Source organism: Methylobacterium gnaphalii, assembly GCF_007992215.1.
Classification (GTDB): domain Bacteria; phylum Pseudomonadota; class Alphaproteobacteria; order Rhizobiales; family Beijerinckiaceae; genus Methylobacterium; species Methylobacterium gnaphalii.
In genome coordinates, this window is record NZ_BJZV01000006.1 from 164,021 (window position 1) to 215,231 (window position 51,211).

At 67.2% G+C, this 51,211-nt stretch carries 46 protein-coding genes (1 of these 46 only partly in view); 25 read left to right on the plus strand and 21 right to left on the minus strand.

From position 1 onward, the window contains the following. A protein-coding gene (gene mdoH, locus MGN01_RS07655; protein WP_147045988.1) for a glucans biosynthesis glucosyltransferase MdoH crosses the window boundary here: on the plus strand, nucleotides 1–1,462 show its 3' portion. 428 nt of this gene lie to the left of the window's left edge; the window shows 1,462 of its 1,890 coding nt (coding positions 429–1,890); its start codon lies off the left edge, out of view; its stop codon occupies nucleotides 1,460–1,462. Nucleotides 1,463–1,491: 29 nt separating this feature from the next. On the opposite strand, the gene MGN01_RS07660 is transcribed toward mdoH, so the two are convergent. Then, entirely contained in the window at nucleotides 1,492–1,938 is a 447-nt protein-coding gene (locus MGN01_RS07660; protein WP_147045989.1) for a hypothetical protein, read from the minus strand. A 62-nt stretch (nucleotides 1,939–2,000) separates the two neighbouring features. After that, the gene (locus MGN01_RS07665; RefSeq protein WP_147045990.1) at nucleotides 2,001–3,194 is read right to left on the minus strand and encodes a trans-sulfuration enzyme family protein; all 1,194 of its coding nucleotides are present in this window, start codon (nucleotides 3,192–3,194) and stop codon (nucleotides 2,001–2,003) included. Nucleotides 3,195–3,290: 96 nt separating this feature from the next. Between MGN01_RS07665 and MGN01_RS07670 the strand changes: the two genes are divergently transcribed. Beyond that, a complete protein-coding gene (locus tag MGN01_RS07670; RefSeq protein WP_147045991.1) occupies nucleotides 3,291–3,809 on the plus strand; it encodes a TspO/MBR family protein in 519 nt (172 codons plus the stop codon). A gap of 72 nt (nucleotides 3,810–3,881) precedes the next feature. On the opposite strand, the gene MGN01_RS07675 is transcribed toward MGN01_RS07670, so the two are convergent. Then, nucleotides 3,882–4,688: a phosphotransferase family protein gene (locus tag MGN01_RS07675; RefSeq protein WP_147045992.1), complete on the minus strand. Its 807-nt coding sequence runs from the start codon at nucleotides 4,686–4,688 to the stop codon at nucleotides 3,882–3,884. A 190-nt stretch (nucleotides 4,689–4,878) separates the two neighbouring features. On the opposite strand from MGN01_RS07675, the gene alaS reads away from it, so the two are divergent. Next, entirely contained in the window at nucleotides 4,879–7,569 is a 2,691-nt protein-coding gene (alaS, locus tag MGN01_RS07680; protein ID WP_147045993.1) for an alanine--tRNA ligase, read from the plus strand. Between the two features lie 59 nt (nucleotides 7,570–7,628). Here alaS and MGN01_RS07685 read toward each other — a convergent pair whose 3' ends face one another. Beyond that, on the minus strand, nucleotides 7,629–7,832 hold the full coding sequence (locus MGN01_RS07685; protein ID WP_147045994.1) for a hypothetical protein: 204 nt from the start codon (nucleotides 7,830–7,832) through the stop codon (nucleotides 7,629–7,631). A gap of 229 nt (nucleotides 7,833–8,061) precedes the next feature. Between MGN01_RS07685 and MGN01_RS07690 the strand changes: the two genes are divergently transcribed. Further along, a complete protein-coding gene (locus tag MGN01_RS07690; protein ID WP_147046056.1) occupies nucleotides 8,062–9,477 on the plus strand; it encodes a phosphatase PAP2 family protein in 1,416 nt (471 codons plus the stop codon). Here MGN01_RS07690 and MGN01_RS07695 read toward each other — a convergent pair. Further along, nucleotides 9,474–10,181, minus strand: a complete 708-nt coding sequence (locus tag MGN01_RS07695) for a uracil-DNA glycosylase (RefSeq protein WP_147045995.1) — start codon at nucleotides 10,179–10,181, stop codon at nucleotides 9,474–9,476. The genes MGN01_RS07690 and MGN01_RS07695 overlap by 4 nt on opposite strands. A gap of 189 nt (nucleotides 10,182–10,370) precedes the next feature. Between MGN01_RS07695 and hemH the strand changes: the two genes are divergently transcribed. The 10 genes from hemH to MGN01_RS07745 all read left to right on the plus strand — a co-directional run bounded on the left by hemH (nucleotide 10,371) and on the right by MGN01_RS07745 (nucleotide 22,864). Beyond that, nucleotides 10,371–11,450 (plus strand): ferrochelatase, encoded by a 1,080-nt coding sequence (hemH, locus tag MGN01_RS07700; RefSeq protein ID WP_147045996.1) that lies wholly within the window; start codon nucleotides 10,371–10,373, stop codon nucleotides 11,448–11,450. 352 nt (nucleotides 11,451–11,802) lie between these two features. Further along, nucleotides 11,803–12,372, plus strand: coding sequence for a F0F1 ATP synthase subunit delta (locus MGN01_RS07705; protein WP_147045997.1), 570 nt, complete (start codon nucleotides 11,803–11,805; stop codon nucleotides 12,370–12,372). A gap of 50 nt (nucleotides 12,373–12,422) precedes the next feature. Then, nucleotides 12,423–13,952: a F0F1 ATP synthase subunit alpha gene (atpA, locus tag MGN01_RS07710; RefSeq protein ID WP_147045998.1), complete on the plus strand. Its 1,530-nt coding sequence runs from the start codon at nucleotides 12,423–12,425 to the stop codon at nucleotides 13,950–13,952. Nucleotides 13,953–14,050: 98 nt separating this feature from the next. Beyond that, nucleotides 14,051–14,944, plus strand: a complete 894-nt coding sequence (locus MGN01_RS07715; protein WP_147045999.1) for a F0F1 ATP synthase subunit gamma — start codon at nucleotides 14,051–14,053, stop codon at nucleotides 14,942–14,944. A gap of 26 nt (nucleotides 14,945–14,970) precedes the next feature. Beyond that, nucleotides 14,971–16,425, plus strand: coding sequence for a F0F1 ATP synthase subunit beta (atpD, locus tag MGN01_RS07720; RefSeq protein WP_147046000.1), 1,455 nt, complete (start codon nucleotides 14,971–14,973; stop codon nucleotides 16,423–16,425). Nucleotides 16,426–16,540: 115 nt separating this feature from the next. Beyond that, nucleotides 16,541–16,942 (plus strand): F0F1 ATP synthase subunit epsilon, encoded by a 402-nt coding sequence (locus MGN01_RS07725; RefSeq protein ID WP_147046001.1) that lies wholly within the window; start codon nucleotides 16,541–16,543, stop codon nucleotides 16,940–16,942. 182 nt (nucleotides 16,943–17,124) lie between these two features. Next, entirely contained in the window at nucleotides 17,125–17,505 is a 381-nt protein-coding gene (locus MGN01_RS07730; protein ID WP_238258110.1) for a cupin domain-containing protein, read from the plus strand. Between the two features lie 270 nt (nucleotides 17,506–17,775). Continuing rightward, nucleotides 17,776–18,843, plus strand: coding sequence for a recombinase RecA (gene recA, locus MGN01_RS07735; protein WP_373319192.1), 1,068 nt, complete (start codon nucleotides 17,776–17,778; stop codon nucleotides 18,841–18,843). Nucleotides 18,844–18,955: 112 nt separating this feature from the next. After that, the gene (addA, locus tag MGN01_RS07740) at nucleotides 18,956–22,405 is read left to right on the plus strand and encodes a double-strand break repair helicase AddA (RefSeq protein ID WP_147046004.1); all 3,450 of its coding nucleotides are present in this window, start codon (nucleotides 18,956–18,958) and stop codon (nucleotides 22,403–22,405) included. Between the two features lie 231 nt (nucleotides 22,406–22,636). Continuing rightward, complete coding sequence (locus MGN01_RS07745) at nucleotides 22,637–22,864, plus strand: hypothetical protein (RefSeq protein ID WP_147046005.1); 228 nt, start codon at nucleotides 22,637–22,639, stop codon at nucleotides 22,862–22,864. Between the two features lie 55 nt (nucleotides 22,865–22,919). Here the strand turns inward: MGN01_RS07745 and MGN01_RS07750 are convergent, their stop codons facing one another. The 5 genes from MGN01_RS07750 to MGN01_RS07770 form a co-directional block, all read right to left on the minus strand. Further along, on the minus strand, nucleotides 22,920–23,147 hold the full coding sequence (locus tag MGN01_RS07750) for a hypothetical protein (RefSeq protein WP_147046006.1): 228 nt from the start codon (nucleotides 23,145–23,147) through the stop codon (nucleotides 22,920–22,922). 223 nt (nucleotides 23,148–23,370) lie between these two features. Further along, nucleotides 23,371–23,739, minus strand: a complete 369-nt coding sequence (locus MGN01_RS07755; RefSeq protein WP_147046007.1) for a hypothetical protein — start codon at nucleotides 23,737–23,739, stop codon at nucleotides 23,371–23,373. Nucleotides 23,740–23,839: 100 nt separating this feature from the next. Beyond that, nucleotides 23,840–26,185 carry a xanthine dehydrogenase family protein molybdopterin-binding subunit gene (locus MGN01_RS07760; protein WP_147046008.1) on the minus strand — a complete coding sequence of 782 codons (2,346 nt, stop codon included), beginning with the start codon at nucleotides 26,183–26,185 and terminating at the stop codon, nucleotides 23,840–23,842. Continuing rightward, nucleotides 26,182–26,658 carry a (2Fe-2S)-binding protein gene (locus MGN01_RS07765; protein ID WP_147046009.1) on the minus strand — a complete coding sequence of 159 codons (477 nt, stop codon included), beginning with the start codon at nucleotides 26,656–26,658 and terminating at the stop codon, nucleotides 26,182–26,184. The genes MGN01_RS07760 and MGN01_RS07765 overlap by 4 nt, the downstream gene beginning before the upstream one ends. Before the next feature lie 350 nt (nucleotides 26,659–27,008). Next, nucleotides 27,009–27,740 (minus strand): NAD-dependent deacylase, encoded by a 732-nt coding sequence (locus MGN01_RS07770; protein ID WP_147046010.1) that lies wholly within the window; start codon nucleotides 27,738–27,740, stop codon nucleotides 27,009–27,011. Nucleotides 27,741–27,904: 164 nt separating this feature from the next. Between MGN01_RS07770 and MGN01_RS07775 the strand changes: the two genes are divergently transcribed. Next, nucleotides 27,905–28,909 carry an SPFH domain-containing protein gene (locus tag MGN01_RS07775; RefSeq protein WP_147046011.1) on the plus strand — a complete coding sequence of 335 codons (1,005 nt, stop codon included), beginning with the start codon at nucleotides 27,905–27,907 and terminating at the stop codon, nucleotides 28,907–28,909. Continuing rightward, entirely contained in the window at nucleotides 28,906–29,334 is a 429-nt protein-coding gene (locus tag MGN01_RS07780) for an NfeD family protein (protein ID WP_147046012.1), read from the plus strand. The genes MGN01_RS07775 and MGN01_RS07780 overlap by 4 nt, the downstream gene beginning before the upstream one ends. Nucleotide 29,335: 1 nt before the next feature. Here the strand turns inward: MGN01_RS07780 and MGN01_RS07785 are convergent, their stop codons facing one another. Together MGN01_RS07785 and MGN01_RS07790 are read right to left on the minus strand one after the other, a co-directional pair. Further along, on the minus strand, nucleotides 29,336–29,791 hold the full coding sequence (locus tag MGN01_RS07785) for a cyclic nucleotide-binding domain-containing protein (RefSeq protein ID WP_147046013.1): 456 nt from the start codon (nucleotides 29,789–29,791) through the stop codon (nucleotides 29,336–29,338). Between the two features lie 165 nt (nucleotides 29,792–29,956). Continuing rightward, nucleotides 29,957–30,643, minus strand: coding sequence for a response regulator transcription factor (locus tag MGN01_RS07790; protein ID WP_147046014.1), 687 nt, complete (start codon nucleotides 30,641–30,643; stop codon nucleotides 29,957–29,959). Nucleotides 30,644–30,979: 336 nt separating this feature from the next. On the opposite strand from MGN01_RS07790, the gene MGN01_RS07795 reads away from it, so the two are divergent. Beyond that, nucleotides 30,980–31,516, plus strand: coding sequence for a L,D-transpeptidase family protein (locus tag MGN01_RS07795; RefSeq protein WP_147046015.1), 537 nt, complete (start codon nucleotides 30,980–30,982; stop codon nucleotides 31,514–31,516). A gap of 47 nt (nucleotides 31,517–31,563) precedes the next feature. On the opposite strand, the gene MGN01_RS07800 is transcribed toward MGN01_RS07795, so the two are convergent. Further along, nucleotides 31,564–32,289: a YggS family pyridoxal phosphate-dependent enzyme gene (locus MGN01_RS07800; RefSeq protein WP_147046016.1), complete on the minus strand. Its 726-nt coding sequence runs from the start codon at nucleotides 32,287–32,289 to the stop codon at nucleotides 31,564–31,566. Between the two features lie 291 nt (nucleotides 32,290–32,580). On the opposite strand from MGN01_RS07800, the gene leuS reads away from it, so the two are divergent. The 4 genes from leuS to MGN01_RS07820 all read left to right on the plus strand — a co-directional run bounded on the left by leuS (nucleotide 32,581) and on the right by MGN01_RS07820 (nucleotide 36,691). Beyond that, a complete protein-coding gene (gene leuS, locus MGN01_RS07805; protein ID WP_147046017.1) occupies nucleotides 32,581–35,172 on the plus strand; it encodes a leucine--tRNA ligase in 2,592 nt (863 codons plus the stop codon). 161 nt (nucleotides 35,173–35,333) lie between these two features. Continuing rightward, nucleotides 35,334–35,897, plus strand: a complete 564-nt coding sequence (locus MGN01_RS07810; RefSeq protein ID WP_147046018.1) for an LPS assembly lipoprotein LptE — start codon at nucleotides 35,334–35,336, stop codon at nucleotides 35,895–35,897. Nucleotides 35,898–35,915: 18 nt separating this feature from the next. Next, on the plus strand, nucleotides 35,916–36,386 hold the full coding sequence (locus tag MGN01_RS07815; protein WP_147046019.1) for a YaiI/YqxD family protein: 471 nt from the start codon (nucleotides 35,916–35,918) through the stop codon (nucleotides 36,384–36,386). Between the two features lie 65 nt (nucleotides 36,387–36,451). Beyond that, a complete protein-coding gene (locus MGN01_RS07820; RefSeq protein ID WP_147046020.1) occupies nucleotides 36,452–36,691 on the plus strand; it encodes a hypothetical protein in 240 nt (79 codons plus the stop codon). Nucleotides 36,692–36,768: 77 nt separating this feature from the next. On the opposite strand, the gene MGN01_RS07825 is transcribed toward MGN01_RS07820, so the two are convergent. From MGN01_RS07825 to MGN01_RS07840, 4 genes are all read right to left on the minus strand, one after another. After that, a complete protein-coding gene (locus MGN01_RS07825; RefSeq protein ID WP_147046021.1) occupies nucleotides 36,769–38,910 on the minus strand; it encodes a sodium-translocating pyrophosphatase in 2,142 nt (713 codons plus the stop codon). Between the two features lie 914 nt (nucleotides 38,911–39,824). Next, a complete protein-coding gene (locus tag MGN01_RS07830; protein WP_147046022.1) occupies nucleotides 39,825–40,181 on the minus strand; it encodes a hypothetical protein in 357 nt (118 codons plus the stop codon). 86 nt (nucleotides 40,182–40,267) lie between these two features. Further along, nucleotides 40,268–40,483: a hypothetical protein gene (locus MGN01_RS07835; RefSeq protein ID WP_147046023.1), complete on the minus strand. Its 216-nt coding sequence runs from the start codon at nucleotides 40,481–40,483 to the stop codon at nucleotides 40,268–40,270. Between the two features lie 162 nt (nucleotides 40,484–40,645). Beyond that, nucleotides 40,646–41,299 (minus strand): TetR/AcrR family transcriptional regulator, encoded by a 654-nt coding sequence (locus tag MGN01_RS07840; protein ID WP_147046024.1) that lies wholly within the window; start codon nucleotides 41,297–41,299, stop codon nucleotides 40,646–40,648. A 125-nt stretch (nucleotides 41,300–41,424) separates the two neighbouring features. Between MGN01_RS07840 and MGN01_RS07845 the strand changes: the two genes are divergently transcribed. From MGN01_RS07845 to MGN01_RS07855, 3 genes are all read left to right on the plus strand, one after another. Continuing rightward, nucleotides 41,425–42,654: an HlyD family secretion protein gene (locus MGN01_RS07845; RefSeq protein WP_147046025.1), complete on the plus strand. Its 1,230-nt coding sequence runs from the start codon at nucleotides 41,425–41,427 to the stop codon at nucleotides 42,652–42,654. Nucleotides 42,655–42,659: 5 nt separating this feature from the next. Next, entirely contained in the window at nucleotides 42,660–44,240 is a 1,581-nt protein-coding gene (locus MGN01_RS07850; RefSeq protein ID WP_147046026.1) for a DHA2 family efflux MFS transporter permease subunit, read from the plus strand. Nucleotides 44,241–44,589: 349 nt separating this feature from the next. After that, complete coding sequence (locus MGN01_RS07855; protein WP_147046027.1) at nucleotides 44,590–45,357, plus strand: alpha/beta fold hydrolase; 768 nt, start codon at nucleotides 44,590–44,592, stop codon at nucleotides 45,355–45,357. 35 nt (nucleotides 45,358–45,392) lie between these two features. On the opposite strand, the gene gor is transcribed toward MGN01_RS07855, so the two are convergent. From gor to MGN01_RS07875, 4 genes are all read right to left on the minus strand, one after another. Further along, nucleotides 45,393–46,778 carry a glutathione-disulfide reductase gene (gene gor / locus MGN01_RS07860; protein WP_147046028.1) on the minus strand — a complete coding sequence of 462 codons (1,386 nt, stop codon included), beginning with the start codon at nucleotides 46,776–46,778 and terminating at the stop codon, nucleotides 45,393–45,395. 30 nt (nucleotides 46,779–46,808) lie between these two features. Then, nucleotides 46,809–47,402 (minus strand): DUF2059 domain-containing protein, encoded by a 594-nt coding sequence (locus tag MGN01_RS07865; RefSeq protein ID WP_147046029.1) that lies wholly within the window; start codon nucleotides 47,400–47,402, stop codon nucleotides 46,809–46,811. 47 nt (nucleotides 47,403–47,449) lie between these two features. Continuing rightward, the gene (gene rpiA, locus MGN01_RS07870; RefSeq protein WP_147046030.1) at nucleotides 47,450–48,160 is read right to left on the minus strand and encodes a ribose-5-phosphate isomerase RpiA; all 711 of its coding nucleotides are present in this window, start codon (nucleotides 48,158–48,160) and stop codon (nucleotides 47,450–47,452) included. Nucleotides 48,161–48,315: 155 nt separating this feature from the next. After that, on the minus strand, nucleotides 48,316–48,789 hold the full coding sequence (locus MGN01_RS07875) for a hypothetical protein (RefSeq protein WP_170245871.1): 474 nt from the start codon (nucleotides 48,787–48,789) through the stop codon (nucleotides 48,316–48,318). Between the two features lie 308 nt (nucleotides 48,790–49,097). On the opposite strand from MGN01_RS07875, the gene MGN01_RS07880 reads away from it, so the two are divergent. Then, nucleotides 49,098–51,211: PAS domain S-box protein (locus tag MGN01_RS07880; RefSeq protein ID WP_244612299.1), on the plus strand; the 2,114-nt coding region annotated here is incomplete at its 3' end.

Genomic DNA, 51,211 nt, shown 5'->3' on the forward strand with positions numbered 1-51,211 from the left:
GGGCGGCGACGGCTCCGACATCGACCTGTTCGTGCTGTCCGATACCCGCGAGGGCGCGATCAGCGCCGTCGAGGAGCACGAGTTCCAGCGGGCGCAGGCCTGGGCCCGGGCCGAGGGCCCAGGCATGCCGACGATCCGCTATCGCCGCCGCGAGAGCAATCTCGGGCGCAAGGCCGGCAACATCGTCGAGTTCTGCCGGACCTACGGCGACGAGTACGACTTCATGATCGTGCTCGATGCCGACAGCCTGATGACCGGCGCCACCATGCGCCGCCTCGTCCGTCTGATGGAGGAGAATGCGCGGGCCGGCCTGATCCAGACCGTGTCCTACGCCGCCGGCCGCGACACGCTCTTCGCCCGCATCCAGCAATTCGCCGTGCGCCTCTACGCGCCGCTCAGCTTGCGCTGCCTGGAGACCTGGCAGGGTCCGGACGGCTCCTATTGGGGCCACAACGCCATCCTGCGCATCGCCGCCTTCGCGCAGAACGCCGAATTACCGGTGCTGCCGGGCAAGGCGCCGCTCGGCGGCGAGATCCTCTGCCACGACATCGTCGAGGGCGCCCTGCTGCGCCGGGCCGGCTGGGACGTGCATCTCCTGCCGGAGATGGGCGGCACCTGGGAGGAGATGCCGACGAACCTCATCGACCTGCTCGGCCGCGACCGCCGCTGGTGCCAGGGCAACCTGCAGCACGGCCGCGTCGTGCCGATGAAGGGACTCGGTTGGGCCAGCCGCTGGCACATGATCGTCGGCATCCTGATGTATCTCGCCTATCCCGTCTGGGTCGCCTTCCTGGCACTCGGCACGGTGCAGGCGATGAAGAGCGGCGAGCTCGGCCTCCTCGGCTACGGGCTGACCGGCGGCAACCCGGCCGCCCATGCCCTCGCCGCCCTGGTCTTCACGGTGATGGCGCTGCCGAAGCTGCTCAGCCTCGGCTACGTGCTTGCCTCGGCGCAGCGTCGCGCCGCCTTCGGGGGCACCGCCTCGCTGCTCAAGAGCGCCGCGCTGGAACAGGTCACCTGGGTGCTGCTCTGGCCGGTAATGGCGCTCTTCGCCTCGGGGGCCGTGCTCACGACACTGGCCGGTCGCGTGGTGCGCTGGGATTCCCAGGCCCGCGACGACCGCCATGTGCCCTGGCGCGAGGCCTGCCGGCTGCAGGCTGACGCGATCGTCGTCGGCCTCGCGCTGACGGCCCTGCTGATCTACGCCGCCGATCCGTGGCTCGCCCTCTGGATGGCGCCGGTCGCCCTCGCGCTGGTCTCGAGCCCCGCCCAGAGCGTGCTCACCAGCAGCACCGGCCTCGGCCTCTTTTCCAGGGCGCTCGGCCTGTTCCTCACCGAGGACGATACCGCACAGGCCCGTGAGCTCGCCGAACTTCACCACGGCCGCCTGCCGGCGCCGCCGACCGGGGCACCGGCCAACGACGCGGTCTGGCTCCCTGCCGTGGACGCCTCCTCCCGCTGATCCGAACGGCTCCGGCTGGCGCGGCGCCTTTAAGGCTTCCGCTCGAGCACATCGATCGGATTCGTGCGCTGCCGGGCGGAGGGCTCGGCGGTCAGCGTACTGCTCTCCTTGCGAGCGGGCGCGGCCGGCCTCGGCGATCCGTCGCCGGTCTGGGCCGGAACCGTGCCGGTGGCGAGTTCGAGACAGGTGACCGTCTCGACATAGGAGGGCGATCCGCCTGCCGTCGCCTGTTTCGAGCATTGTGCCTTGGCGGCGGTGCTGAACTCGCCCCAGCGGCGCTTCAGCTCGTCATGCGCCGCACGCTCCGAGCGCAGGCAACCGTCCTGACTGTCCTTCTCGCTCGGGCCGAGCTGCGCGCTGCCCGACGACCGACAGGTCTCGCGCACGTCGAATTCCGGCGGCCCCTCGGCCATCGCGTGGCCGGCGAGCAGGGTCAGGCCGAGAGCGGCGCAGAGATGGGGGATGGGATGTCGCATCGTATCGGCTCCGGTCTGTCCGACCCGACAACGCGCAAGAACGCAAAACGATACGCCCGGCTTCACCTGTCTCCGGCATGGGCGGCCCGCAGGGCCTGATCGAGATCGCCGAACAGGTCGTCGGGATCCTCGATGCCGGTGGAGAGCCGCAGCAGGTCCGGCGGGCAGGGCGTGTCCGGTCCTTCCACCGAGGCCCGGTGCTCGATGAGGCTCTCGACGCCGCCCAGCGACGTGGCGCGCTTCCAGAGCCTCACGGCTGCCGCGGTGGCGATCGCGGCGGTTTCCCCACCCGAGACCCGGATCGAGAGCATGAAGCCGAAACCGTTCCGCATCTGGCGCGCCGCCACCTCATGACCCGGATGCGCGGACAGGCCTGGATAGAGCACCGTGCTCACATGCGGATGCTGGCCCAGGCGCTCCGCCAGGGCAGCGGCTCCGGCGGCCTGAGCTGCCGCGCGCAAGGGAAAAGTGCGCAGCGAGCGCATCAGCAGATAGGCCTCGAACGGTCCGAGGATCGCACCCCAGCCGGCCCGGATCGCGGTGATCCGCGCCCAGGTGGCGTCGGCGTCCGCGCAGGCCAGCACGCCCGCGATCACGTCCGAGTGACCGTTGAGGATCTTGGTGGCCGAATGCATCACGATATCGGCCCCGAGCGCCAGGGGCTGAGTGTGGAACGGCGAGGCCGCGGTCGAATCGACGGCGAGCCGGGCACCGGCCGCGTGGGCGATGTCGGCGAGCGCCCTGATATCGGCGATCGTCCAGAGGGGATTGCCGGGCGTCTCGATCCAGACGAGCCGTGTCTCGCCGGGCCGGATCGCTGCCCGAACGTTTTCCGGCGTTTCCGTATCGACGAAATCGACGGAAATCCGCAGCCGCGGCCCCTCCTGCTGCAGCCAGCGCCGCAGGCCCCAGTACATCACCCGCGGCGCGATGACGTGATCGCCCGGCTCCAACGCGCAGAACACGGCCGCCGCCGCCGCCATGCCCGATCCGAACAGGAGCGCGCCGGCCGCGTCCTCCAGCATTGCGAGCACGCTCTCGGCCTCGCGCACCGTTGCGTTGTCAGCGCGGCCGTAGGAGAAGCCCGAACTGTAGGCGTTGTCCGGGTCGCGTAGGAACGTGGTCGAGACGTGCAGCGGCGGCACCACGGCCCGCGTCACCGGATCGATCTGCCCCATTGCCTGCGCGGCGAGCGTCCGCTTGGCGTAACCCGATGCGCCTGCATCCAGATCGGGACTCGGCGAGTTGGCAGGCATGATCTCTCTCCCGCTGCATATCCACGACGCCACCGTGCCTTGGGCGAAGCCGCCCGGCCGCGCAACGGTTGCGATCCTCGAAAGCGGATTCCCGGCATGAGCGGGCGCATTGCCGTCCCCGGGCGCGCCGTACTGCCGCCCATCCCGCGCATCGCCGCCGCGATCCTGCCGGTGGTGCTCGCCGCGGCGACCGGGTCCCTTTCCACCAGCCCGAACATCGAGGGCTGGTACGACACCCTCCGGAAGCCCGCCTTCAACCCGCCCAACTGGGTGTTTCCGATCACCTGGACGATCCTCTACACGATGATCGCAGCCTCCCTCTGGCGCCTGCTCGGTGCACGCCCCGTGGCGGGGCCGACCGGGCGCGCCTGGTGGCTGGCGCTTGCCGCCTTCTTCACCCAGCTCGCGCTCAACGCTGCCTGGTCCCCGGTCTTCTTCGCCGCCCATGCCCTCGGGGCCGGGCTCGTCGTGGCCCTCGCCATGCTGGTGATGGTGCTCTGGACCATCCGCCTGTCCTGGCGCTTCGACCGCGCGGCCGCGCTTCTGCTCGTGCCCTATGCCGGTTGGGTCGCCTTCGCGAGCCTGCTCAACGGCGTGATCTGGCAGATGAACTGAGGGCTCCGGACGTCACACGGACCTGCAGGGCCCGGTGCCCCCTGACATAGGAACCGATGCGGGTTCCGGCGCTCACGCGGCCTTCATCAGCCGGTCGACGACGCCCAGGATCTGCGCGTCCTTGTCGGTGCGCCGGGCACAGAGCCGGGCCACCATCAAGGGCAGGTGCCAGGCCCTGATCTCGGCACGGCCGAGCCCGCTGGCGCTGCGGTAGCAGCGTACGTACCAATCCGCTGCAAGACCGCGCAGCCTGTCGGCCTTTCCTCTTCGGCCGGTCGGCAGTCGCCCGTAGCGGATCATCAGCTCGGTGCGGGCGACGTCGGCGGCGGGACAGCCGGCACCGGCTTTCTGCCAGTCGATCAGGGCGAGGCCATTCGGCGTGCACAGCACGTTGCCGGGATGAATATCGTTGTGACAGAGCGCGTTGCCCCCCGGTAGCCGGTCGAGTGCGGCGAGCGCCGCCTCGCAGATCGCCTCCGGCACGCGAGCCCCCTGGATATCGTAACGGACGCGCTCGCGCTGGCTGGGCAGGCCATCCGCATTCTGAGCATGCATTGCGTGCTGGATCAGCGCGAGCCGGCGCAGGGCCACCATCATCCCGAGGGGATTCTTCGCGTAATGGCGCAGCATGGTCCGGCCCTGCAGGCGCTCGAACAGAATGCCGGTCCGTCCGTTTCGCTTCAGCAGCGCGATCGGCCGCGCCGCAGGCAAGCCGCGCTCATGGGCGAGGGCGGTTGCCCGGAATTCGTTCTCGATGGCGGCGGGTTCGGACGGCTCGCGGTAGAGTTTGAGCACCCGGTCCGCGCCGTGCAGGAACACCTCGGAGCTGAGGCCCGAGCCGATGAGCGCCGAGGCGGCAGGGTCTTCGTCAGCAAGCATTCGGCGCGATTTCGCCCTCTGGTCCGGTCCGCGGCCTAGACACCGACACCGTTGGCGGCAAGCCGTGCGGACGATACACCACCCGTGACTCGCGCTCACTGCCTCCTTATGAGGGCGCGAGCATGGCCGGGGCGTGACGCGCCTTCGGCCGATCCGGCACGCCTGTCCAGACCCCCGAGCGATTCCCACGATGAGCGGCGTCAACGAGATTCGGTCGACCTTCCTCGACTACTTCGCGAAGGCCGGCCACACGGTCGTGCCCTCGTCTTCGCTCGTGCCGAAGAACGATCCGACGTTGATGTTCACGAATGCCGGCATGGTGCAGTTCAAGAACGTCTTCACCGGTGTCGAGAAGCGCCCCTACGTGACGGCGACCTCCTCGCAGAAATGCGTGCGCGCCGGCGGCAAGCACAACGACCTCGACAATGTCGGCTACACCGCGCGTCACCACACCTTCTTCGAGATGCTCGGCAACTTCTCCTTCGGAGACTACTTCAAGGAGCAGGCGATCACCCTTGCCTGGGGCCTGATCACCAAGGAACTCGGCCTGAAGCCCGACCGGCTTCTGGTCACGGTCTATGCCGATGACGACGAGGCGGCCGGTCTCTGGCGCAAGATCGCCGGCTTCGGCGACGACAAGATCATCCGCATCGGCACCTCCGACAACTTCTGGCAGATGGGCGATACCGGCCCCTGCGGCCCCTGCTCGGAGATCTTCATCGACCAGGGTCCCGCCCTGCAGGGTGGACCGCCCGGCTCCCCGGACGAGGACGGAGACCGGTTCCTGGAATTCTGGAACCTCGTCTTCATGCAGTACGAGCAGCTGCGCCCGGGCGAGCGCAATCCGCTGCCGCGGCCCTCGATCGATACCGGCATGGGCCTGGAGCGCATCGCCGCGATCCTGCAGGGCGTCCACTCGAACTACGACACGGATCTCTTCCGCGCTTTGATCGATGCGGTGGCGCATGTGCTGTCGCGGGGACCCGACGCCTCCAACGTCGCCTCTTACCGGGTGATCGCCGACCATCTGCGGTCGGTCTCGTTTCTCATCGCCGACGGCGTGCTGCCCTCCAACGAGGGCCGCGGCTACGTGCTGCGCCGGATCATGCGCCGTGCCATGCGCCACCTCGAACTGCTCGGCGCCCGCGAGCCGGTGATGTTCCGCCTCGTGCCGACCCTGGTGCGCGAGATGGGCCAGGCCTTCCCCGAACTGGTGCGCGCCGAGGCCTTGATCTCCGAGACCTTGCGCCTCGAGGAGACGCGCTTCCGCAAGACCCTGGAGCGCGGCCTCGCCATCCTCGACACCGAGAGCCGCGGCCTGACCAAGGGCCAGAACCTCTCCGGCGAGACTGCCTTCACGCTCTACGACACCTACGGCTTCCCCCTCGACCTGACGCAGGACGCGTTGAAGGCGCGCGGCATCGGCGTCGACACGGGGGCTTTCGACATGGCGATGACCCGCCAGAAGCAGGCGGCGCGTGCCGCCTGGAAGGGCTCGGGCGAGGCCGCCACCGAGACGGTGTGGTTCGATATCCGCGAGCGCAACGGCGCCAGCGAGTTCCTGGGCTACGAGGCCGAGGAGACCGAGGCCGTCGCCACCGCCCTGCTGCGCGAGGGCGCCGAGGTCGAGACGCTGAAGGCCAGTGAGAGCGGGCTCGCGCTGTTCAATCAGACCCCGTTCTACGCCGAGTCGGGCGGTCAGGTCGGCGATACCGGGACCATCACCGGACCGGGCCTCACGGCGCGGGTGACGGCAACCGAGAAGAAGCTCGGCGACCTGTTCGTGCATCACGTCACGGTCGAGCAGGGTGCGCTGACCACCGGCGCGACGGTGGTGCTCACGGTCGATCACGCTCGCCGCTCGGCGATCCGCGCCAACCACTCCGCGACCCACCTGTTGCACGAGGCCCTGCGCCAGGTCCTCGGCGACCACGTCGCCCAGAAGGGTTCGCTCGTCGCGCCCGAGCGCCTGCGCTTCGACATCAGCCACCCGAAGCCGATCGAGCCGGAGGAGCTGCGCAAGGTCGAGGAGATCGCCAACGCGGTGCTCCTGCAGAACCAGCCGGTGGTCACCCGGCTCATGGCCGTGGACGAGGCGATCGAATCCGGTGCCCGCGCGCTGTTCGGCGAGAAATACGGCGACGAGGTCCGCGTCGTCTCCATGGGCAAGCCGGTGGATGACGAGGGCACGGTTGTCGAGAAGGGCCGGCTCACCGATTTCTCGATCGAACTCTGCGGCGGCACCCATGTCGTGCGAACCGGCGATATCGGCCAGATCACCGTGCTCGGCGAGAGCGCGGTGGGGGCCGGCGTGCGCCGCATCGAGGCGATGACCGGCCACGGCGCCCGCCGCCACCGCGCCGAGGAGAGCCGCACGCTCAGTCACCTTGCCGGGCTGCTCAAGGCGCCGGTCGGCGACGTGCCTGAGCGTCTTGCCGCGCTGATCGAGGATCGCCGCCGACTGGAGCGCGAACTCACCGATACCCGGAAAAAGCTCGCGATGAGCGGTGGCTCCGCTCAGGCGGGCGGAGGCGACGATGGCACGCGCGAGGTGGCCGGCGTGAAGCTGATGGCCCGCGTGGTCGAGGGCGTCGAGATGCGCGACCTCAAGAGTCTCGCCGACGAGGGCAAGACCCGCCTCGGCTCAGGCATCGTCGCCATCGTCGGCGTCGCGCCCGACGGCAAGGCCGGCCTCGTGGTCGGCGTCACCGAGGACCTCACCGAGCGCTACGATGCGGTCGGCCTCGTGCGGGCCGGTGCCGGGCATCTCGGCGGCAAGGGTGGCGGTGGCCGCCGCGACATGGCCCAGGCCGGCGGCCCGAACGGAGCCGGCGCCAGTGCGGCGCTGGAGGCGATCGTCGAGGCGCTGAACGCCGCCTAGGGCAGGCTTGCGAAAAACCGGGAACGGTTTCTCGTTCAAGGCCTGACCTCATTCATGATCTATCCTCGGCGGGCGCCCTCTGATGGCGCCTGACCGGAACGGCCGCCGAAGCTCTCGATGCGGCCGTACATCCGGAAGACGCGGGCTTGTTCGTGTTGGACCTCGTCCGAGACGAAACCGTCCCGGCGCAGAGGCGGCCGATGGGCGCGCTCCTCCGCTGCCAGGGCGGCTTCGGTCTCACGTCTCAGTGCGTTTCGATTCATCGCCTACCTCGAATTGGGCAATCCCTTCGAGCTAGCCAACGCGTGAGCGCCCGATTGGATCAATCGTCGCCCTGGGCGACTGCGATGGTTCAAGCGTGAGCCGGGGACGTTGCTGATGCGCAGGCTTCGAATCTCGGCCGTGCTGTCATATCCCTTTCACCGCACCGGGCGAGAGGAGGGCGAACCATCGCCCGCCTGATACGGCCGGCATGAGGGACGGGTGACGATCATGCGCCATTGCAGGGCAACGGGCTTCGCAATCCTATGTGTGCTGGCCCCGCTGCCGGCCCTGGCGCAGACGGCGACGAACATCACGGCGTTGAAGGGTCTCGCGCCGGTGAGCACGCTGCTGAAGACCGGGGAGGGCGAGGCAGCGCTGAAGGCGAACCAGGACGTCACCACCGGAATCCAGGTCGGCACCCTGAAGCAGCCGATCCTTCTGCCCTTCGCCGAGCAGCAGCAGCTTGCGCTACGCGACGCCTTCATCACCGACGGCAACGCCACCGAACTCGCCGACGGCCTCGGCAGCAGTCTCGCCGCCGTCTATCAGGCCAGGGCGCGCTACGAGAGCCACAAGGATTTCTCGAGCGTCTCCAAGGCCGTCGCCGACCTGATCGGCTACACCAACAACGTGACGAAGTCGGATTCGAATTCCGGCAAGTACTTCTTCGCCAACGCCACCAAGAACGGCAAGGATGCCGTCTCGCCGGAAGCCGCTGCGATCTACAGCGCCAATGGCGGCACCGCCGACATCTTCGGCAAGGCCTATGGCCGCCCCGCGGGTAGCACCGGGGCCGACGCCTTCGGCAATTCGCGTCCGTTCCAGACCGATCCGATGCTCGTCGCCTACCGGGGCAACGACTATTTCGGAAAGGCCTCGCACACGATCGACTGGCTGCGCGGGCCAAGCCAGAACCTGACCGACAGCCCCTCTTATCCGAGCGGCCACACCACCTACGGCTATACCGAGTCGCTGCTCCTCGCGATCCTGGTGCCGGAGCGCTACCAGCAGATGGTCACGCGCGCCGCCGAATACGGCAACAACCGCATCGTCATCGGCGCGCACTACGCCATGGACGTGCTCGGCGGCCGCGCCACCGCGACCCATGCCCTGGCGCATCTGCTCGCCAACGATCCGGCCTATGTCGGCCAGCGCCGCAAGAACCCGGCCGTGATCAACGCCATGGGCCAGACCGAGGGCGAGCCGGTCGTCATCACCGACTATCCGGCTGCTCTGAAAGCGGCGAAGGCCGATCTGACCGCCTTCCTCACCGCGGGCTGCGGTGGCCCCATCACCGATTGCGCCGCCAAGGACGAGGGCCGCTTCAAGGACGCGGCCGCCAACCAGGCCTTCTACGACGCGACCCAGACCTACGGCCTGCCGGTGGTCCACAAGGATGCGGCTGGGCGCGCGGTGGATGTGGCCAAGGCTGCTCCCGAAGCCGGCTATCTTCTGACTGCCGCCTTCCCGTCCCTCTCCCTCGACGAGGCCAACGCGATCCTCACCGAGACGCTCGGACCGGGCGGCGGCTTCCTCGACGATGGCTCGGCCTTCGGCCTCTACTCGCGGCTGAACCTCTACGCAGCCGGCGGCCGGGCCGCGGCCCTGGCCGCTTCGAAAGGGTCGGCGGCCTCGACCCGCTAATCGAGCCGCCAGGCGATCGGCGCGAGCCCTCGCTCCGCCAGCCAAGCATTCGCCTTGGTGAAGGGCCGCGAGCCCGGGAAATCCCGGGCGCGGTTGAGCGGGGATGGGTGGCCTGAGGCGAAGACACCGTGCCGGCGCGTGTCGATCAGCCCTTCACGGGCACGCGCCTGCGCCCCCCAGAGCAGGAAGACCGCCGGATCCTGCCGCGCCGAGACCGCGGCCACGGCTTCGTCGGCAAGACGCGACCAGCCGAGCCGCAGATGCGCGCCGGCCTTGCCGGCTTCCACCGTGAGCGCCGTGTTGAGCAGCAGCACGCCCTGTTCCGCCCAGGGCGTCAGATCTCCGGACCGGAAGACCGGCTTCTCGCCCTGCGACGCCTCGACGACCTCGGCAAGGATGATCTTGAGCGAGACCGGCAGACGGCGCGGCCCGACATAGGAGAAGGCCAGCCCATTGGCGTCCCCCGGCGTCGGGTACGGGTCCTGCCCGAGGATCACGGCCTTCACCCGGTCGAGCGGCGTCAGGCTCAAGGCCCTGAAGATGTTTTCGGGTGCGGGCAGCACCCGCGCGCCGTTCGCTACGCAGGCATCGACCTGTCGCGCCACCGCTTCCGCGCCGCCGTCGGAGAAGAAGGGCAGCGCGAGCCAGGGCGAGCCGCTCTCGCGAAAGGCCTGGAGCGCGTCGGCAACGGGGGTGTCGGTCATGCAGCCTTGGGCCTCTTGAGGGAGTGACGGGGCGGGGCGGCATGCCGCGCTGGTCTCGGCGACGGTTTCGCGCCATGTCTCGTGGGCGGATGCTTGGCTTGGCGCGAGGCCTGGCTGTCTATAACCGGCCCAGGGTGCCTCGCGTCGACCTTCACCGTCCGGGGGCCGGAAATCGTGACCGGAAGCCTGATGAACGAGCGTGTCGAGCCAACAAGCCTGCAGCCGAGCGGCCCGGTCACCGTACCGGTCGGGCCGGCCGTCATGCCGCCGGACCATCCGGTGACGAAGACCGGACGCGTCGGCGTGCTGCTGATGAATCTCGGCACGCCCGAGGCCACGAGCTACTGGCCGATGCGCCGCTACCTCAAGGAGTTCCTGTCCGACCGCCGTGTGATCGAGGTGCCGCGCCTGATCTGGTGGCCGCTCCTGAACCTGATCATCCTCTCGAAGCGCCCCGGTCCCAAGGGCCGCGACTACGACAGCATCTGGAACAAGGAGCTGAACGAGGGGCCGCTCAAGACGATCACCCGCGGCCAGTCCGAGAAGCTGCAGGCAGCCATGGGCGACAGCGTGCTCGTCGACTGGGCGATGCGCTACGGCAAGCCCGAGGTCTCGGTGCGCATCCAGGCCCTGCTCGATCAGGGCTGCGACCGCATCCTGTTGGTGCCGCTCTATCCGCAATACGCGGCCGCGACGTCGGCGACGGCCTGCGACCAGGCCTTCAAGGCGCTGATGCAGATGCGCTGGCAGCCGACGGTGCGGGTCTCGCCGCCCTATCACGACGACCCCGTCTATATCGATGCCATCGCCGATTCGATTCGCGAGGGCCTCGCTGGGCTCGATTTCGAGCCGGAGGTGATCCTCACCTCGTTCCACGGCGTGCCCAAGAGCTATCTGCTCAAGGGCGACCCCTACCATTGCCAATGCCTGAAGACCGGCCGGCTGATCCGCGAGCGCCTGGGCTACTCGGCCGAGCGGATGCGGGTGACCTTCCAGTCGCGATTCGGCAACGAAGAGTGGCTCAAGCCCTATACCGACGAGACGGTGATCGCCCTGGCCAAGTCCGGCGTGAAACGCATGGCGATCATCGCGCCCGGCTTCACGGCCGACTGCCTGGAGACGCTGGAAGAGCTCGACGGCGAGAACCGCCATTACTTCGAGGAGAATGGCGGCGAGCACTACGCCTTCATCCCATGCCTCAATGATTCCAGCCTCGGCATGCGGGTGATCGAGCATGTGGTGAGGCGGGAATTGCAGGGCTGGATCTGAGCACGTGTCCTTGCGCGGTGAAGCCAAGGCAATCCGGAGCAACGCCCGCCAGCGTTGATGAGCTGGCCCTGAATTGCTTCGCCGCGCTCGCAAGAATGGCGGACGCGACCGATCCGGAGCCTTGCTAAACCCTTGCCAAGATTCCTTCGCCGGCGTTCGGAATCGGCCGAACCGTCGCCTTGCGCAGGCCCGCAGTGCCATGCTACGGCCACCGCGCGCCGAAGGGGGGGTGTCGTCACCCGCCCGGACTGACGGCGCATCCCCTTTCTTCCACGGTTCGCCGAGCCGCCGCCTTCATGACGGTGAGCGAGGTCGGGAAGAGCCGACGGGCACGAAGCAAAGAGAGCGACGGGTGGCGCAGAACGGTTCCGAAGGTGCCCTGGTCTCCGGTGTGGCAGGCCGCTACGCCCTCGCGCTGTTCGAGCTGGCGCGCGACGAGCGACAGGTCGACGATGTCTCGCAGAACCTGGACCGGTTCGAGTCTCTTTTCAACGAAAGCGACGATCTGCGTCGCCTCGTGAAGAGCCCGGCCTACTCCGCCGAGCAGCAGGAGGCCGCGATCGACGCGATCCTGTCCAAGGCCGGGATCGCTGGGCTTGCCGCCAACTTCATCAAGCTCGCCGCCTCGAATCGCCGGCTCTTCGCCCTCCCGGACATGATCCGCGGCTACCGCGAGAAGGTCCGTGAGTCGAAGGGCATCGTGCACGCCGAGGTCCGCGTTGCCGAGAAGCCGTCCGACGCGCTGATCAAGGACATCGAGCAGACCCTGCGCGAAGTCGCCGGCTCCGAGATCCAGCTCGACCTCAAGGTCGATCCGAGCCTGATCGGTGGCCTCGTGGTCAAGATCGGCTCGCGCATGGTCGACGCCTCGCTGCGTACCAAGCTCAACGGAATCCGCCTCGCCATGCACGCCGCCCACTAGGGCGCGGCAAGCGGCTCACTGAATACGCGACAGTCAAAGAAGGCCCGACGATGGACATCCGCCCCGCCGAGATCTCCGCGATCCTCAAAGAGCAGATCAAGAATTTCGGCGAAGCCGCCGAAGTCACCGAGGTCGGGCAGGTGCTCGCCGTCGGTGACGGTATCGCCCGCATCTACGGGCTCGACCAGGTCCAGGCCGGCGAACTCGTCGAGTTCGAGTCCGGCGCGAAGGGCATGGCCCTGAACCTCGAGCAGGACAATGTCGGCGTCGTGATCTTCGGCTCCGACCGCGAGATCAAGGAAGGCCAGACCGTCAAGCGCACCGGCGCCATCGTGGACGTGCCGGTCGGCAAGGGTCTGCTCGGCCGCGTGGTCGACGGCCTCGGCAACCCGATCGACGGCAAGGGCCCGATCCAGTCGACCGAGCGTCGCCGCGTCGACGTGAAGGCCCCGGGCATCATTCCGCGCAAGTCCGTGCACGAGCCGATGGCCACCGGCCTCAAGGCCGTCGACGCCCTGATCCCGATCGGTCGCGGCCAGCGCGAGCTGATCATCGGTGACCGCCAGACCGGCAAGACGGCGATCGCGCTCGACACGATCCTCAACCAGAAGCCGCTCAACCAGGGCACCGACGAGAGCCAGAAGCTCTACTGCGTCTACGTGGCCATCGGTCAGAAGCGCTCCACCGTGGCCCAGTTCGTGAAGGTCCTCGAGGACCAGGGCGCGTTGGAATACTCCATCGTCATCGCCGCCACCGCCTCGGACCCGGCCCCGATGCAGTTCATCGCGCCGTTCTCGGGCTGCGCCATGGGCGAGTACTTCCGCGACAACGGCATGCATGCCGTGATCGTGTACGACGATCTCTCCAAGCAGGCCGTGGCCTACCGCCAGATGTCGCTGCTGCTGCGCCGTCCGCCGGGCCGCGAGGCTTATCCGGGCGACGTGTTCTACCTCCACAGCCGCCTGCTCGAGCGCGCCGCCAAGATGGGTGACGCGGCCGGCAAGGGCTCGCTCACCGCTCTGCCGGTCATCGAGACCCAGGCGAACGACGTCTCGGCCTACATCCCGACCAACGTGATCTCGATCACCGACGGCCAGATCTTCCTCGAGACCGACCTGTTCTACCAGGGCATCCGCCCGGCGGTGAACGTCGGCCTCTCGGTGTCGCGTGTGGGCTCCTCGGCCCAGACCAAGGCGATGAAAAAGGTCGCCGGCAAGATCAAGGGCGAGCTCGCCCAGTACCGCGAGATGGCCGCCTTCGCGCAGTTCGGCTCGGACCTCGACGCCACCACGCAGAAGCTCCTGAACCGCGGCTCGCGCCTCACCGAACTCCTGAAGCAGCCGCAATTCTCGCCGCTGAAGATGGAAGAGCAGGTCGCCGTGATCTATGCCGGCGTGAACGGCTATCTCGACACCCTGCCGGTCGCCAAGGTTCGCGCCTTCGAGGACAAGCTCCTCGAGACCCTGCGCTCCAAGCACCAGGACCTGCTCAACGCGATCCGCGACTCGAAGGACCTGTCGGACGACAGCGCCGGCAAGCTGAAGAGCGTCGTCGAGGGCATCTCCAAGTCGTTCGCCTGAGGCGACTGCAAGGGGTGACCACCTGCATCCGGGACGGCGCGGCCGCTCCCGGATCACTGGTGGGAAAACGGAAACGGCGAGACCTGGAAGCCTGATCGATGCCGAGTTTGAAGGATCTGCGGAATCGCATCACTTCGGTGAAGTCGACGCAGAAGATCACCAAGGCCATGCAGATGGTGGCCGCCGCCAAGCTGCGGCGCGCCCAGAACGCTGCCGAGGCCGGCCGGCCTTATGCCGACAAGATGGCGGCGACGCTCGGCAACCTCGCCGGCAACCTGGTGGGCGGCGTCGGCGCTCCGAAGCTGCTCTCGGGTAGTGGCGCGGACAAGACGCACCTGCTCGTGGTCTGCACGGCCGATCGCGGCCTCTGCGGCGCCTTCAACTCCTCGATTGCACGCCTTGCCGCCAAGCATGCCCGCGAGCTTCAGGGCCAGGGCAAGACGGTAAAGATCTTCACTGTCGGCAAGAAGGGCTACGACCTGCTCCGCCGGCAGTTCCGCTCTGAGATCATCGAGAACATCGACATCCGCGGCACGCGTCCTGTCGACTACGATTTCGCCTCCGAGATCGCCGAGAAGATCATCGCCCGCTTCGACGCCGGTGAGTTCGACGTCGCGACGCTGTTCTACTCCGCCTTCCGGTCGGTGATCTCGCAGATCCCGACGGCGCAGCAGCTGATCCCGGCCGAGCTGCCCTCCGCCGAGGGCGAGAATAGCGCCACCGGCGCCGCGTCCAATGCGGCCATGGAGTTCGAGCCGAGCGAGGAGGCGATCCTCACCACGCTCCTGCCGAAGAACCTCGCCGTGCAGGTCTACAAGGCGCTCCTCGAGAACGCCGCCTCCGAGCAGGGCGCCCGCATGAGCGCCATGGACTCCGCGACCCGCAACGCGGGCGAGATGATCAAGAAGCAGACGCAGATCTACAACCGGACGCGTCAGGCCATGATCACCAAGGAACTCATCGAGATCATTTCGGGCGCCGAGGCGCTCTGACACACCCATTCTGAAGGACAGGCATCATGGCGAATACCTCGGCTCCCACCAACGCCAAGGGCAAGATCACCCAGGTCATCGGCCCCGTGGTCGACGTTCAGTTCGAAGGTCACCTGCCGGAGATCCTGAACGCGCTGGAGACCAAGAACCAGGGCAGCCGCCTGGTGCTCGAAGTCGCCCAGCAACTCGGTGAGAACACCGTGCGCTGCGTGGCCATGGACACCTCGGAAGGCCTCGTCCGCGGCCAGGAGGTCGAGGATACCGGCGCGCCGATCAAGGTGCCGGTCGGCCACAACACGCTCGGCCGCATCATGAACGTCATCGGCGAGCCGATCGACGAGGCCGGCCCGATCGAGACCCAGACCTTCCGCGCGATCCACCAGCCGGCTCCGGAATACACCGACCAGTCGACCGAGTCGCAGATCCTGGTGACCGGCATCAAGGTCGTCGACCTGCTCGCCCCCTACGCCAAGGGCGGTAAGATCGGCCTGTTCGGCGGCGCCGGCGTCGGCAAGACCGTGCTGATCATGGAGCTGATCAACAACATCGCGAAGGTGCACTCGGGCTACTCGGTCTTCGCCGGCGTCGGCGAGCGCACCCGCGAGGGCAACGATCTCTACCACGAGATGATCGAGTCCAAGGTCAACAAGGACCCGAAGGAGAACAACGGCTCGGCCGAGGGCTCCAAGTGCGCCCTGGTCTACGGCCAGATGAACGAGTCCCCCGGCGCCCGCTCGCGCGTCGCTCTGACCGGCCTCACGGTGGCCGAGCAGTTCCGCGACGAGGGCCAGGACGTGCTCTTCTTCGTCGACAACATCTTCCGCTTCACGCAGGCGGGCTCCGAGGTGTCGGCGCTTCTCGGCCGCATCCCCTCCGCCGTGGGCTACCAGCCGACGCTGGCTACCGATATGGGCGCCCTGCAGGAGCGCATCACCACCACCACCAAGGGCTCGATCACCTCGGTGCAGGCCATCTACGTGCCGGCCGACGACTTGACCGACCCGGCGCCCGCCACCTCCTTCGCCCACTTGGACGCCACCACCACGCTGTCCCGCTCGATCGCCGAGAAGGGCATCTACCCGGCGGTGGACCCGCTCGACTCCACCTCGCGCATGCTCTCCCCCGCCATCCTCGGCGAGGAGCATTACGAGGTCGCTCGTAAGGTTCAGCAGACCCTGCAGCGCTACAAGGCACTCCAGGACATCATCGCGATCCTGGGCATGGACGAGCTTTCCGAGGAGGATAAGCTGACCGTTGCCCGCGCGCGCAAGATCGAGCGCTTCTTCTCGCAGCCCTTCTCGGTCGCCGAGGTGTTCACCGGCTCGCCGGGCATCCAGGTGCCGCTGGAAGACACCATCAAGGGCTTCAAGGGCCTGGTGAACGGCGAGTACGACGACCTCCCGGAGGCCGCCTTCTACATGGTCGGCACCATCGAGGACGCCAAGGAGAAGGCAAAGAAGCTCGCCAAGGACGCCGCGTAAGCAGCCTCCCCCCTAGGGAGGGCGAGGACGGGGCGTTGCCGCGTCCGGACTGACAGTATCCTTCCTCCTCCCCGCGTCAGGGGAGGAGCGTCGTGCATGCGGAACCTGAGATCCGATGGCCACCTTCCACTTCGATTTCGTCGGACCCGAGCGGACCCTCTATTCCGGCGAGGTCCAGGCCGTTCAGCTCCCCGGCACCGAGGGCGAGATGACCGTGCTGCCGAAGCACGCGCCCGTCCTGACCACGCTGAAGGTCGGCGTGATCACCGTCACCGAGACGTCGGGCAGCGGCAAGCGCATCTACGTCCAGGGCGGCTTCGCCGATATCGGCCCTGACTCGGTCATTGTCCTCGCCGAGCGCGCTGCGCCGATCGAGGAAGTGAATCCGGCCATGCTCGACAAGGAGATCGAGCAGACCGAACTCGACCGGGATGCCACCACCGACCTCGCCAAGCGCGAGCAACTGAATGCTCACATCGTGCAGCTTCAGGAAGCCAAGAAAGTCCTGGACTTCTAAGGCCAGTCCGCAGGGCTCAGGCCCGCCTTGATACGCGAGGATGTCCCTCTGGCGATTACGCCGGGGGTTGTATGCAGAATACCTCGACTTTCCCCGTAGGCCGGGGCTGAGTGGACCATGCCGGCCGCAGAGCCGCGCGACCAAGAATACGATCCTTGGAGGTCCCGTTGCCCCGACGCCCCTTGCTCTTGCCCACCCTCGCTCTCGGTGCCGCTCTCATCGCTGGTGCTGCCTCTGCCCAAGAGGTGAAGCGCACCGATCTCGGCCGCTCTCCCCTCTCCGGTGACGAGAGCAAGGAAATCGTGGTTCAGCTCGTCGAGATTCCGCCGGGCGCTACGTCCCGCCGCCACTTCCATAACGGGCAGGAAGCCTTCTACGTGCTCGAGGGTGGCAAGGTACAGGCTCCCGGCAAGGATCCGATCGACCGGGCGGCGGGCGAGCATGGCATCAACCAGCGCGAAGTGCCGCATGCCGGCTACACCAATGTCGGCGACAAGCCGCTGAGGATCCTCTCCGTCTACATCGTGGACAAGGACAAGCCGCTGCAGGTGCCGGTTCCCTAGGCCTTCTCACGACTGACGCCGTCATTCGGGGGCTCACCACAGGAAAGAGCCAGAAATCCGCGACCGAAAGCGATGCCGGACGAGTATCGCGGAGGATCCCCGTTTCCGCTTCCACGGTCCTGGAATGACGGCGTGGCAATGTCTACCGGTCGACATCCCCCTTGCGTGATGAGAACAAAAAGAGTACAAAATCTCCAGCCGGCGCTGCATTGAGAACGCCGCCCTCCCCATGCATAAGGATGCCGACCGATGGCTCAGGCCGCGCTCAAGATGGTGGATTCTTCGACGATGGCGATGGACAAGGACAAGTCGAAGGCGATCGACGCCGCCCTGTCCCAAATCGAGCGTGCCTTCGGCAAAGGCTCGATCATGCGGCTTGGCAAGAATGACAAGGTGCAGGAGGTCGAGACCGTCTCCACCGGGTCGCTCGGCCTCGACATTGCGCTCGGCGTCGGTGGCCTGCCGCGTGGCCGCGTCATCGAGATCTACGGGCCGGAATCCTCGGGCAAGACCACGCTGGCGCTTCACACCATCGCCGAAGCCCAGAAGAAGGGCGGCGTCTGCGCCTTCGTCGATGCCGAGCACGCCCTCGATCCGGTCTATGCGCGCAAGCTCGGCGTCAACCTCGACGACCTGCTGATCTCGCAGCCCGATACCGGCGAGCAGGCTCTCGAGATCACCGACACGCTGGTGCGTTCCGGCGCGATCGACATCCTCGTGGTAGACTCCGTCGCGGCGCTGACGCCGCGCGCCGAGATCGAAGGTGAGATGGGCGACAGCCAGCCGGGCCTCCAGGCCCGCCTGATGAGCCAGGCCCTGCGCAAGCTCACCGGCTCTATCTCGCGCTCGAACTGCATGGTGATCTTCATCAACCAGATCCGCATGAAGATCGGCGTCATGTACGGATCGCCTGAGACCACGACCGGCGGCAACGCGCTGAAGTTCTACGCCTCCGTGCGCCTCGACATCCGCCGCATCTCGACCCTGAAGGATCGCGACGAGGCCATCGGCAATCAGGTCCGCGTCAAGGTCGTCAAGAACAAGGTCGCGCCGCCCTTCAAGCAGGTCGAGTTCGACATCATGTTCGGCGAGGGTGTGTCGAAGGTCGGCGAGTTGATCGATCTCGGCGTGAAGGCCGGCATCGTCGAGAAGTCGGGCGCGTGGTTCTCCTACGACAGCCAGCGTCTCGGCCAGGGCCGCGAGAACGCCAAGGGCTTCCTGCGCGACAACCCGGAGATCGCCAACAAGATCGAAGCCTCGATCCGCCAGAATTCCGGCCTCGTCGCCGAACGGATCCTGGAAAACGCCAAGCCGGGCGAGGATGACCTCGACGACTGACGAGGCGATTCACCCGAACGATGAAGCCCTGCTCCGCGCCCCGGATCAGGGCTTTTTCATGCTATCTGTCGGGACGTGTCATCAGTCGTTGGCAGCGTGACAGGGGAGCCTCGTGAGCGGCCGTTTCATTGTCGATCCGCTCACCTTGGAAGCGCAGCGCCGGGCAGCCGATCCGCGCGCTTCGGCCTGGGTCTCGGCCAATGCCGGCGCCGGCAAGACCAAGGTGCTCACCGACCGGGTCCTGCGCCTGCTGCTCGACGGCTCACCGCCGGGGCGCGTTCTCTGTCTCACCTTCACCAAGGCAGCGGCCGCCAATATGTCGATCCGCGTGTTCCAGCGGCTCGGCCGCTGGGTGACGCTCGACGACGAAACCTTGTCAGCCGAGCTGTTCGACCTGTCCGGCCGCAAGGCCTCGCGCCGGGAACTCAGCCGGGCGCGCCGGCTCTTCGCCCGTGCCGTCGAAACGCCTGGGGGCCTCAAGATCGAGACGCTACACGCGCTCTGTGAGCGCCTGCTACACATGTTCCCCTTCGAGGCGAACGTGCCTGCCCGCTTCCAGGTGCTCGACGAGGACCAGACCCGCAACGCCTTCGCCGCACAGACCGACAGCGTGCTGGCCGATGCCATTCTCGGCCACCGGCCCGACCTGCGCATGGCGTTCGACGTCGTCGGTCCGGAGGCGAGTGGCGACGCCCTGCGCGATGCGCTCCGCCTGGCGATGCGCCGGCGCGCCTTCTTCGCCGATCCCGGGCATGCCCTGAAGAAGGGCCTCGCCGGTCTCGCCAAGAGCCTCGGCCTCGCGGAGGGCGAGACGGCCGACGCCATCGAGGAGCGGATCCTGACCGGCGGCTTGCTCGGCGACGACACCATCGTCGCGGGCCTGCGCACCGGAAAGGTCACCGACGAGCGGCTGGCCGACGGCCTCGTGGCGGCGGCGCGCGCCAGTGTCCGGGCAGAGGCGCTGGACGCCTACCGCGCGATCTTCTTCACCGACGAGGACAAACCGCGAAAGGGCCTCGGCACCAAAGGCGTGCCGGAGGCCGTGCGCGAGCGCCTCATCGACGAGCAGGCGCGCCTCGTCCCGCTCTTCGACACGCTGCGAGCCGCGAGGGCCCATGCCCGCACCAGCGCACTCTTCCTGCTCGCGGCCGAGATCCATCGACGGGTCGAGACCGAGAAAGGTCGGCTCGGCGCCCTCGATTTCGACGACCTGATCCACAAGACCCTCGACCTGCTGCGCCGGGTCGAGGTGTCCTGGGTGCTGTACAAGCTCGACCGCGGCATCGATCACGTCCTCGTCGACGAGGCGCAGGACACGAACCCCGAGCAATGGGAGATCCTGCGCCGTATCACGGAGGAATTCGCGTCGGGCGACGGCGCGCGCGAGACCCTGCGCACGCGCTTCGCCGTGGGCGATCCGAAGCAGTCGATCTACAGCTTCCAGGGTGCCGAGCCACGAGAGTTCGAGGAGACTCGGCGCGACTGGCGCAAGGCCGCCGGCGATGCCGGCCTCGCCTTCGAGGATGTCGAGCTGCGGCTCTCCTTCCGCTCCACCGCCGGCGTGCTGCGGGCGGTCGACGCGGTCTTTGCCCTGCCGGAGCATTTTCAGGGCCTCTCCTTCGCCGACACGGCGGTCGGCACGGTTCACGGCTCGGCGCGTGGCCCCGCGCCCGGAGCCGTCGAACTTTGGCCGATCGCCGAGCCGGCCGAGGAGCCCGATGCCGATGCCTGGGCCGCCCCCGTCGACTCGCCTGAGCCCAACGCACCCCCGATCCTCGTCGCCCGCCGCGTCGCGCGCGCGGTACGCGACTGGACGACCACGGGCGATGCCTGCGGCCGGGTCTGGCGGCCGGGCGATGTGCTGATCCTGGTGCGCAAGCGCTCGGCGGCTTTCGAGGAAGTCATTCGCGCCCTCAAGGCGCTCAACGTCCCGGTCGCGGGTCAGGACCGCCTGGAGGTCGCCGGCCATATCGCCGTGCTCGATCTTGTCGCCGCCGGCCGCGCCGGACTGCTGCCGGCCGACGACTTGACGCTCGCCACCGCTCTCAAGACGCCGCTGGTCGGGCTCACGGATGACGACCTCGTGCGCATCGCCAGCCGCCGCTCCGAGGCGGAAACCCTGGAGGACGCACTCACTCGCCACGCGGAGGCCGGAGACCCGGCCGCCCAACGCGGGCATGCCATGCTCAGGGTCTGGATCGCTCTGGCGGCCGAGCAGGGGCCTTTCGGTTTCTACGCCGCGCTGCTCGGGCCGCTCGGTGGGCGCAAGGCTCTGGTGGCCCGGCTCGGCGGCGAGGCGGGCGATGCCATCGACGTGTTTCTCGCAGCCGCCCAGGCCTTCGAGGGCGGCGGCGACGCGCCGAGCCTTGGCACCTTCCTTTCCCGCTACGTGGCGCGGCCCGGCCGCGGCGAATCGAGCCACACCGTCAAGCGCGACATGGAATCGGGGCGCGACGAGATCCGCGTCATGACGGTGCACGGCGCCAAGGGCCTGGAGGCGCCGGTGGTGGTGCTGATCGACGGCTGCGAGCCGCTCGGCCGCAACGACCCAGCTCTGCTGCCGCTGGCCACCGCAGCGGTCCCACCGGTCTGGATCGCCGGCCGCGTCCAGGATTGTGCGGCGACGACCGAGGCACGCGCCACCCTGCATGCCCGTGCACGCGAGGAGCACAACCGCCTGCTCTACGTGGCCATGACCCGCGCGGCCGATCACCTGGTCATCGCGCCCTATCGCGGCGCAACCCTCGAAACGCCCGCCTCGTGGTGTGAGATGGTGCGGATCGGCCTGGAGCGCGGCCTCGGGCCGGGCGAGTCTCTGGAGACCGCACACGGCCCCATCACCCTCTGGCGCGATGCCGTCGCCAGTATCGCTCTCTCAGAGGAAGCGCCGGCGGCGCCTGGAGCCGCGGCCGCGCTTCCGGACTGGCTGCATCGTCCGGCAGAACCGGAGAGCCAACCCGCGCCGCCGGTCAGCCCGTCGGGTGCCCTTGCTGCGGCCGATGGCCGACGTGATCCCGGCCGTCGCGAGGCGGCGGCCGAGGCGCGGCGGCGGGGCAAGCTGATCCACTCGCTGATGGAGCACCTGCCGCGGCTCGCAGCCGATAAGCGGGAGGAAGCCGCGACCCGCTTCGTCGCGGCACGGGCTCCGGCAATGCCGGCACCGAAGCGCGAGGCCCTGGTCACGGCCTGCCTGCGCCTGTTCGACGAGCCGGATCTCGCTCCGCTCTTCGCACCCGAGGCGAAGGCGGAGGTGACGCTCTCCGGCAGCGTCATCCTCCAGGGCCGGGAGCGGCGGGTCTTCGGCCGGGTCGACCGCCTCACCCTGGACGGCGATCGGGTACTGGTCTGCGACTTCAAGACGGGGCGGCCACCGGCCGAGACCGGACCGCTGCCGGAAGCCGAGACGGCACAGATCGCCCTCTACGCGGTCCTGCTGGAGCAGATCTATCCGGGGCGCCAGATCGTGCCGATGCTGGTCTGGACTGCGGGACCGGTGCTTCGCCGACTCGACCGGGTGGATATCGACACGGCCCTCGCGACGATCGGCTTCGAGGCGGCCTAAACGACCGAGACCGTACAAAAGCTCAAATTTTTTGGTTTCGCCGCTAGCCCGCCAAACCATTGATCGGGGGAGGTTTTGCCTGCGCGGAATGCCGAGCCGGCCAATTCAGTTTACGGCCAAGCTGTGGCGCTGGAGCCTCGTTCGCGATAAAACTGTCGGGCTTGGCGAGTCGGCGCGCAGACCCTCCAGGCGCCCACTGACGACGTTCGTTGCAAGCCAAGGGGGTGCCCATTGACCACGCAGAACATCACCGTGACGGCACGTGAGCGCGATACGCTACTGGCGGCTCTGCGCTACTACCAGTTCTACCGGATGCAGGGCCATCCGTTCGATCCGCAGCAGGACCATCTGATCGACATCATCGCCCAATCCGCGGGTGATCCCCTCGACTTGGCCGAGATCGACGACCTCTGTGCCGGCCTCAACGGCAACAAGCACGCGCTCGGCATCGCCGCCTGAAGCTGGCCAATTGTGGGGCGGCACGCGCCGCCCCCGCGACCTTTTCTTCCAAAGCTCAGTAACGCGCAAAGAGCGGCAGCGCAGAGGATGTCGGCATTCCAGCCACCCCTTGGACGGTCACCGCGCTGACGGGACCGTCGCCCCCCGCCTGGGCGAGACGCTGCACGAACATCTTCTGTGAGCCGGGAAGCGGGCGCTGTACCGCCTTGACGATCGACGGTGCCACCAGCGCATAGGCCGCCATGAGTGCGCCGGCCGCGCAGATTGTCATGACGTCGCGCATGATGCCCCATCCCCTCGGTCTGGTCTCGAGCGAAGCCTTGGTGGCTTCCCTGCGGAGGGTCATACGCGCGGCTGCTTTACCCGAATCTTGCGTCGAAGGCCGCAGATCATGGTGACCTGCCGTCAGGGTTAAGAGGCTCTTCTCTCCTCACGGGCCAGGCCTGAAACGTTCCGGAGAGCTGCAGAGCGTCCGAAAGGGCGCTCCGCATACCGACCGGTCGCCTTCAGTGGGCGCCGTCGAGATTCGTCTTCGCGCGGCCGACCGCGTCCATGCAGCCCTTCTCGTCGCCCTTGCCCTGGGCGGTGCGCGCCTCATCGAGCGCGATCTTGGCGGCCTGCGCCTTGTCGGCGCCCTTGCCGGCATCGGTGGATTTCTCGGGCGGCACGGCTGACGCTTCGCCCGATGCACCGGTCTTGCCCTGACCACCCCGTGCGGCTGCTTCATGCTGACCGGCCGAGTTGGCAGAGATCGCCTGCTTGCTCTGCTCTTGCACCTTGCCGGAGAGCGCATCGATCTCGTTCAAGCAGGGTGAGGCCGTGGCCGGTGCTGCGAGAGCGATCAGCAGGGTGGCAAGGCACACGGTACGCGTCATCAAACGTTCCTTTGCAGCAGATGGTCGACCTCGGCCGTCATTGCTTCGCTCGCAATGACGGGAGACGGGGAACAACCCCGCCTCCGTCTTCTTCAGAAGGTCAGCTTGAGAGCTGGTCCTTGATCGGCAACTGCCGGATGCGGCGACCGGTTGCGGCGAAGACCGCGTTGGCGATGGCCGGCGCCACCGGCGGCACGCCGGGCTCACCGACGCCGCCGAGCGGACCGTTGAAGTCGCCCGAGCCGAGCAGGTGCACCCTGAGCGTCTTCGGGGCGGCGTCCATGCGCACCACCTCGTAGCCGTCGAAGTTGTTCTGCTCGGCACGGCCGTTCTTGAAGGTGATCTGCGAGGACAGGGCGAGGCCCATGCCCATCACCACGGCGCCTTCCATCTGCGAACGTACCCGCTCCGGATTGACCTGGGCGCCCGAGTCGATGGCGATGTCGATCGCGTGCACCTTGACCTCCCCGCGCTCGTCGACCTCCACCTCGGCCGCCACCGCCGTGTAGGTGACGAAGCTGTAGTGACCGGCGATGCCGAGACCCCGACCCTTCGGCAGCTTGCGGCCCCAGCCGGCGCCCTTGGCCGCCGCCTGGATCACGCCCTTCAGGCGCGCCGTGTCGATCGGGTAGCGCGCAGGATCCTCGCCGTAATTCCAGACATCGCCGATCGTGGTCGGGTCGACCTTCCGGTCGGGCCCGATCAGGGCGAGCAGGTATTCCAGCGGCTCCTTGCCCGCCGCATGGGCGAGCTCGGCCACGAAGGACTGGATCGCGAAGGCGTGCGGGATGTTGGAGACCGAGCGGAACCAGCCGATGCGCACATGCGCGGCCGCTTCCGGGTTCTCGAGCCGGACGTTGGGCAGGTTTAGCGGCAGGTTGGTCAGGCCCATGCCGAGCTCAAACGGCAACTCGTGCTTCGGATCGGGCGCGAAGATCGAGCCGATCGTCGGCGCGGTCGAGCGGTGTAGCCAGGCGACCGGCATGCCCTTGTCGTCGAGGCCAGCCTCCAGGCGTTCCACCGAGATGGTGTGGTAGTAGCCGTGGTGGAGGTCGTCCTCGCGGGTCCAAGTGAGCTTGACCGGAGCGCCGCCGACGGCCTGCGAGCAGAGTGCCGCCTCGACGACATAGTCCGGCTTCGACTTGCGGCCGAAGCCGCCGCCGAGCAGCGTGACGTTCACCTTCACCTTCTCCTTGGGAAGGTTGAGGCGCTTCATCAGCCGGTCATTGGCCGCCTGCGGACCCTGCGTGCAGGCCCAGGCCTCGCAGAAGCCGTCCTTGACCTGTGCCACGGCTGCCGGCGGCTCCATCGGAGCCTGGGCGAGGTGGGGCACGAAGTACTCGGCCTGCAGCTTGGTCTTCGCCTTGGCCATGGCGCCATCGACGTCGCCCTGGTTACGTACGACCTTGCCCGGCTGGCGGGCCGCCGCTTCCAGCTCCTTGCGGAAGGCGGTGGTGTCGTAGTTCGCGTTCGGGCCGTCATCCCACTCGATCTTGAGGGCCTCTCGGCCCTTCATGGCGGCCCAGGTGTTCTTGGCCACCACCGCGATGCCACCGAGGGGCATGAATTCCGAGGGGATCTCGCCGCCCTCGATTTTCACGGTCTTCACGACGCCGGGGACCTTCAGGGTCGCGGAATCGTCGAAGCTCTTCACCTTGCCGCCATAGACGGCCGGGCGCGCCACGACGGCATAGAGCATGCCATCGAGCTTTGTATCGAGGCCGTAGATCGCCTTGCCGGTGGTGATGTCGTGGTTGTCGATGAGGCCGATCTTGCCCTTTCCGATGTAGCGGAAGGCTTTCGGATCCTTGAGCTTGACGCTCTCGCGGGCGGGTACGGGCAGCTCGGCTGCCGTCGCCGCGAACTCTCCGTAACCGGCTTTCTTCCCGGACTTCGCATGGCTGATGACGTGGTTCTCGGCCGTGACCTCGCTCTCCGGCACGCCCCATTTCTTGGCGGCAGCCTGGATCAGCATCAGCCGTGCCGCCGCACCGGCATGGCGGAAATGCTGGAAGAAGTGGCGAAGGCTGCGCGAGCCGTCGGTGTCCTGGTTGCCGAAGCGAGTCTCGTCGCCCCAGGCCTGGACGACCTTGACCTTCGACCAGTCGGCCTCGAGTTCGTCGGCGACGGTGAAGGCGATCGAGGTGCGCACGCCCGTGCCCATCTCGGAGCGATGGTTGGTGACGGTGACGGTGCCGTCGGCAGCGATGGCGACGAAGATCTTGGGATCGTCCTGCCAGCCATGCGGCATGCCGTCGGCGCCGTATTTCTTCTCCTTCTGCTCCTTGGTCTGGCCTTCGTCGGCGCGAGCGTCACGCAGCGAGAGGGCGAGAACCAGGGCGCCGAGGCCGCCGAGCGTGGCGCGCCGGCTGACATTGTCGAGAAGGGCAGGGGCCTTCGAGGAGGTGGCCGCGATGTCGGCCATGAGTTTTGCGTCGTGGATCACAGCTTGCCTCCCTCGTTGGAGGCCGGCTGGCCAGCGGCCTGATGAATCGCCGCGCGGATGCGCGGGTAGGTGCCACATCGACAGATGTTGCCGCTCATCGCCTCGTCAATCTCGGCGTCGGTGGGCTTGGGCGTGTCCTTGAGGAGCGAGGCGGCCTGCATGATCTGGCCGCACTGGCAGTAGCCGCACTGCGACACGTTGAGGTCGCGCCAAGCGACCTGAACCGGATGGTTGCCGTCGGGCGAAAGCCCTTCGATTGTCAGCACCTCCTGGCCCTCGGCCGCCGAGATCGGCGTCGTGCAGGAGCGGGTCGCGGTGCCGCCGAGATGAATCGTGCAGGCGCCGCAGGCTGCGATACCGCAGCCGAACTTCACGCCGGTGAAGCCGAGTTCGTCACGCAGGTACCAGAGCAGCGGCATGTCAGGGTCGCCGTCGAAGCTTCGCTCCGCCCCGTTCACGGTAAGTTTGATCATCAGGTCTTCCCGTCGAGAGACTGCCGCGCACCGGGCGACGCGCGGATCGTATCGGTGTCAGAGGGCGATCTGCTGGGCGCGAAAGGCACGAGCGATCACCGAATGATGCGGACGAATCCGCCCCCGCCGCGCCGCCTGCGCCAACGGGAGCACAAAGGCCCCCGCCTTCGCGCCACATCTTGGAATGGGAATAATCTATCCGTGCCCAGGATGTTCAAGCAATGCAGGACAGGGCAGGCATTTCGCCTCGGGGTTGCGTGCAGGGCTGGCAACGTGAGGTTTCGCACATGGCGACAAGGTCATCCTGGTCATTGCGTCGGATCGCGAAAACACTGCTACGACGCCCGAAATCACGATGATGAGGCGCCTTGGTTTCGGGAACGCCCTTCCACCCATTGCGGCACCACCACGCTTGCTGGCCCATAGTGCGCCTCGTCAAAATGCGTGGTGTTGTCCGAGGGTTCGAGGTTGAGCTCGCAGGTTGGGATGCCGAGCGCTCGCGCCAGGGCGACGTACCCAGCGGCCGGATAGACTGCGCCCGATGTGCCGATTGCCACGAACAGGTCGGCCGCGCGCAGGGCCGCGTCAATGGCATCCAGGTGCTTGGGCATCTCGCCGAACCAGACGATGTCGGGACGCATGCTGCCAGTCTCGCCGCAAGCGGGGCAGGGCGTGGCGACGAGGAGGTCGTCCTGCCAGGGCATAACGGCGTCGCAGGCCAGACAGCGCGCCTTGAGGATCTCGCCATGCATGTGCGTGACGGCGCGGCTACCCGCCCGCTCGTGTAGGTCGTCGACATTCTGCGTACAGAGAAAGAGCGTCGCGCCGCGCTCGTGCAGGCCGTTTTCGAGCCGGGCCAAGGCCGTATGCGCGGCATTGGGCGAGGCCGCGACCACCCCGCTGCGGCGTAGGTTGTAGAACTCATGGACGAGTTCGGGGTCGCGGGCGAAAGCCTCCGGGGTGGCGAGCTGCATCGGGTCGAAGCGGCTCCAGATCCCGCCGCGATCGCGGAAGGTGCCGAGCCCGCTCTCGGCGGAAATGCCGGCCCCAGTCAGCACGAACACTCGTTGCAGAGCCGTCATCGCACACGCCTTTCATCAGGACAGGAGCAACGCCGCTGCCGCCCGAAATGAACTCCATGCCCGTCTTCAACGACAGTCTTCGCAGAAGTGTGCGGCGTTACTTTCAACGGATGCGCGCGGCACCATAAGGTGAAGCTCGTTCGCGGAACCAGTCGGGGGCCTCCATGACCATTTCGATCGGTGTGAGCGCCGTTGCGATCGCCTTCGCGCTGCTCGTCATCGTCACGCTGGCCATCGGCATCCGCACCATCCCGCAGGGCTACGTCCACACGGTGGAGCGCTTCGGGCGTTACAACCGGTCCCTGCAATCCGGGCTCGGGCTGATCATTCCCTATATCGAGCGCGTCGGCCGCCGGGTGAATGTCATGGAACAGGTCGTCGAGGTGCCGAGCCAGGAGGCCTTTACCCGCGACAATGCCGGTGTGCGGATCGACGCGGTGGTGTTCTACCAGGTGCTCGACGCGGCCCGCGCCTCCTACGAGATCTCGAACCTCGAAACGGCGCTGCTGACGCTGACCATGACCAACATCCGCACCGTGGTCGGCTCGATGGATCTCGATCAGCTGCTCTCGCACCGGGACGAGATCAACGACCGCCTGTTGCAGGTGCTCGATGCCGCCGGCGCGCCCTGGGGCGTTAAGATGAACCGCGTCGAGATCAAGGACATCCTCCCGCCGGCCGACCTCGCCGGCTCGATGGCCCGCCAGATGAAGGCCGAGCGTGAGAAGCGCGCCTCGGTGCTGGAGGCCGAGGGCCAGCGCCAGGCCGAGATCCTTCGCGCAGAGGGTCGTAAGCAATCGGCGATCCTGGAGGCCGAGGGCCGCAGGGAGGCTGCCTTCCGCGATGCCGAGGCCCGAGAGCGCTCCGCGGAGGCCGAGGCGAAGGCGACGGGCATGGTCAGCGAAGCCATTGCCAAGGGCGATCTTGCGGCGGCGAACTTCCTGGTGGCCGAGAAATACGTGGAGGCGGTCAAGGCGATCGCCACGGCGCCGAACCAGCGGGTTGTCGTCGTGCCGATCGAGGCTGCCGCGCTTGCCGGTACGCTCGGCGGTATCGCGGAGATCACGCGCAGCGTCTTCGGTGAGGGCGGCGCGGGGCAGGGCGCTCGCAGCACCGGCTTGCCGCCGCGCGTCGGCGCTCCTGCGGCCAAGTCCTCGACGACGCCATGAGCAGCCTCTCCGCCATCGATCCGGCCTGGGGCTGGATCCTCGCCGGGCTCCTCCTCATGGGTGGCGAACTGCTGCTGCCCGGTATCTTCCTGGTCTGGCTGGGACTCGCCGCCTTCGTCACCGGCCTCGTCGAGGCGGCGGTGGATCTGCCCTGGCAGGCGCAGTTGCCGCTCTTCGCGGTGCTTTCGGCCATCACCGTGACGATGGCAACGCGGCTCACCAGCGCCCATGTCCCGATGCTGAATCTCGGTGCGCATCGCTTGGTCGGCCGTGAGTTGGTGCTTGAGACGCCGATCGTCGCGGGCAGCGGCCGCGCCCGTGTCGACGACACCCTCTGGCGCGTCGCCGGGCCGGACCTGCCTGCGGGCAGCCGTGTGCGGGTGACGGGCGTCGAGGGAACGGTGCTGACGGTAATAGCCGTGTGAGTCAGCCGGCCCGCTTGTCGGCGAGCTTGGCCCTAACCTTTGCGAGCCCGTGGGTGAGCTCGCCGAGATCCGCCGCGAGCCAGTCGTAGATCGCAGCGGCTGCATCGGGGAATTCCCTCAGCACGCGGGTCATCAACTGCGTGCTGATCCGCATGACCTCTGCGCTGGATGTGGCGACGGCATCCGTTGGTCGTTTGCCCTTCGCGAATAGAGCCGTTCGGCCGATCAGGGCGGATCGACCAGCCAGCACTGGGGCGCCGCCCTGGCCCGTCAGCTCGATCGTTCCGGACAGGACGACGAACCCGCTATCGGCCTTGTCGCCGCGCGCGAACAGGCGCTCACCGGACTCCAGCACGATGTGCTCGCCGGCAAAGGTCAGCAGACGCAGCGCGCCGGAATCGAAGAACTCGAATACGGGAGCGGCGGCGAGGATCGCGATGTCGTCGTCGAGCCCCAATGCGCGCCTATCCCCGGCCGATTCCTGCTGCCGAACGTCCCTTAGCCGAAGCTGGCGGAGCCGCGAAGCGCTAGCGGGCGACGCTGGGGCACTGGGCATGCCTGGCGATGAATAGCGACGAGACCTTAATCCGGCGTTGACCATGCCTGCGGGCGATGGGCCCGCCTATGGCAGCAGCTTGTAGCCGCCGGCCTCGGTGATCAGAATCGCGGCGGCGGCCGGGTTCGGCTCGATCTTCTGGCGCAGCCGGTAGATGTGGGTCTCGAGCGTGTGCGTGGTGACGTGGGCGTTGTAGCCCCACACCTCGGCGAGCAGGGTGTCGCGCCCCACCACCTCGCGGCCGGCGCGGTAGAGGTAGCGCAGGATCGCGGTCTCCTTCTCGGTGAGCTTCAGCTTCGAGCCGCGCTCTCCGACGAGAAGCTTCGCGCCGGGCCGGAAGGTGTAGGGTCCGATGCGAAAGACCGCATCCTCGCTCGCCTGGTGCTGGCGCAGCTGCGCGCGGATGCGGGCGAGCAGCACGGCGAACTTGAAGGGCTTGGTGACGTAGTCGTTGGCCCCGGCTTCCAGTCCCTCGACGGTATCGGCCTCGGAATCCTGTGCCGTCAGCATGATGATTGGCCCGCGGAAACCCTCGCGCCGCATCACGCGCACGGCCTCGCGCCCATCCATGTCGGGCAGCCCGACATCCATGACGACGAGATCGATCCGATCCTGCGCCACGAGGTCGAGGGCGGCCTGGGCCGTCGCTGCACCGCTGGCGGCGAACTCCTCGTAGAGGTCGAGTTCTTCTGTGAGCGTCTCCCGCAGAGCATCGTCGTCATCGCAGACGAGGAGACGGTGGGTGTTGGTCATCGGAGAAGGGACTCCCGCGCGAAACACTGCGCGTCGGCTCCCGATCGCTCGGCGATCGGGATCGGGTGCGTCGGACAAGCGGTGCGTGGCGACGAGATTGCCCCATCCGGACGCCGAGAGCACCGTGAGCCGTCCGAGACGGACGAACCCGATGGGTAACCTAATCCGTTTCGCTTATCATGGAATAACGATCACCCGGGTTTTGCAGCGTTTTCAGGCCATCGTCACCGCATTGCCAAGCTTCTCCGCTCTGACGGCTCCCGGCCAGGGCCCGGTCGCGGTAGGACGCGGCCGACCGGGTCGCGAGGCGACCCGAACTAAGGGACGATGGGATCGATGAAGCGGACGACGATTCCTGTCCTGCGCGTGCGTCCGCTCGTCGGCGACCGGACCCGCGGCCATCTCATCGCGGGATCGAGCGTAATCCCCTGCGCGCTCGGACGCTCGGGCATCGTGCAGGTCAAGCGCGAGGGCGATGGCGGCTCGCCGCGCGGAGCCTTCCGTCTGCGCGGTGGGGTCTATAGACCCGACCATCTCCGGGTGCGCCCGCGAACCGCCTTGCCTCTGCGTGCGACGCGGCCCGGCGACGGCTGGTGCGACGACCCGCGCGACCGTCGCTACAACCGGCCCGTCCGCCTGCCGCTGCCCGGAATCAGCGCCGAGGAGATGTGGCGTCAGGACGGTCTCTACGACCTCGTGATCGACCTCGACTGCAATCGCGGACCGATCCGTCCCGGCCGCGGCTCGGCGATCTTCATGCATGTCGCGCGGCCTGGCTACCGACCGACTGAGGGCTGCGTCGCACTCGCACAGGCCGATCTCGCTCGGCTGCTGCGCCGGCTCGGGCCTCGCACGATGCTGAAAATCCAGTAATCGACAGGCAGCTGGCACTCTCTGGCCCACGGCCCGAGTGGCTTTCCTCACGCCTTCTTTGCTCGCGCCCCGAAGATCGCCGTGCCGACGCGGACATGGGTCGCACCCATCTGGATCGCAGCGGGATAATCCGCACTCATCCCCATCGACAGGATCGGCAGGCGGTGCCGGTCGGCGATGCGCGCCAGAAGCGCGAAATGCGGTGAGGGCGGATCTTCGGCCGGCGGGATGCACATCAACCCGTGGATCGCCAGGCCGTGCGTGTCGCGGCACTCGGCGATCAAGGTGTCGACGGCATCGGGTGCGACGCCCGCCTTCTGTGCCTCCTCGCCCGTATTGACCTGGATCAGCAGTTTGGGCTGGCGGCCGAACCGCTCGCTCTCCTTGGCGATGGCTGCCGCGAGCGATAGCCGGTCGAGGGAGTGGATCACGTCGAACAGTTCCACCGCTTCGCGCGCCTTGTTCGATTGGAGCGGGCCGACGAAGTGCAGCTCGACATCCGGAAACCGCTCGCGCAAGGCCGGCCATTTGGCCTTGGCCTCCTGCACGTAATTCTCGCCGAACAGGCGCTGCCCGGCTTCGAGCGCCGGCAGGATCACCTCTGCCGGCGCGGTCTTCGAGATGGCAATCAGGTGGATATCGGCCGGGTCGCGCTCGTTGTCCTCGGCGGCACGGGCGATCAGCGCGCGCACCTCCGTGAGCCCCGCCGCGACATCGGCCTCGCCGAGCGGCAGCTTGTCCTCGGGTGCGGTGGGGGCGGGGATCTCGGTCATCGATTCTCTCGGCGCGGCGTCGTGGGGCCTCACGGCGCGAACGCATGCCGTGGCCCGAGGCTCCCGTGAAGTCCGTTGTGTCTCTTCCGGGATTTTCTGCGGGATATGAGGGCAGCACTCGGCGGGCTGCCCTCACCGCGGACCTCGCCGAGGCCCGTTGACCGGGTGGCTGCGGTCTACCGGCAGACCTGATGGCCTCTCCGTACGAATCCACGATCCGTTGACCCAGCGTGCCGTGGATATGCTAGTGCCGCCGCTCGCCTTTCACGAGATTTCGCGGCGCGCTAGCCCATGACCAGCACTTCCGCCCCCGATCGCCAGATCGAGCGCTACAACGCCAAGGATTCCGAGCCGCGCTGGCAGCAGGCCTGGACGCAAGCGCGTCTCTTCGAGACGAAGAACGACGACGGCCGGCCGAAATACTATGTGCTCGAGATGTTCCCCTATCCGTCGGGGCGCATCCATGTGGGGCACGTCCGCAACTATGCGATGGGCGACGTGGTGGCGCGCTACAAGCGCGCACGCGGCTTCAACGTGCTGCATCCGATGGGCTGGGACGCCTTCGGCCTGCCGGCCGAGAACGCCGCCATGGAGCGCAAGGTCAACCCGCGGGAGTGGACCTACGCCAACATCGCCTCGATGCGCACACAGCTGCAGTCCATGGGCCTGTCGCTGGACTGGAGCCGCGAGATCGCGACCTGCGATTCCGACTATTACAAGCACCAGCAGCGGCTCTTCCTGGAATTCCTGGACAAGGGCCTCGTCTCGCGCCGCACCGCGAAGGTGAACTGGGATCCGGTCGATCACACCGTGCTCGCCAACGAGCAGGTCATTGATGGGCGCGGCTGGCGCTCGGGCGCGCTGGTCGAGCAGCGCGAACTGACGCAGTGGTTTTTTCGGATTTCCGATTTCGCCGATGAGCTGCTGACCGGCCTCGACGGCCTGGAGCGCTGGCCCGAAAAAGTCCGGCTGATGCAGCGCAACTGGATCGGCCGCTCGGAAGGCTTGGAGTTGCGCTTCGCGCTCGCCAATCCGCCGGCAGGCACAGAGGACGGTGTCACCGTCTTCACGACGCGGCCCGACACGTTGTTTGGCGCTCGCTTCCTCGCCATCGCCGCCGACCATCCGTTGGCGGCGGCTCTGGCCCCGTCGCGCCCCGAGCTGCAGGCCTTTATCGAGGAATGCCGCCGCATCGGCACGGCTCAGGCAGCCATCGACACGGCGGAAAAGCTCGGCTTCGATACGGGACTGAAGGTCCGTCACCCCTTCGACCCGTCCTGGGAGCTGCCGGTCTACGTCGCGAACTTCGTGCTGATGGAGTACGGCACGGGCGCCGTCTTCGGCTGCCCAGCCCACGACCAGCGCGACCTCGATTTTTCGAACAAGTACGGGCTCGGCAATACTCCGGTGGTCTGCCCGGAAGACCAGGACCCGGCGACCTTCACGATCACCGACACCGCCTATGACGGCGATGGCCGGATGATCAATTCGTGCTTCCTCGACGGCATGACGACGGACGCGGCCTTCAAGGCGACCGCCGACCGCCTCGAAGGCGAGGGCGTTGCCAAGCGCAAGATTCAGTTCCGCCTGCGCGACTGGGGTGTCTCGCGCCAGCGCTACTGGGGCTGCCCGATTCCGATCATCCACTGCGAGTCCTGCGGACCGGTGCCGGTGCCTGTCGCCGACCTGCCGGTGAAGCTGCCGGACGAGGTCTCCTTCGACGTGCCCGGCAACCCGCTGGAGCGCGACGCCGCCTGGCGCAACGTGCCCTGCCCGCGCTGCGGAGCGGCGGCGCGGCGTGAGAGCGACACCATGGACACCTTCGTGGATTCGTCCTGGTACTACGCCCGTTTCACGGCACCCTGGCTGCAGGATGCGCCGACGGATCGCGGCGCGGTCGATCACTGGCTCGCCGTCGACCAGTATATCGGCGGCATCGAGCACGCGATCCTGCACCTGCTCTACTCGCGCTTCTTCATGCGGGCGATGCGCGAGACCGGCTGGGCCGGCGTCTCCGAGCCCTTCGCCGGATTGTTCACGCAGGGCATGGTCGTCCACGAGACCTACAAGGATGCCGCCGGCGCCTGGGTACTGCCGGCCGAGGTGCGCCTCGAGAATGAGGGCGGAAACCGCAGGGCCTTCCACATTGGCACGGGCGCCGAGATCAGCATCGGCTCCATCGAGAAGATGTCGAAGTCGAAGAAGAACGTCGTCGACCCGGACGACATCATCGCGAGCTACGGCGCCGACACCGCCCGCTGGTTCGTGCTCTCCGATTCACCACCCGAGCGCGATGTGATCTGGACCGAGGAGGGTGTGCAGGGTGCGCATCGCTTCGTGCAGCGCGTCTGGCGCCTCGTGAACCTCGCTGCGGTGTCCAACGGTCAGACGCAATCGGCCGACGCGGCCCTGCGCAAGGCGGCCCACAAGGCGCTGGCCTCGGTGGAGGAGGATATCGAGCGGCTGCGCTTCAACCGTTGCGTCGCCCACATCTACACGCTGGCCAATGCCCTCGACGAAGCCCTGCGCGCAGGCGCGACGCGAGGAGCCGCCGATGAGGCCGCCGGCATCCTGGTCCAGCTCATCGCGCCGATGATGCCGCATCTTGCCGAAGAGTGCTGGCAGGCGCTTGGCCGGAAGGGTCTGGTGGCCGAGGCTTCCTGGCCGGACGTCGAGCGGGCGCTGCTCGTCGAGGACGAGATCACCCTGCCGGTCCAGATCAACGGCAAGAAGCGCGCGGACGTCACCGTTCCGGCCGGCGCCGACAAGGCTGCGGTCGAAGCCGCGACGCTGGCCGACGAGGTCGTGCAGAAGGCGCTGGAAGGCCGCACGCCGAAGAAGGTGATCGTCGTACCGGGGCGGATCATCAATCTGGTGGTGTGAGACCACTGCTCCCCCAATGCTTCGGTTTCGCTTCGCTATGACGGCTGCGTTGGGCATGATCTCGCCGCAGACGAAGCGTAAACCACGCTCTGGCAGGCTGATGACCGGCTGCGGCTGATGCCGTACAAGCTTGGGCTTAAGAGTCGGGGCGACCACGGGCGATGATGCGGATCGGGACAGGAGAGGCGGCTTCCCGTCTTGTGCGGCTCGCCCTTGCGGCCGGGCTCGCGCTGAACGTCTCGGCCTGTTTCCGTCCACTCTACGGGCCGACCGCCTCCGGCGAGTCGATGCAGGTGGCCCTCGCGGCCGTGCAGGTCGACGACGTCGTGATGGCACAGGATCAGGACCGCCTCGGCCACTACCTGCGCAGCGAGCTGATCTTCGCCCTCGACGGCTCGGGCCAGAATGCGACGCCGAAGCGCTACCGGCTCAAGCTGAAGGGCAGCGAGACGGTCACCACGCCGATCGTCTCCTCAGCCACCGCCCGCGCCGAGGCCGGCACCCTGATCGGCACGATCAACTACTCGCTGGAGAGCCTCGACGGCCGCAAGGTCATCACCGACGGCGTCGCCACCTCGACCGCGACCTACGATCGTTCGCAGCAGCGCTTCGCCTCGTTGCGCGCCGCCCGCGATGCCGAGATCCGGCTGGCCAAGGTGCTGTCCGATCAGATCAAGACGCGCATCGCCTCCGTCCTCGCGGTGATCAAGCCCTCGGGCTCCTGACGCGCATATGCCGGCTGCATGACCCTCGCGCCGATTGCGATCTACGTCGACGCGGATGCCTGTCCGGTCAAGGACGAGACCTTTCGCGTGGCGGCCCGCTACGGGCTGCATGTCTTCGTCGTCTCCAACAGCTTCATGAACCTGCCGCGGGAGCCGTGGATCGAGCGCGTCGTCGTGAGCGATGGGTTCGATGCGGCAGACGATTGGATCGCCGAGCGTGTCGGTCCTGGTGCGATCGTGATCACCGCCGACGTGCCGCTGGCGAGCCGCTGCGTGAAGGCTGGAGCCTCCGTGCTGGCACCGACCGGAAAGCCGTTCACGGATTCCTCCGTCGGCATGGCGCTGGCTACGCGTAACCTCATGCAGGACTTGCGCGAATCCGGTCTGATCACCGGTGGGCCCAAGCCGTTCTCGCGGCAGGACCGTTCGGCCTTCCTCGGTGCACTCGACCGGGCCGTGGTCCGCCTCCGGCGCGAACGGGGACTCTGAAATCGCCGGAACGCTTCCGCTTCTCTGTCGTTGCTTGCGCGACCCGACCTTCACCGGAGGAAAGTATGCGCAATCATCTGATCATCGTTGCCTCTGCCCTGACCCTGTTCAGCACTGCGGCCGTGCAGGCGGAAACCACCGTAATCAAGCGCGATGCGCCAGACACCGTCGTGGTCGACCGGCCTGCGAGCGAGTCGAAGTCGGTCACGGTCAAGGAGCACGGCGACGGCTGTGTCTCGAAGACGGTGCGCAAGGAGAACGACGTCGGCGATTCGAAGACGGTGCACAAGGAAAGCTGCGACTGAGCCTCCTTGGCTTTCCGCACAACGGAAAAACCCGCCCCGGTTATGCCAGGGCGGGTTTTTGTTCGTCTGGCGGCCGATCAGTGATGCGCCAGGATCGCCAGCAGCAGCAGGGCGATGATGTTGGTGATCTTGATCGCCGGGTTCACGGCGGGGCCGGCGGTGTCCTTGTAGGGGTCGCCGACGGTGTCGCCGGTGACGGAGGCCTTGTGCGCCTCGGAGCCCTTCTGGTGGGTGACGCCTTGGTCGTCGGTGAAGCCGTCCTCGAAGGACTTCTTAGCGTTGTCCCAGGCGCCGCCACCCGAGGTCATCGAGATCGCGACGTAGAGGCCGGTGATGATCACGCCGAGCAGCATCGCGCCGACAGTCGCGAAGGCCTGACTCTTCCCGGCGATCGCCTGGATCAGGAAGAACAGCACGATCGGCGAGAGCACCGGCAACAGGGACGGGATCACCATCTCCTTGATCGCAGCGCGGGTCAGCATGTCGACGGCGCGGCCGTAATCGGGCCGATCGGTGCCCTGCATGATGCCGGGCTTCTCCTTGAACTGGCGGCGCACTTCCACGACCACCGAGCCCGCGGCGCGGCCGACCGCGGTCATGGCCATGCCGCCGAACAGGAACGGGATCAGACCGCCCAGCAGCAGGCCGACGACGACGTAGGGGTTGGAGAGCGAGAAATCGACGCTGACACCCTTGAAGAAGGTGTACTTGTCGGAATTCGCGATGAAGTAGTTCAAGTCCGAGGTGTAGGCGGCGAACAGCACCAGCGCGCCGAGGCCGGCTGAGCCGATCGCGTAGCCCTTGGTGACGGCCTTCGTGGTGTTGCCGACGGCATCGAGCGCGTCGGTGGCCTTGCGGACCTCGCTCGGCAGCCCAGCCATCTCGGCGATGCCGCCGGCATTGTCGGTGACAGGGCCGAAGGCGTCGAGCGCCACGATGAAGCCGGCCAGTGCCAGCATCGCCGTGACCGCGATGGCAATACCGAACAGTCCGCCGAGCGCGTAGGTGGTAATGATACCTGCCACGATGACGATCGCCGGCAGCGCCGTCGATTCCAGCGAGATTGCAAGGCCCTGGATCACGTTGGTGCCGTGGCCGGTGACGGAGGCATTGGCGATCGACTTCACCGGGCGGAAGTTGGTGCCGGTGTAGTACTCAGTGATCACCACGATCAGCGCCGTGATGGCGAGCCCGATCACCGCGCAGCCGAACAGGCCGCCGGAGGTGAAGGTCTGGCCGGTGCCGGTCTGGAACGTGGTGCCGAAGCCGCCGAACAAGGCGAAGTTCACGATGGCGATGGCCACGACCGAGAGCACGCCGGCCGCGATCAGGCCCTTGTACAGCGCGCCCATGATCGACTGGTTGGCGCCAAGCTTCACCGCGTAGGTGCCGGCGACCGAGGTGATGATGCAGGCCGCTCCAATGGCGAGCGGATACAGCATCATGGCTTCGAGCACGGGCTGGCCGGCGAAGAAGATCGCGGCGAGCACCATGGTGGCGACCACAGTGACCGCATAAGTCTCGAACAGGTCAGCGGCCATGCCGGCGCAGTCGCCAACGTTGTCACCCACGTTATCGGCGATGGTGGCGGGGTTGCGCGGATCATCCTCCGGAATGCCGGCCTCGACCTTGCCGACGAGATCGCCGCCAACATCCGCACCCTTGGTGAAGATGCCGCCGCCGAGACGGGCGAAGATCGAGATCAGCGAGGCGCCGAAGCCGAGCGCCACGAGAGCGTCGATGACCTCGCGGCTGGCGGGCTCAAGGCCGGCGCCGCGGGTAAGGAAGAGGTAGTAGATCGCCACGCCCAGCAGCGCGAGGCCAGCGACGAGCATGCCGGTGACCGCGCCGGACTTGAAGGCGACGTCGAGGCCGCCGCCGAGCGAGGTGGTCGCGGCCTGAGCGGTGCGGACGTTGGCGCGCACCGACACGTTCATGCCGATGAAGCCGGCCGCGCCCGAGAGCACGGCGCCGATCAGGAAGCCGACGGCAACCTTGATCCCGAGGAAGTAGGCAAGCCCGACGAAAAGAACGATGCCGACGATACCGATCGTGGCGTATTGGCGCTTGAGATAGGCCTGGGCGCCCTCGGCGATGGCGCCGGCAATTTCCTGCATGCGGACTGTGCCGGCGTCGCGTTTCATCACGTCTTGAATCGTGAAGATGCCATAGGCGACGGCGCAGAGCCCGCCCAGGATGATCAGCAGCAATGCGGTCATACGGTCGTCCTTGCGCTTTTCATTCGTGTTTGCCGAGCCTGGCCAGGACGGCCACGGGACGTTTGCTCGGGTTGGAGCGCTCTTTCGGAAAGAGCAGGAATTGATTGCCAAACTTCAGCGTGAAGCGCAAACGCTCTGAGCTGTTACGCAACACTTATTTTTGCGCTGCGCAAATCGCCAAAAACATTGATATAAAATGTATTCAATTGTGCATCGCATCATAGACGTTCGCGACTGCGAATGTTGGTGTGGGTCTTGTTATCATTCAAGGATTTCAGGGCTTACAGATAAGCTTACATATGCACTGACCTGCTTTGATCGGGTGGTTGATATCGTCGACGAGCAGACTGGTCTTGGCTTAGACAAAAATACCTGGAAGGCAGAAGGACGTACGATCTCGACACCCCCTCCCAGCTTCATTGCTGGCTGGCATGCATAATATTTCCTAATGGCCGGCCACAGGCAGGTTGCGACACGAGGCGATCTTCCGCGTGCTCAGCGATCTGGCGCGGGTCCATGCGCAAGGTGACCCTGGCGGATCAACCGCGCGCGTTCTTCAATGCGGGTCTCGCGGTGAATGTCGGCGGCGCGCTGATCGCTTCGCAGGCGTCAGCACCGGGCATGACCGCGTGTGGCTCAAGATCGAGCCTGCTGACCGGCGTAGGCTTCGCCCCGCAGCCGCATCCCACCTACCTCACCTCAGCATCGGCAAGGCGGTCATTCGCGCGCTGGCACGGAGCATCTGTGAACCCTTCAGGCGCGCGACATTCACGTCGCGACGCTTACGGGTCTTCATCGCGGCTTCAGAGGATGCCGATGCGGTTGCGGCGCATTTCCGGTGGCGCCACGCCCAACCGGCCGGAGCCTGGAAGGTTGCGGTGCTCTATAGCCCAGGGTCCGAGGGTGGACCGGCTTCAGTGCAACTGCGCGCGCAGGGCGGGCGCCAGGATCTGCTCGTTGACCCGATGGCGCCGGCCGAGCCCTCCCTCGGAGGTGCCGTCATTGTAGTAGTCGGTGCCTGTCAGGCCGAAGCCGCCGCCATTCATCACATGCGGCACGGGCACGGCGTTGACGATGCGCTCGCCGGGGGCGGGGACGACCGCACTGAGGGGGCGCCCGATGAATTGCCCGCGACCGGCGTCCATCTCCAGCACGACCGGGCCAGCCGCAGCAGCACGGTTCGCACGATCGACGAGGCTCTCTGCCCGGACTGGGCTCGCGAGCGACAGGCCGATCAGGGCAGCGGCGGCGAAGAGGCTGGGATGCGACACGGGCTCAGGTCTCCGGCAGGCTGCGTTCGAGTTCGAAGGCAGAAACGCTCGCTGCGTGTACACGCTGCAAGCTCCATCCTACCTAATTAGCCCCGCGAGTGCAGGACCGTCGGCGCCTCGCGGTAGAGGGGGGCGCAGTTTGACATGGCGGCGTTCAGTGGCAGCCGCGCCGTGCCGCAATCATAGGCCTCGGCAGGCGAGGGCGGCGGCACCGGATCGCGCGCAACGATCGGGTGCGGCGCGCAGGCCGTGACGGCGGCGCCCGCGAGTACCAGGGCAACGGTCTGCATCAACCGACGCATAAAGACCTCGGGACAACGGAGTCGGATCACCCGGCACGGAGCCGGACACTGACAGAAGCCTGAACCCTGAGGGGCCGGGCAGCAGGTGGCAAGCCACGGCGAAGCTGAAGCTTCGGTTTGCCGGGCGATGTCGCCCGACGGCCACATCGCCGTGACACAGCATCACGCGGCGTAGCCTGCCAGGAAAACCCGCACGGCCTCGGCGATTTGGTGTCGCATCTTCTCCTCCGTCGGAGGCTCGCCGGCGGCGAAAAGCAGCCGTGTGAGCAGGCCGGCCTGACAGAGATGCAGGAAATGCTTCGCGGCGAGTTCAGTGTCGGTTGCCCGTAACCGCCCAGCTGCGACCTGCGCGTCGAGATAGGCCGTGAGTCGGTCGATTCCGCAGGCCGGACCCGCCTCGTAGAACGATCGGCCGAGATGCGGAAACTTCTCGGTGGCACCGATGACCATGCGAATGGCCGAGACATGACTCGGCTTCGACATCTCGGTTAGGTAGGTGAGACCGAGCTGGGTCAAAACGCTACCGACGTCCTCGGATGTCTCGGAGCCGAGCTTGAACAGGGCCTCGGCCAGCCAGCGCTTCTCCTCGGTGGTGAGCACCTCGAACAGTGCGTCCTTGCTGTCGAAATAGACGTAGAGCGTTCCCTTCGAGACGCCGGCCGCCTTCGCAATTTCACCCATGCTCGCACCATCGAAGCCGGCAGCCAGGAAGACCTCGCGCGCACCATCGAGAATCTGACGACGCTTGTCTGTATCGGCCGGTGGCGAGCCCGGCTGCGTCTTCGGATTCGCGAGAGTGGTCGCCGAGGTGGTCATTTCACCCAACCCAATACCATTGACCGAACGGTTCGGTCATTATATTTATGAGCGCGGGGCAGTCGCACGTCAACCTGTTCCGCATGTTGACCGAACGGTTCGGTCAAGATCAGTTGGAGCCTGCGATGGCCCTTCGCGAAGACACCGCTCGCCGAGACGAAACCTTGGCCGCCTCCGCAGATGAATTCGCGTCGCCGATGACGGCTGACGCCAAACAGCCGCCGTCCGTTTCAGCATCGACCCTGCCCGTGACCTCGCCCGCTATCGAGCAACCTCCTGCGAAGCCGCGCAAATCCCGCAAGAAGCTGGTGCTGCTGGCGATCCTGGCCGCCATGCTCGGTGGAGGTGGCTACGAAGGCTGGCAGTGGTGGACGTTTGGACGTTTCTTCGTCTCGACGGACGATGCCTATGTGCAGGCCGATATCTCGGTGCTCGCCGCCAAGGTCTCCGGCTATCTCGACGCCGCGCCGATCGTGAACGGCCAGTCCGTCAAGAAGGGGGATGTGATCGCTCGTCTCGACGACGGCGACTACCGCCTCGCCCTGCAGGCGGCCAAGGACAAACTCGCCACGCAAGAGAGCACGATCGCGCGCATCGGCCGGCAGATCGACGCCGCACAGGCGCAGGTTGCGCAGAGCGTCGCGCAGGTCGAGGCCTCCAAGGCCGATGCCGTGCGCGCGGCCGCGGATTATCTGCGCTCGACCCAGATGCAGTCCGACTACGTCGCCAAGTCCAAGCTCGACCAGACCAAGGCCGACCGCGACCGGACCGATGCCGCCGTGAAGGGCGCGCAGGCCGCTGTGATCGCCGCCAAGGCCAATGTCGACGTGCTGAGCGCCCAGAAGCGTGAGGCCGAAAGCCTCGCCGGCGAGCTGCGCACCGCAGTCGACCGCGCTCAGCGAGATCTCGACTTCACCGTCATTCGCGCACCTTTCGACGGCGTCGTCGGCAACAAGGCCGTGGAGGCAGGCGCCTATGTCCAGCCAGGCTCGCGCGTCGCGGCGCTCGTGCCGCTGCAGAGCGTGCGCGTCGATGCGAACTTCAAGGAGACGCAGCTCGCGCATATGAAGCCGGGTCAGCCGGTGACGATCAGCGTCGACGCCTTCCCCGACCGCAAGATCACGGGCGAGGTCGAATCATTCTCGCCGGCCTCGGGCACGCTGTTCAGCCTGCTGCCCACCGACAACGCCACCGGCAACTTCACCAAGATCGTCCAGCGCCTGCCCGTGCGCATCCGCGTGCCGGCCGACGTGGCCCGCGAGGGCCTCCTGCGGCCGGGTCTGTCGGTCGTCGTGAAGGTCGATACCCGCGGGCCGGATGACACCGCGCCCGTTCGCACTGCTCACGCCGAGTAAGCGCCATGGCCGCCTCGGCCGCGCTTGCCCCCTCCGCCGCCGCGCCGGCTGACCCGCCCATCGACCGCCGCCGCATGGTGGCCTTCCTGTGCATGGTGTTCGGGATGTTCATGGCGATCCTGGACATCCAGATCGTCTCGGCTTCGCTCAATGAGATCCAGGCGGGGCTGGCTGCCTCCGGCGATGAGATCCCCTGGGTCCAGACCAGTTATCTGATTGCCGAAGTCATCTCGATCCCGCTCTCGGGCACGCTCTCGCGCGTGCTCTCGACACGCTGGATGTTCGTCATCTCGGCCGCCGGCTTCACGCTGATGAGCCTGATGTGCTCCACCGCGACTTCGATCAACGAGATGATCGTCTGGCGCGCGCTGCAGGGCTTCATCGGCGGCGGTATGATCCCGACGGTCTTCGCCTCCGCTTTCACGATCTTCCCACCGTCGAAGCGCGGCATCGTTTCCCCGATGATCGGCCTCGTCGCGACGCTGGCGCCGACGATCGGCCCGACGGTGGGCGGTTACCTCACCGACCTGTTCTCCTGGCACTGGCTGTTCCTGATCAACATCGTGCCGGGCATCTTCGTGACGGTGACGACCTGGCTGCTCGTCGATTTCGACGAGCCGAATCTCGGCCTGCTCGACAATTTCGACTGGTCGGGGCTCGTCCTTATGGCAGGCTTCCTCGGCTGCCTCGAATACGTGCTCGAGGAGGGGCCGAACCACGATTGGCTGCAGGACGAGGCGGTCTTCGCCTGCGCCGTCGTCTGCGGCGTTTCGGCCGTCGCTTTCTTCGCTCGGGTCTTCACCGCGCGGCAGCCGATCGTCGATCTGCGCGCCTTCTCGGACCGCAACTTCGCGACCGGTTGCGTCGCGAGCTTCGTTCTCGGCATCGGTCTCTATGGGCTGACCTACCTGTATCCGGTCTATCTCGCGCGCGTGCGCGGCTACTCGGCCCTGCAGATCGGCGAGACGATGTTCGTCTCGGGGCTGTGCATGTTCGCCACCGCGCCGATCGCCGGCCGGCTGATGGGCAAGCTCGACCCGCGGGTGATGATGGCGCTCGGCTTCTCGGGCTTCGCGCTCGGCACCTGGATCGTCACCGGGCTGACCAAGGACTGGGACTTCTGGGAGCTGCTCTGGCCGCAGGTGCTGCGCGGCTGCTCGCTCATGCTGTGTATGATCCCAATCAACAACGTGGCACTGGGCACGCTGCCGCCCGAGCGCATGAAGAACGCCTCGGGCCTGTTCAATCTCACGCGCAATCTCGGCGGTGCGGTCGGCCTCGCCCTGATCAACACGGTGCTCAACGACCGCTGGGACCTTCACCTCGCCCGGCTGCACGAGCGGGTGACCTGGGCCAACAACGCTGCCATGGAGCGGATGAACTCGCTCAAGCAGGGCTTCTCGAGTTTTGGCAGCGCCGCGGATGCAATGGCGCTCTCGTCGATGAACGCGCAGGTCCGCATCCAGGGCATCGTGATGGCCTTCGAGGACGTCTTCCTCGTCCTCACGGTGCTCTTTCTGGCGATGACCTGCGCCACCTTCCTGATCCGCCGGCCGCGCGCTGGAGCAGGCGCAGGCGGTCACTGACGGACACGCCTATGCGGGCCGCGATGGTAAGCGGCCCCCAGAGGGTGTTGGGCTCCAGAACGAGGGTCTGGGCGAGCATCGCCAGATCCGCCTTGCCCGTCAGCGCCTTGGCACTGAGTTCCGGCTCCTGCTGCATCGGCTCGAGCATGCTGAGGAGCGCGGCCATTGCTCCATCGTGTGGAGACATTTCAGCGAGCGCACACCGCGTTCCGACCACTGCCCCGGCTGGAAGACCATGACTGAACCGCATGGCAGGGCAGCGAGGTAGCCTATCCGTCGTAACCATTGCACGGACCGGCCGAAGGGTATGGAGTCGACGCGAATGAGGTCGGCGACTCGGAGTTTCCCTATGGATCGTCGCTTGTTTCTCGGACTGACCGCAGCCGCCGGTGCAGTCGGCTCCCTCGGACTAAGTCCGGCCCGCGCGGCTACGCCAGATGGCGCGCGAAACGTCGTGCTGGTCCACGGGCTCTTCGCGGACGGATCCTGCTGGACCGACGTCATCGCCCGGCTCCAGGGCAATGGGCTCAACGTCACCGCGGTCCAGAACCCGCTGACGACCCTGGAGGAATCCGTCGCCGCGGTGCAGCGCGTCCTCGCCCAGCAGGACGGCCCGACCGTGCTGGTCGGCCATTCCTTCGCGGGCATGATCGTCACGGAAGCCGGCATCGACCCAAAGGTCTCGGCCCTGGTCTACGTCGCTGCCCGCGCTCCGGATGCCGGCGAGGATTACCCGGCCCTCGCCAAGACTTACCCGACCCCGCCGGCTTCCGCGGGCATCGTCTTCGACGGCGAATATGGCCGCCTCACCCAAGACGCCTTCCTGCACGACTTTGCGGGCGACGTTCCCGAGGCTCGGGCAAAGGTCCTCTACGCGGTGCAGGAGCCGTTTCGAAAGAGCCTGCTAGCCGGCAAGACGACCCATGCGGCCTGGCGCTCGAAGCCGAGCTTCTACGCGGTCTCGACGGACGACCGGACCATCAACCCCGATCTGCAGCGCTTCATGGCCAAGCGCATGAATGCGACCACCATCGAGGTGAAGGCGAGCCACGTCTCGCTGATCTCGCAGCCCGACACGATCGCGAACCTGATCCTGAAGGCGTCCGGCCGCCAGTAAGGGTCATACGGAGCGGTCTGCTGCGCCGCTCTTTCTTATCCCACGCCTACCGGGTGCTTCGTCACCGCGGGCGTCCGCATCGTCACCAGCTCCTCGCCAGCGGTGGGATGCACGGCGATGGTGCGGTCGAAATCGGCCTTGGTCGCGCCCATCGTCACCGCGATGCCGACGGCCTGGATGATCTCGCCGGCATCGTGCCCGAGCACGTGCACGCCGACCACGCGGTCGCTGGCCTTGTCGACGAGCACCTTCATCAACATGCGCTCGTCGCGACCCGACAGTGTCGCCTTCATTGGGCGGAAGCTGGAGCGATAGACGTCGATGTCACCGAAGCACTGCCGTGCAACGTCCTCGTTGTGGCCGACCACGCCGATTTCGGGGGTCGAGAACACCGCCGTCGGGATCAGGCGATGGTCGACGCACCAGGGCTTGCCGCCGAACACCGTGTCAGCGAAGGCGTGACCCTCGCGGATCGCCACCGGCGTGAGCGAGGCGCGGCCGGTGACGTCGCCGACCGCGTAGATCGAGGGCACCGAGGTCTTCGAGAATGCGTCGACGGGAATCGCGCCATTCGGCTTCGTCGTGATGCCGACCTTCTCTAGGCCAAGGCCGGCGACGTTCGGGCGCCGCCCGGTGGCGCCGAGCACGCAATCGACGCTGAGTGTCTCGCCGTCGCTCAGCGTCGCGCGGATCGCATCGCCGTCACGATCCAGGCGTTCGACGGTACGGTTCAGGCGCAGATCCATCCGCTTGGCGTAGGCCTCGCCGAGCGCGTCGCGGATCTCGTCGTCGAAGCCGCGCAGCAGCCGGTCGCCGCGGTGGAGCAGGGTGGTGCGGCTGCCGAGCCCGGCGAAGACGCCGGCGAACTCGACCGCGATATACCCGCCGCCGACCACCAGGATGCGCTCGGGCTGGCTTTCCAGTTCGAACACGCCATTCGAGTCGATGCTGAACTCGGAGCCGGGGATCGCCGGCTCGTTCGAGGGTGAAGCGCCCACCGCGATCAGGATCTTCTCCGCGCGGATCAGTCGGCCGGAGCTGCCGAGCCTCACCGTATGTGGGTCCTCGATGGTGGCGCGCTCGGCCACCACCTCGACACCGCTGCCCGCGAGGTTGCGGGTATAGATGCCTTCCAGCCGAGCTACCTCGGCATCGCGGCGCTGCTTGAGCCTGGCCCAGTCGAAAGTCGGGTGACCGATCTCCCAGCCGAAGCCGGCGGCGTCCTCGAACTCCTCCGTAAAGCGACTGGCATAGACCATCAGCTTCTTGGGCACGCAGCCGCGGATCACGCAGGTGCCGCCGAGGCGATACTCTTCAGCCAGCATCACCCGGGCGCCATGACCGGCCGCGATGCGCGCCGCGCGCACACCGCCCGAGCCGCCGCCGATGACGAAGAGATCGGTGTCGAAGGTCACGCTCATGCCGATCCGATTCTGCGAGAAAGCTCGGGGTTACTGGAGTTGGTGTCCGCGCTTACCCATCTCCGCGCGCACGCGGATCATCATGTATTCCGAGACCTCCTGGGTCCAATCCTGCATCGCGCCGACCAGCTCGTCGAGCACCTGCGGCTGGGTCTCGACGTAGCGCTTGCCCGACGGCGAGCGGAAGAAGGTCACGATGTCCTGCAACTCCGCCTCGTTGAGGCGCCGCGCATAGATCTGTGCCGCGACGTTGATCATGCGCTGCTTCTGCAGCTCCATCTCGGGCTCCAGACCCTTGATCACCTCGTCGAGGTCCTTGCTCAGTTCCGGCCGGGTTACGGAGTTTTTCTTGATCTGTTCGGCCAGCGCCGGGATGATCGAGTCGAACGAGCGCGCAATACCGGAATTGAACATGACCTCGCGCGCCAGCGCGATGTGGTTCTGGCTCATCTGCGACTGGCTCTGAGCGGCCGGCGCCGGGGGCGCTGCCGGCTTTTCGCCCGGCTTTGCGGCCGGTGGCTTCGCGGCAGGTTGCTGGGCGAGGGCGGCCGGCGCGAGCAGCGTGGCGCCGACGAGGGCCGCTCCGATGAGGCGGGCGGCCAGGGCGTCGAGGCGGCGGGACATGGACAGCGCTCCGGGGGCTTGTCGGAAATCGGTTCGTTCTAAAGGGGTCACGCGGTACCGAGCACCGTCACCACGGCCTCGTCGCCACGGGCTTCGGCGAGGATGGCGCCACTGGCGAGACCAAGGAACAGGCCGTGCTCGACGACGCCGGGCACCGCCCAGAGCATCGCGGACAGCCGCTCGGGATCAGCAATCGCCCCGAGCCGCGCGTCGACGATGGCGTGGCCGCCGTCGGTGACGAAGGGCTGACCGCCCGAGGCCTTTCGCAATGTCAGCTCGCCGGCGCAGCCGGCTGCCTCGATCGCCTTCTGGACTGCCTTGAAGGTGGCGCCGAAGCCGAACAGGTTCACCTCGATCGGTAGCGGGAAGGCGCCCAGCTTTGCGACGTGCTTGGCGGCATCCGCGATCACCACCATGCGCCGGCTGGCATGCGCCACGATCTTCTCGCGCAGCAGCGCGCCGCCGCCGCCCTTGATCAGGCGGAGCTGGTCATCGAGTTCGTCCGCGCCGTCGATGGTGAGGTCGAGCTCGGGACATTCCTCCAGGCTGGTCAAGGGAATGCCCTCGGCTTCGCAGGCCGCGCGCGTCGCTTCCGAGGTCGGCACGCCAATCACGTCTAGCCCCGCGCGGACCCGCTCACCGAGGAGCAGCACGAAGGCGTTGGCGGTGGTGCCGGTGCCAATTCCAAGGCGCATCCCGTCTGCGACGAGATCGACGGCGCGGGCAGCCGCCGCGCGGCGCAGATCGGGACCACTCACGCGCAGGTTCCGGAAATCGCTGGGTAGGGAAGTGGGTGCATGATCATGCTCACGAACTCGGCGCGAGCCCCTAGCACGCCTCACGATCCCCGCAAACGCGGCCCCGCGAGGATCACGCGTTCGTCAAAGAACGTGCCGCACGATCAAGTATGTGGTCAGGGACGACCGCCGCCCTGCGGAGGCGTAACGCTCGGTGCCGTGCGGGCGGCGGGCGCTGCATTGGCGGAGCCGGCCGGCGGCGGATTTGTCTGCGGGGTGCAGACGACCAGCTCTTCGCGCACCTGCACGTAGCAGATGCTCATCTCGCCGGTTCGGAAATTGACCCGGAAGACGCCGGCCTCGCGGGTGTGGCGAGAGGCGATCAGGCCGTACTCGGCCGGCGCCTGGGCGCTCGCACCTTCGCCGGCGGGGAAACACAGGGTCACGCCGACATTGTCGTCGCGGAGGCCGTACTGGCAGGAGGTGACTTCGCCCGTCGAGCGGTCGACCCGGTAGACCCGGTTCAGGTCGATCTGAGGGGCCGGCACGAATTCATAGGGGCCAGCTGCAAGGGCGGGCAGGCTCGCGGCGCAAACGACGATGGCGGTCAGTGCCGACCGCACGGTGCGGGGCGAGAGGCAGGCGGGCATGGCCGGTGACCCTGTCACTGGGGAAGCATCCCAGTGACAGGACCCGATTATGGTTAACGAAATCCTTCGGACATACGGCAGCCGATGATGATTACGGTGTCCCGTGAACCGAAGCGGTTCATCGGCCGTCCGTGCCGGCGCTCAAGGGGTCTGAGGGGCAAAATGCCGCCACCGTTACATCCCAATGGTCGGATGGTAGGGCAAGCGTGAGGTCCACCGTCCGTGCTATGGGCTGCCCGAACTCACGGGGCGAAAACGACGGCCTCGCCAAGGCTTACCCGGATCGATAGTCACCGAACATGCAACCGATGCCCGAGACGGACCGTTGGACGATCGCCCGTCTCAAGGCTCTCGCGCGCTACGGCATCCTCGATACCCCAGCGGAAGCCGGCTTCGACGACATCGTCGGGTTAGCAGCAGAGATCTGCGAGACGCCGATTGCTCTGGTCAGCCTCGTCGCCGACGACCGGCAATGGTTCAAGGCGCGCATCGGCCTCGACCCATGCGAGACGCCGCTCGAGCAATCCGTCTGCGCGCATGCGCTGAAGCAGACGGGGCTCCTCGTGATCCCGGACCTCCAGGACGATCCGCGCACGGCCGCGAACACCCTCGTCACCGGCGAGCCGCATCTGCGCTTCTATGCCGGAGCCCGTTTGGAGACCCCGGATGGCGAGGCGATCGGGACACTCTGCGTCATCGATCATCAGCCTCGCCCGGACGGGCTCACCCCTCGACAGGCCTCCAGCCTGCAGAGGCTCGCCGGGCAGGTGATGATGCAGATGGAGATGCGCCGTGCCGTCGTCGAGCGCGATGCCGCTGCGCGACTTGCGCGAGAGGCGGCCATTCGCCATCGCCAAATCCTCGACAGCGCCATCGATTACGCGATCCTGACGACGGATCTCGACGGCAGGGTGACGAGCTGGAGTGCCGGGGCGGAGCGGGTTCTCGGTTGGTCCGAGGCCGAGATGCTGGGCGGGACGGTCGACGCCTTCTTCTCGCCCGAGGATGTGATGGCCGGCCTCGCCGAGCGGGAGATCCGCGCCGCGCGTGAGCACGGCCGCAGCCAGGGGGAGCGCTGGCACCTGCGCAAGGACGGCTCGCGCTTCTTCGGACAATGCGAGATCATGCCGCTTACGGCCGCCGATGGCGGTCATGTCGGTTACCTCAAGATCCTGCGCGACCGCACCGAGCAGCGCAGCTTCGACGAGCGCTCGCAACTTGCCGAGGGCGCGCTGGCTGAATCCGAGGAGCGCATGCGGCTCGCGGTCGAGGCCACCGGCATCGGCATCTTCGATTACGCTCCCGAGACTGAGAGCCTGCGCTGGGATGCTCGCGTGCGCGAGATGTTCGGGATCGGCCCGGACGACCCGGTGACCTACGAGGGCAGCTATCTCGCCGGACTCCATCCCGATGACCGCGAGGCGGCGGATGCAGCGGTGCGTGCCGCCACCGATCCGGCGGGCCCGGGGATCTTCGACGTCGAGTATCGCGTGCGCGGCATCCGCACGGGCGTTGAGCGCCGGATTGCAGCGCGCGGAAAATCGACCTTCGTCGACGGCCGCCAGATCCGCTTCGTCGGCACAGTGCGCGACGTGACGGCCCGCAAAGCTGCCGAGTTTGCCGTGCGTGCCACCGAGGAGCGCTACCGCCTGGTCACGCGGGCGACGAACGACGCGATCTGGGACTGGGATCTCGAGGCCAACCATGTCCTCTGGAATGACGCCCTGGGCACCACTTACGGCTACGACCTCGCCACAGTGGAGACGACCGGCGAGTGGTGGCTCGACCATGTGCATCCTGAGGATCGTGCTCGGGTCGAAGAAGACATCCGCTCGGCCATCGCCGCCAACGGCAGCGAGTGGAGCCATGAATACCGCTTCCGCCGTGCCGACGGCAGCTACGCCGACGTGCTGGACCGCGGCTACATGGTGCGGGGCAAGCGCGGCGAGCCCATCCGCATGATTGGCGCGATGCTCGATCTATCCGAGCGCAAGCGCGACGAGCGACGGCTGCGCGAGATGAACGCCCTGTTGGAGGAGCGCGTCGAGGCGCGCACCCGCGAGCGCGACCGCACTTGGAGCGTGTCTCAGGACCTGATGCTCGTCATTGACCATACGGGGATCTTCCGCGCCGTGAGCCCGGCCGCAACCCGGATTCTGGGCTGGCAGCCCGAGGAGATGATCGGCTGCTCGGTCTTCGATTTCATCCATCCCGAGGACCAGGCCCGCACCCTGGAGGCGCTGCACTTCGCTACCGAGCAGAGCCTGCCGGCCTTCGAGAACCGCTATCGGCACAAGGATGGCAGCTACCGCTGGATGTCGTGGGTCGCGGTGCCGGAAGGAGGGCTGATCTACGCCACCGGCCGCCACATCACGGCGGAGAAGGAACAGGCCGAGGCCCTGGTTAAGGCTGAGGCGGCCTT

Coding starts and splice junctions, on each gene's coding strand:
- MGN01_RS07660 (WP_147045989.1), bottom strand. CDS start 1,938: ATGCGACATCCCATCCCCCATCTCTGCGCCGCTCTCGGCCTGACCCTG.
- MGN01_RS07665 (WP_147045990.1), bottom strand. CDS start 3,194: ATGCCTGCCAACTCGCCGAGTCCCGATCTGGATGCAGGCGCATCGGGT.
- MGN01_RS07670 (WP_147045991.1), top strand. CDS start 3,291: ATGAGCGGGCGCATTGCCGTCCCCGGGCGCGCCGTACTGCCGCCCATC.
- MGN01_RS07675 (WP_147045992.1), bottom strand. CDS start 4,688: ATGCTTGCTGACGAAGACCCTGCCGCCTCGGCGCTCATCGGCTCGGGC.
- alaS (WP_147045993.1), top strand. CDS start 4,879: ATGAGCGGCGTCAACGAGATTCGGTCGACCTTCCTCGACTACTTCGCG.
- MGN01_RS07685 (WP_147045994.1), bottom strand. CDS start 7,832: ATGAATCGAAACGCACTGAGACGTGAGACCGAAGCCGCCCTGGCAGCG.
- MGN01_RS07690 (WP_147046056.1), top strand. CDS start 8,062: ATGCGCCATTGCAGGGCAACGGGCTTCGCAATCCTATGTGTGCTGGCC.
- MGN01_RS07695 (WP_147045995.1), bottom strand. CDS start 10,181: ATGACCGACACCCCCGTTGCCGACGCGCTCCAGGCCTTTCGCGAGAGC.
- hemH (WP_147045996.1), top strand. CDS start 10,371: ATGAACGAGCGTGTCGAGCCAACAAGCCTGCAGCCGAGCGGCCCGGTC.
- atpA (WP_147045998.1), top strand. CDS start 12,423: ATGGACATCCGCCCCGCCGAGATCTCCGCGATCCTCAAAGAGCAGATC.
- MGN01_RS07715 (WP_147045999.1), top strand. CDS start 14,051: ATGCCGAGTTTGAAGGATCTGCGGAATCGCATCACTTCGGTGAAGTCG.
- atpD (WP_147046000.1), top strand. CDS start 14,971: ATGGCGAATACCTCGGCTCCCACCAACGCCAAGGGCAAGATCACCCAG.
- MGN01_RS07725 (WP_147046001.1), top strand. CDS start 16,541: ATGGCCACCTTCCACTTCGATTTCGTCGGACCCGAGCGGACCCTCTAT.
- recA (WP_373319192.1), top strand. CDS start 17,776: ATGGTGGATTCTTCGACGATGGCGATGGACAAGGACAAGTCGAAGGCG.
- MGN01_RS07750 (WP_147046006.1), bottom strand. CDS start 23,147: ATGCGCGACGTCATGACAATCTGCGCGGCCGGCGCACTCATGGCGGCC.
- MGN01_RS07755 (WP_147046007.1), bottom strand. CDS start 23,739: ATGACGCGTACCGTGTGCCTTGCCACCCTGCTGATCGCTCTCGCAGCA.
- MGN01_RS07765 (WP_147046009.1), bottom strand. CDS start 26,658: ATGATCAAACTTACCGTGAACGGGGCGGAGCGAAGCTTCGACGGCGAC.
- MGN01_RS07770 (WP_147046010.1), bottom strand. CDS start 27,740: ATGACGGCTCTGCAACGAGTGTTCGTGCTGACTGGGGCCGGCATTTCC.
- MGN01_RS07775 (WP_147046011.1), top strand. CDS start 27,905: ATGACCATTTCGATCGGTGTGAGCGCCGTTGCGATCGCCTTCGCGCTG.
- MGN01_RS07780 (WP_147046012.1), top strand. CDS start 28,906: ATGAGCAGCCTCTCCGCCATCGATCCGGCCTGGGGCTGGATCCTCGCC.
- MGN01_RS07790 (WP_147046014.1), bottom strand. CDS start 30,643: ATGACCAACACCCACCGTCTCCTCGTCTGCGATGACGACGATGCTCTG.
- MGN01_RS07795 (WP_147046015.1), top strand. CDS start 30,980: ATGAAGCGGACGACGATTCCTGTCCTGCGCGTGCGTCCGCTCGTCGGC.
- MGN01_RS07800 (WP_147046016.1), bottom strand. CDS start 32,289: ATGACCGAGATCCCCGCCCCCACCGCACCCGAGGACAAGCTGCCGCTC.
- leuS (WP_147046017.1), top strand. CDS start 32,581: ATGACCAGCACTTCCGCCCCCGATCGCCAGATCGAGCGCTACAACGCC.
- MGN01_RS07810 (WP_147046018.1), top strand. CDS start 35,334: ATGATGCGGATCGGGACAGGAGAGGCGGCTTCCCGTCTTGTGCGGCTC.
- MGN01_RS07815 (WP_147046019.1), top strand. CDS start 35,916: ATGACCCTCGCGCCGATTGCGATCTACGTCGACGCGGATGCCTGTCCG.
- MGN01_RS07820 (WP_147046020.1), top strand. CDS start 36,452: ATGCGCAATCATCTGATCATCGTTGCCTCTGCCCTGACCCTGTTCAGC.
- MGN01_RS07825 (WP_147046021.1), bottom strand. CDS start 38,910: ATGACCGCATTGCTGCTGATCATCCTGGGCGGGCTCTGCGCCGTCGCC.
- MGN01_RS07835 (WP_147046023.1), bottom strand. CDS start 40,483: ATGCGTCGGTTGATGCAGACCGTTGCCCTGGTACTCGCGGGCGCCGCC.
- MGN01_RS07840 (WP_147046024.1), bottom strand. CDS start 41,299: ATGACCACCTCGGCGACCACTCTCGCGAATCCGAAGACGCAGCCGGGC.
- MGN01_RS07845 (WP_147046025.1), top strand. CDS start 41,425: ATGGCCCTTCGCGAAGACACCGCTCGCCGAGACGAAACCTTGGCCGCC.
- MGN01_RS07850 (WP_147046026.1), top strand. CDS start 42,660: ATGGCCGCCTCGGCCGCGCTTGCCCCCTCCGCCGCCGCGCCGGCTGAC.
- MGN01_RS07855 (WP_147046027.1), top strand. CDS start 44,590: ATGGATCGTCGCTTGTTTCTCGGACTGACCGCAGCCGCCGGTGCAGTC.
- gor (WP_147046028.1), bottom strand. CDS start 46,778: ATGAGCGTGACCTTCGACACCGATCTCTTCGTCATCGGCGGCGGCTCG.
- MGN01_RS07865 (WP_147046029.1), bottom strand. CDS start 47,402: ATGTCCCGCCGCCTCGACGCCCTGGCCGCCCGCCTCATCGGAGCGGCC.
- MGN01_RS07875 (WP_170245871.1), bottom strand. CDS start 48,789: ATGCCCGCCTGCCTCTCGCCCCGCACCGTGCGGTCGGCACTGACCGCC.